At 65.1% G+C, this 49,599-nt stretch carries 38 protein-coding genes, 5 tRNA genes and 1 rRNA gene; 30 read left to right on the forward strand and 14 right to left on the reverse strand.

Going from position 1 to position 49,599, the window contains the following annotated elements; all coding sequences use genetic code 11:
* The 15 genes from rrf to pflA all read left to right on the forward strand — a co-directional run bounded on the left by rrf (position 1) and on the right by pflA (position 19,211).
* Positions 1 to 116: ribosomal RNA gene (rrf, locus tag AQZ59_RS08265) — 5S ribosomal RNA — on the forward strand.
* A 196-nt stretch (positions 117 to 312) separates the two neighbouring features.
* Positions 313 to 1,113: a class I SAM-dependent methyltransferase gene (locus AQZ59_RS08270; RefSeq protein WP_062614190.1), complete on the forward strand. Its 801-nt coding sequence runs from the start codon at positions 313 to 315 to the stop codon at positions 1,111 to 1,113.
* 62 nt (positions 1,114 to 1,175) lie between these two features.
* Entirely contained in the window at positions 1,176 to 2,960 is a 1,785-nt protein-coding gene (gene ilvD / locus AQZ59_RS08275) for a dihydroxy-acid dehydratase (protein ID WP_062614191.1), read from the forward strand.
* Positions 2,961 to 3,089: 129 nt separating this feature from the next.
* On the forward strand, positions 3,090 to 4,394 hold the full coding sequence (locus AQZ59_RS08280) for a threonine/serine exporter family protein (RefSeq protein ID WP_062614192.1): 1,305 nt from the start codon (positions 3,090 to 3,092) through the stop codon (positions 4,392 to 4,394).
* Between the two features lie 100 nt (positions 4,395 to 4,494).
* The gene (locus AQZ59_RS08285) at positions 4,495 to 6,099 is read left to right on the forward strand and encodes an aspartate:alanine exchanger family transporter (protein WP_062614193.1); all 1,605 of its coding nucleotides are present in this window, start codon (positions 4,495 to 4,497) and stop codon (positions 6,097 to 6,099) included.
* A gap of 408 nt (positions 6,100 to 6,507) precedes the next feature.
* Positions 6,508 to 8,307 carry an acetolactate synthase large subunit gene (locus tag AQZ59_RS08290; RefSeq protein WP_062614194.1) on the forward strand — a complete coding sequence of 600 codons (1,800 nt, stop codon included), beginning with the start codon at positions 6,508 to 6,510 and terminating at the stop codon, positions 8,305 to 8,307.
* On the forward strand, positions 8,307 to 8,840 hold the full coding sequence (gene ilvN / locus AQZ59_RS08295) for an acetolactate synthase small subunit (RefSeq protein ID WP_201783182.1): 534 nt from the start codon (positions 8,307 to 8,309) through the stop codon (positions 8,838 to 8,840). Before AQZ59_RS08290 ends, ilvN begins: the two co-directional genes overlap by 1 nt.
* A 15-nt stretch (positions 8,841 to 8,855) precedes the next feature.
* Complete coding sequence (ilvC, locus tag AQZ59_RS08300; protein WP_062614196.1) at positions 8,856 to 9,881, forward strand: ketol-acid reductoisomerase; 1,026 nt, start codon at positions 8,856 to 8,858, stop codon at positions 9,879 to 9,881.
* Between the two features lie 142 nt (positions 9,882 to 10,023).
* Positions 10,024 to 11,442, forward strand: coding sequence for an aspartate ammonia-lyase (aspA, locus tag AQZ59_RS08305; RefSeq protein ID WP_062614197.1), 1,419 nt, complete (start codon positions 10,024 to 10,026; stop codon positions 11,440 to 11,442).
* Between the two features lie 432 nt (positions 11,443 to 11,874).
* Positions 11,875 to 12,924: a 3-isopropylmalate dehydrogenase gene (locus AQZ59_RS08310; protein WP_062614198.1), complete on the forward strand. Its 1,050-nt coding sequence runs from the start codon at positions 11,875 to 11,877 to the stop codon at positions 12,922 to 12,924.
* A gap of 24 nt (positions 12,925 to 12,948) precedes the next feature.
* Positions 12,949 to 14,091: a branched-chain amino acid aminotransferase gene (locus AQZ59_RS08315; RefSeq protein ID WP_062614199.1), complete on the forward strand. Its 1,143-nt coding sequence runs from the start codon at positions 12,949 to 12,951 to the stop codon at positions 14,089 to 14,091.
* Between the two features lie 3 nt (positions 14,092 to 14,094).
* Positions 14,095 to 15,687 carry a citramalate synthase gene (gene cimA / locus AQZ59_RS08320; protein WP_062614200.1) on the forward strand — a complete coding sequence of 531 codons (1,593 nt, stop codon included), beginning with the start codon at positions 14,095 to 14,097 and terminating at the stop codon, positions 15,685 to 15,687.
* A 177-nt stretch (positions 15,688 to 15,864) separates the two neighbouring features.
* Positions 15,865 to 17,946 (forward strand): formate C-acetyltransferase, encoded by a 2,082-nt coding sequence (gene pflB, locus AQZ59_RS08325; RefSeq protein WP_062614201.1) that lies wholly within the window; start codon positions 15,865 to 15,867, stop codon positions 17,944 to 17,946.
* A 26-nt stretch (positions 17,947 to 17,972) separates the two neighbouring features.
* Positions 17,973 to 18,221, forward strand: coding sequence for an autonomous glycyl radical cofactor GrcA2 (gene grcA2, locus AQZ59_RS09815; protein WP_082661248.1), 249 nt, complete (start codon positions 17,973 to 17,975; stop codon positions 18,219 to 18,221).
* 84 nt (positions 18,222 to 18,305) lie between these two features.
* A complete protein-coding gene (gene pflA, locus AQZ59_RS08335; RefSeq protein WP_062614203.1) occupies positions 18,306 to 19,211 on the forward strand; it encodes a pyruvate formate-lyase-activating protein in 906 nt (301 codons plus the stop codon).
* A gap of 184 nt (positions 19,212 to 19,395) precedes the next feature.
* Here the strand turns inward: pflA and AQZ59_RS08340 are convergent, their stop codons facing one another.
* The 3 genes from AQZ59_RS08340 to AQZ59_RS08350 form a co-directional block, all read right to left on the reverse strand.
* Positions 19,396 to 20,106, reverse strand: a complete 711-nt coding sequence (locus AQZ59_RS08340) for a YggS family pyridoxal phosphate-dependent enzyme (protein ID WP_062614204.1) — start codon at positions 20,104 to 20,106, stop codon at positions 19,396 to 19,398.
* A gap of 7 nt (positions 20,107 to 20,113) precedes the next feature.
* Positions 20,114 to 22,786 carry a DEAD/DEAH box helicase gene (locus AQZ59_RS08345; RefSeq protein WP_062614227.1) on the reverse strand — a complete coding sequence of 891 codons (2,673 nt, stop codon included), beginning with the start codon at positions 22,784 to 22,786 and terminating at the stop codon, positions 20,114 to 20,116.
* A 317-nt stretch (positions 22,787 to 23,103) separates the two neighbouring features.
* Positions 23,104 to 23,179: transfer RNA gene (locus AQZ59_RS08350), tRNA-Lys, on the reverse strand.
* A 252-nt stretch (positions 23,180 to 23,431) separates the two neighbouring features.
* Between AQZ59_RS08350 and AQZ59_RS08355 the strand changes: the two genes are divergently transcribed.
* Both AQZ59_RS08355 and AQZ59_RS08360 read left to right on the forward strand, forming a co-directional pair.
* Positions 23,432 to 24,361 (forward strand): ATP-grasp domain-containing protein, encoded by a 930-nt coding sequence (locus AQZ59_RS08355; RefSeq protein WP_062614205.1) that lies wholly within the window; start codon positions 23,432 to 23,434, stop codon positions 24,359 to 24,361.
* 86 nt (positions 24,362 to 24,447) lie between these two features.
* Positions 24,448 to 24,522: transfer RNA gene (locus AQZ59_RS08360), tRNA-His, on the forward strand.
* Between the two features lie 312 nt (positions 24,523 to 24,834).
* On the opposite strand, the gene orn is transcribed toward AQZ59_RS08360, so the two are convergent.
* Both orn and AQZ59_RS08370 read right to left on the reverse strand, forming a co-directional pair.
* Positions 24,835 to 25,464: an oligoribonuclease gene (gene orn, locus AQZ59_RS08365; protein WP_062614206.1), complete on the reverse strand. Its 630-nt coding sequence runs from the start codon at positions 25,462 to 25,464 to the stop codon at positions 24,835 to 24,837.
* A 23-nt stretch (positions 25,465 to 25,487) separates the two neighbouring features.
* Positions 25,488 to 25,560: transfer RNA gene (locus AQZ59_RS08370), tRNA-Arg, on the reverse strand.
* 91 nt (positions 25,561 to 25,651) lie between these two features.
* Between AQZ59_RS08370 and AQZ59_RS08375 the strand changes: the two genes are divergently transcribed.
* From AQZ59_RS08375 to ettA, 4 genes are all read left to right on the forward strand, one after another.
* Positions 25,652 to 27,196: a dynamin family protein gene (locus tag AQZ59_RS08375; RefSeq protein WP_152994742.1), complete on the forward strand. Its 1,545-nt coding sequence runs from the start codon at positions 25,652 to 25,654 to the stop codon at positions 27,194 to 27,196.
* Between the two features lie 7 nt (positions 27,197 to 27,203).
* Entirely contained in the window at positions 27,204 to 28,658 is a 1,455-nt protein-coding gene (locus AQZ59_RS08380) for a GTPase (RefSeq protein WP_062614208.1), read from the forward strand.
* A gap of 141 nt (positions 28,659 to 28,799) precedes the next feature.
* Positions 28,800 to 29,387 (forward strand): single-stranded DNA-binding protein, encoded by a 588-nt coding sequence (locus AQZ59_RS08385; RefSeq protein ID WP_062614209.1) that lies wholly within the window; start codon positions 28,800 to 28,802, stop codon positions 29,385 to 29,387.
* 107 nt (positions 29,388 to 29,494) lie between these two features.
* Entirely contained in the window at positions 29,495 to 31,177 is a 1,683-nt protein-coding gene (gene ettA / locus AQZ59_RS08390) for an energy-dependent translational throttle protein EttA (RefSeq protein WP_062614210.1), read from the forward strand.
* 149 nt (positions 31,178 to 31,326) lie between these two features.
* On the opposite strand, the gene AQZ59_RS08395 is transcribed toward ettA, so the two are convergent.
* On the reverse strand, positions 31,327 to 32,208 hold the full coding sequence (locus AQZ59_RS08395) for an acyl-CoA thioesterase (RefSeq protein WP_236698702.1): 882 nt from the start codon (positions 32,206 to 32,208) through the stop codon (positions 31,327 to 31,329).
* 151 nt (positions 32,209 to 32,359) lie between these two features.
* Here AQZ59_RS08395 and malQ point away from each other — a divergent pair, with 151 nt between their 5' ends.
* Together malQ and AQZ59_RS08405 are read left to right on the forward strand one after the other, a co-directional pair.
* A complete protein-coding gene (gene malQ, locus AQZ59_RS08400; RefSeq protein ID WP_062614212.1) occupies positions 32,360 to 34,495 on the forward strand; it encodes a 4-alpha-glucanotransferase in 2,136 nt (711 codons plus the stop codon).
* Positions 34,495 to 34,740, forward strand: coding sequence for a glucose PTS transporter subunit EIIB (locus tag AQZ59_RS08405; RefSeq protein ID WP_062614213.1), 246 nt, complete (start codon positions 34,495 to 34,497; stop codon positions 34,738 to 34,740). Before malQ ends, AQZ59_RS08405 begins: the two co-directional genes overlap by 1 nt.
* 14 nt (positions 34,741 to 34,754) lie before the next feature.
* Here AQZ59_RS08405 and AQZ59_RS08410 read toward each other — a convergent pair whose 3' ends face one another.
* Together AQZ59_RS08410 and pepN are read right to left on the reverse strand one after the other, a co-directional pair.
* The gene (locus AQZ59_RS08410) at positions 34,755 to 35,276 is read right to left on the reverse strand and encodes a DNA-3-methyladenine glycosylase I (protein WP_062614214.1); all 522 of its coding nucleotides are present in this window, start codon (positions 35,274 to 35,276) and stop codon (positions 34,755 to 34,757) included.
* A gap of 203 nt (positions 35,277 to 35,479) precedes the next feature.
* Complete coding sequence (pepN, locus tag AQZ59_RS08415; protein WP_062614215.1) at positions 35,480 to 38,029, reverse strand: aminopeptidase N; 2,550 nt, start codon at positions 38,027 to 38,029, stop codon at positions 35,480 to 35,482.
* Positions 38,030 to 38,158: 129 nt separating this feature from the next.
* Between pepN and AQZ59_RS08420 the strand changes: the two genes are divergently transcribed.
* A complete protein-coding gene (locus AQZ59_RS08420) occupies positions 38,159 to 38,758 on the forward strand; it encodes a mycothiol-dependent nitroreductase Rv2466c family protein (protein WP_062614216.1) in 600 nt (199 codons plus the stop codon).
* A gap of 121 nt (positions 38,759 to 38,879) precedes the next feature.
* On the opposite strand, the gene AQZ59_RS08425 is transcribed toward AQZ59_RS08420, so the two are convergent.
* On the reverse strand, positions 38,880 to 40,877 hold the full coding sequence (locus tag AQZ59_RS08425; protein ID WP_062614217.1) for a M13 family metallopeptidase: 1,998 nt from the start codon (positions 40,875 to 40,877) through the stop codon (positions 38,880 to 38,882).
* 90 nt (positions 40,878 to 40,967) lie between these two features.
* Between AQZ59_RS08425 and AQZ59_RS08430 the strand changes: the two genes are divergently transcribed.
* Positions 40,968 to 41,420 (forward strand): ribose-5-phosphate isomerase, encoded by a 453-nt coding sequence (locus AQZ59_RS08430; RefSeq protein WP_062614218.1) that lies wholly within the window; start codon positions 40,968 to 40,970, stop codon positions 41,418 to 41,420.
* Between the two features lie 148 nt (positions 41,421 to 41,568).
* Here the strand turns inward: AQZ59_RS08430 and epsC are convergent, their stop codons facing one another.
* The 3 genes from epsC to AQZ59_RS08445 form a co-directional block, all read right to left on the reverse strand.
* The gene (gene epsC / locus AQZ59_RS08435; RefSeq protein WP_062614219.1) at positions 41,569 to 42,141 is read right to left on the reverse strand and encodes a serine O-acetyltransferase EpsC; all 573 of its coding nucleotides are present in this window, start codon (positions 42,139 to 42,141) and stop codon (positions 41,569 to 41,571) included.
* Between the two features lie 27 nt (positions 42,142 to 42,168).
* Complete coding sequence (cysK, locus tag AQZ59_RS08440) at positions 42,169 to 43,098, reverse strand: cysteine synthase A (RefSeq protein WP_062614220.1); 930 nt, start codon at positions 43,096 to 43,098, stop codon at positions 42,169 to 42,171.
* A gap of 266 nt (positions 43,099 to 43,364) precedes the next feature.
* Positions 43,365 to 44,006 (reverse strand): IMPACT family protein, encoded by a 642-nt coding sequence (locus tag AQZ59_RS08445; RefSeq protein WP_062614221.1) that lies wholly within the window; start codon positions 44,004 to 44,006, stop codon positions 43,365 to 43,367.
* A gap of 157 nt (positions 44,007 to 44,163) precedes the next feature.
* Between AQZ59_RS08445 and rpmF the strand changes: the two genes are divergently transcribed.
* The 4 genes from rpmF (at position 44,164) to AQZ59_RS08465 (ending at position 48,050) form a co-directional block, all read left to right on the forward strand.
* Positions 44,164 to 44,325: a 50S ribosomal protein L32 gene (gene rpmF / locus AQZ59_RS08450; protein WP_062614222.1), complete on the forward strand. Its 162-nt coding sequence runs from the start codon at positions 44,164 to 44,166 to the stop codon at positions 44,323 to 44,325.
* A gap of 303 nt (positions 44,326 to 44,628) precedes the next feature.
* The gene (locus AQZ59_RS08455; protein ID WP_152994744.1) at positions 44,629 to 46,749 is read left to right on the forward strand and encodes a MaoC/PaaZ C-terminal domain-containing protein; all 2,121 of its coding nucleotides are present in this window, start codon (positions 44,629 to 44,631) and stop codon (positions 46,747 to 46,749) included.
* Between the two features lie 8 nt (positions 46,750 to 46,757).
* A complete protein-coding gene (locus tag AQZ59_RS09615; protein ID WP_062614224.1) occupies positions 46,758 to 47,387 on the forward strand; it encodes a hypothetical protein in 630 nt (209 codons plus the stop codon).
* A gap of 60 nt (positions 47,388 to 47,447) precedes the next feature.
* Positions 47,448 to 48,050: a hypothetical protein gene (locus AQZ59_RS08465; RefSeq protein ID WP_062614225.1), complete on the forward strand. Its 603-nt coding sequence runs from the start codon at positions 47,448 to 47,450 to the stop codon at positions 48,048 to 48,050.
* A 281-nt stretch (positions 48,051 to 48,331) separates the two neighbouring features.
* Here the strand turns inward: AQZ59_RS08465 and AQZ59_RS08470 are convergent.
* Positions 48,332 to 48,405, reverse strand: a tRNA-Pro gene (locus AQZ59_RS08470).
* Between the two features lie 138 nt (positions 48,406 to 48,543).
* On the opposite strand from AQZ59_RS08470, the gene AQZ59_RS08475 reads away from it, so the two are divergent.
* A tRNA-Gly gene (locus tag AQZ59_RS08475) sits at positions 48,544 to 48,617 on the forward strand.
* A gap of 304 nt (positions 48,618 to 48,921) precedes the next feature.
* Here AQZ59_RS08475 and AQZ59_RS08480 read toward each other — a convergent pair.
* The gene (locus AQZ59_RS08480; RefSeq protein WP_068539229.1) at positions 48,922 to 49,281 is read right to left on the reverse strand and encodes a hypothetical protein; all 360 of its coding nucleotides are present in this window, start codon (positions 49,279 to 49,281) and stop codon (positions 48,922 to 48,924) included.
* Between the last annotated feature and the right edge of the window lie 318 nt (positions 49,282 to 49,599).

Genomic DNA, 49,599 nt, shown 5'->3' on the forward strand with positions numbered 1-49,599 from the left:
ACGGTGGCAATAGCGGTAGGGTAACGCCCGGTCCCATTCCGAACCCGGAAGCTAAGCCTACCAGCGCCGATGGTACTGCACTTGAGAGGGTGTGGGAGAGTAGGACACCGCCGTCACCAAACTTGATCGTGAGCCCCGGCCCTGTGTGGTCGGGGCTCACTACTATACCCAGTCACGGCTTATGGCGGTGTGTGATCATGGCCGTAGCTTCGGGTGGTCAGGCTTTATCCCTGCGCAGCACCACGACCACACACCGCACAACCAACGCACAAGTACGTACGTAACGGACGAGTTAGGAAGAGGAGAATTGGCATGCCGCAAGCGCCCGATTCGTATAACCCGTTCGCGCGTGCAGGTAGCTCCGTCTCCACGTACGTGGACGTTCGGCCCGGCTACCCCACCTCCGCGCTGGAAGGGCTGGTGTTCGACTCCGACGTCGTCGTTGATGTGGGAGCCGGGACGGGGAAGCTGACCGCGACGCTCGCGAGCCTGGCGGGGGAGGTGTGGGCGGTTGAGCCGTCGGGGGATATGCGTGTCGGTTTCACGCGGGCCCTGCCTAACTTCCCGACCGAGCGGCTACTCGACGCAACGGCCGAACACCTCCCGTTCGCAGATGCCTCCGTGGACGTGCTTGCTTTCGGGCAATGCTGGCACTGGCTTGACGAGCGGGCGGCGGCACGTGAGTCCGCGCGCGTGGTCAAGCCCGGCGGGCGCGTGCTCATCCTCTACAACCAGTTTGACGTGCGTCAGGCTTGGGTGCACAGACTGGCGCGGATCATGCGCTCGGGGGACGTGCACCGGATCGATCGCGTCCCGGACCTGCGCATCCCCGGCCATCACGGCCACATGGAGCGTCCGTTCACGGAGCCAGAGTTGCACGCCAACACCTGGCTCGACCCGCTGCTCCCGGAGCAGATTGCGCGGCTGGGGACGACGCGGTCGTCGTGGTTACAGGCTTCGCCTGAGGGTCGGGCACGGATGCGCGCCAACCTCGAGTGGTACATGTTCAAGCACTTGAGCTGGCGTGACGACGCCGTGGTGGGGGTGCCGTACCAGTTGCAGGTATGGACCGCCACACGTTTTGTCGGAGCGGGCCGCTACGATAGCGCTTAGTAGAGAGAAAAGAGGAGATCGTGCCACAGCTTCGTTCAGCGACGTCAACCACGGGACGCAACATGGCGGGTGCTCGCGCGCTTTGGCGGGCAACCGGTATGGGGGCAGAGGATTTCGGTAAGCCGATCATCGCGGTGGCCAACTCATTCACTCAGTTCGTTCCGGGCCACGTGCACCTCAAAGACATGGGCCAGCTGGTTATCAAGGCTATTGAGGCTGCAGGCGGCGTGGGCAAGGAGTTTAACACGATCGCGGTGGATGACGGTATCGCGATGGGGCACGATGGGATGCTCTACTCTCTGCCGAGCCGGGAGATTATCGCGGACTCGGTGGAGTACATGGTCAACGCCCACTGCGCGGACGCGCTGGTGTGCATCTCGAACTGTGACAAGATCACGCCGGGCATGCTGATGGCCGCGATGCGGCTTAACATCCCGGTGGTGTTCGTCTCGGGAGGGCCGATGGAGTCGGGCAAGCCGGTGCAGGGCGTGGCGGATCACAACATTGACCTCATTGACGCGATGGCGCAGTCGGTGAATGATGCGGTGAGTGACGCCCAGCTGCTCGCGATTGAAGAGAACGCGTGCCCCACGTGTGGATCGTGCTCGGGGATGTTCACGGCGAATTCGATGAACTGCCTCACGGAGGCGCTTGGCCTGTCGCTGCCGGGTAATGGGTCCACGCTGGCCACGGCTGCGCGGCGCCGGGACCTGTTTGAGCGGGCGGGTGAGCTGATCGTAGAGCTGTGCCACCGCTATTACGACGACGGCGACGAGTCGGTCCTCCCGCGCTCGATCGCCACCCCGGGCGCGTTCCGCAACGCGATGACGATGGACATCGCGATGGGCGGGTCCACGAACACGGTGCTGCACATCCTGGCCGCGGCCCATGAGGGCGAGGTGGACTTCTCGATCGCGGACATCGACGCGCTCTCTCGCCGCACGCCCTGCCTGGCGAAGGTGGCCCCGAATTCCACGCGCTACCACATGGAGGATTTCCACCGGGCGGGCGGCATCCCCGCGATCCTCGGCGAACTCGACCGGGGCGGCCTGCTCGACCGCAGCGTTCACGCCATCCACGCCCCCTCGCTCGAGGACTGGCTGGGGGAGTGGGACGTCCGCGGCGGCAGCGCCTCGGCGGCTGCGAAGGACCTGTTCACGGTGGCCCCGGGCGGGATCCGCACCACGCAGGCGTTCTCGCAGGATCGGCGCTATGAGTCGATTGACGACGACGCGGCGGTCGGCTGCATCCGCGACCTTGGCCACGCCTACACTGCCGACGGCGGCCTGTGCGTCCTGTTCGGCAACCTGGCGAAGGACGGGGCAGTCATCAAGACGGCTGGCATTGACGAATCGCTTTTCCACTTCGAGGGGCCGGCCCGCGTGGTCGAATCGCAGGAGGCAGCGATCGAGCTGATTTTGTCGAAGCAGGTGGTGCCGGGCGACGTCGTCGTGATCCGGTACGAGGGCCCCAAGGGCGGGCCGGGAATGCAGGAGATGCTGTACCCCACGTCGTTCCTTAAGGGCCTGGGCCTGGGGAAGACGTGTGCGCTGATTACGGACGGGCGGTTCTCGGGTGGAACGTCGGGCCTGTCGATCGGGCACATTTCGCCGGAGGCGGCCTCGGGCGGCACGATCGGGCTCATCGAGGAGGGGGACCGGATCGTGATTGACGTCCCTACGCGTCTGCTCAAGCTGGACGTGTCGGACGAAGAGCTGGCGCGGCGTCGGGCGGAGAAGGGCGAGGCGCCCTGGGCGCCGAACCGCGACCGCACGGTCTCCAAGGCCCTGCGCGCGTATGCGACGATGGCGACGTCGGCGTCCTCGGGCGCGGTCCGCCAAATCTAGGCCTGGACGTGTTGGTGGGCAGTGGTCCGCCAGGTGTGAAAGCGAGACGTAGGACTTGCGTCGATCATTGCTCGCGCTTGCGATGGGTATAGTATCGGCGGGTTTGTTAACGATCTGAATGGATTGGTTATGGGAGACGAGAAATACCCTGACACTCTTGAGGAAAAGGCGCGGGCGATTCTCGCATACGGCAGACTACTGCTGGCTTCTGGCGCGGGTGCGTATCGTGTGAAGTACTCGATGGCGCGCGCTGCCCATCAGCTCGGAATTAGCAGGCTTGAAGCGTCCGTCACAATGACGGATATCACCGTAACCGCGTGGGAGAACGGGCGCTCACAGACGGACTTTACTGAGCAGCGTCACGTGGGAGTGAACTCTCGACGCCTTGATGTCTTGTCCGAGATCGGCACCCAGGACCTTAAGGTACGTAGCGTGTCCCACCTGCGCTCGCTCTTGGAGCAGACGGTCAAGCAGGATCGGCACTGGGGGATGTGGACCACCGTGTTCGCGGCGGCGTTCGCGTGTGCAGCATTCTGCTTCCTCAATGGTGGGCGCGTCGTCGAATGTACCACGGTGTTTTTCGCGGCCGGCATTGGCCAGCTTGTCCGTAAGCTGATGCTTAAGCGCAATTATGCCCACTTCTTCATTTGGGTCGTGTGTGGCATGGTCTCCCCGCTGGTGTACATGGGGATCTTGTCCATGTTGGCCTCCTTTGGCCACGTCCTGCAGCTGAGCCACCAGGCGGGTCTGATCTCGGCGATCTTGTTCCTCATTCCGGGATTCCCGTTAACCACCGCGATGCTTGACTTCGTGCGTTCCGATTTTCAGTCCGCGTTGGCACGGTTCTCCTATTGTGTGATGGTACTTGGATCGGCGGGGTTGCCTTTATGGGCCGTGACCCACGCCACGAATTGGGACGTGGTGGGTGCCGCTCCCATGGCGTTGCCGTTCGCGCTGAACCTGTCCTTGCAGATCCTGTGTTCCTTCGTTGCGGCGGGTGGCTTTGCCATCCTTTTTAATGCCGCGTGGAAGGTGGCGCTTCTGGCAGCTGGCGTGGCCGCGCTGACCAACCCGACCCGCCTGATCCTCCAGAACTATTCGGGCATTCCGTGGCAGATCGCGGTGGGATTGGCGGCCTTCGTTGCTGGTTTGTGTGCGACGTTCGTGGCATGGCGGACCACCCATTCCCGTGTTTCTCTCTCCGTACCGTCTGTGGTGATCATGATTCCGGGCGTGCCGTTCTACCGCGCGTTGGTGGCGATCAACGAGGGCAACTTGTCGATTGCGTTGACGACGATCGCGGAGGTTTTCTTCGTGATCATGGCGATCGGATTCGGCTTGGCGTTCTCCCGTGCGGTCACGGATCGAGGCTGGTTGCACGATCGTGACACGACCAAGCTGGCCGATAGCTATCTGGAGGATCGTGCAAACTAGCGCCCGGGTCTGAACGTATTCTGTCTTGCTGCTTTCGGTGGGAATAACGCGGCTTTCCGGGGATAATGGATGAAGGTCTCGTTCTTAGGAAAGGTAGAGGATGACGGGGTTTCTGGAGTTCTTCGCTGAAGAACCAGTGTTGCTTGCGTTCTTGCTTATCGGCATAGGCATGATTTTTGGCCACATCAAGGTGAAGGGAGTGTCCCTTGGTGCGGCGGCGGTGCTGTTTGCGGCGATTGCGTTTTCTGCTTTTGCGAAGTCTCACGGAATCGACATTGCGATTAGCGCGAAGATTGGCCATCTCGGGTTGGCCCTGTTCACCTTTGCGATCGGCAATAACTCTGGCCCGTCGTTCTTTGAAAACGTCCGGAGGGCGCTCGGGCCGATGGCCGCGCTCGTTGTCATTTACTTCCTGACGGGCGGGGTTGGATACGTTGTTGGGCGCTTTGTGCTCGGGATGGACACCGCGCTGGTTGCAGGAACGTTCGCGGGTGCGTTGACGAACACTCCGGCGTTGGCGGCTGCCGCGGAGGCGTCGGGATTTGAGGCGCAGGCGACTGTCGGTTACTCGATTTCTTACCTGTTCGGCGTGATCGGAATGATGATTGCTGCTGCGATCGCGTTGCGTAATTCCGCAGCGGATACCGATAAACCGACGCCGATCACGCACATGAATCTGCGCGTGGACCGTGACGACAACCCCCGTGTGGGGGCGATCCTTGGCCTGTTTAAGAACCCGCCGGAAATCTCGCGTATGCGGCGCGGTGAGGAGGGGCCGATCTGGATCCCCACGAAGCATGACGTCCTGGAGAAGGGTGACCTGCTGACGGTCGTTGGGCCCGTGCATGAGCTGGAAGAGCTGAAGACGATGGTGGGTCACCAGTCGTCGCATTCGTTGCGTGCGGACCGGCGTTATCTCGATTTCCGGCGCATCACGGTGTCTGAGCCGAAGATCGCGGGCAAGACGATCGCGGAGCTTGACGAGATCCTGTTTAACAAGTTCGGCGCCACGGTTTCGCGTGTTCGCCGCGGGGATTCTGACATGCTTGCCGTTCCCGAATTCATGATTGAAATGGGTGATCGCGTGCGCGTGATTGGCCCGACGTCGAACATGAAGCTTATCTCCAAGTTCTTTGGCGATTCGGCGCGCGGTTTTTCGGATCTGAACCCGGTGGCTCTGGGGCTTGGGATGGCGCTCGGCATAGCGTTCGGTGTCATCCGTTTCCCGTTGCCGGGTGGCAGCACGTTCGCCATCGGTGCGGCGGCGGGTACGCTGCTGGTCGGCTTGGTCTTTGGCCGCGTCGGCCGTATCGGTAAGCAGATTACGGCGCTGCCGAATACGACGTGTGCTGTCCTGTCTGAGTTGGGCCTGCTGATCTTCCTCGCGCAGGCGGGAACCACTGCGGGTGGCCAGATCGCTCTGGCCTTCGAATCCGGTACGTGGATCCAGATCCTTCTGCTCGGTGTTCTCTTCACCTCGACCTTGGCCATCAGCTTGTACCTTACGATGCGCTACGTGTTCAAGATGGGCGGCACGCAGCTGTCCGGCCTGCTCGGCGGAGCGCAGACACAGCCGGCGGTCCTCGCTTTCGCCAATGGGCGAACGAACTCCGATCCGCGCGTCGCGCTCGGATATGCCTTGGTTTACCCGATCGCGATGATCGGCAAGATCCTGGTGGCGACCATCCTCGGCTCGATGCCGTAGCGATCCCGCCCGGCGGCTCGGTTTGGCGTTCGGGCAGCATTGGCACGACGCCGGAGCGGCGCGGCTTGACTGCACGACGCCGTCGCGCCATCTGATACCGGCCGATGAGGGGCCCGGAACCGCGCGGTTCCGGGCCCCTCGGCTTCCCGGCGTCCAGCCTGCGGTCTCACGGAACGAGCCCCCGTCATCCCGCCAGCAGGCCGGCAGCGAAGACCATGATCCAGCATGTGAGATCTTTCGGGAAAGATTTGGCCGGCTCTTTGGCGGCAGTCTACGATCGGCATATGTCGATTATTCTCGTAGTAGTTCAGCGCACCTGCAGGTAACGCTGTCCTGCGGTGCGCCCCTCGAAACTCGGGGGGTTTTTTCATGCGTGAATGACCGGCACTGAAATTTCAAGGAGGAACCATGGCACTAGGGCCAACGCCACCGAAGGCTAAGGAAGAGCCGACGACTATCCGTGAGAAAACCACGGGTGCGCGAGCGGTTATTCGCTCGCTTGAGGAGCTGGGCGTCAAGACCATTTTTGGTCTGCCAGGTGGTGCCGCGTTGCCTCTGTATGACGCGATCTTTGAGTCGTCCATTCGCCACATCTTGGTCCGCCACGAGCAGGGCGCGGGGCACGCGGCGGAGGGCCTGGCGGTGTCCACGGGCGAGGTCGGGGTGTGCATGGCCACCTCGGGCCCAGGCGCCTCGAACCTGGTGACGGCGCTGCTGGATGCGAACCTTGACTCGGTGCCGCTGGTGGCAATCACGGGCCAGGTGGGCGCTAGCCTGATCGGCACGGACGCCTTCCAGGAGGCGGACATCATCGGGGCCACCTACCCGCTGGCCAAGCACTCTTTCCTTATCACGGATGCGAACGAGATCCCGGCCCGCATCGCGGAGGCCTACCACCTGGCCCGCTCGGGCCGCCCGGGCCCGGTGCTGGTGGACGTCACGAAGTCGGCGCAGAACGAGGAGTGCGAGTTCGTGTGGCCGCCGAAGATGGAGCTGCCCGGCTACAGCCCGCAGACCAGGCCGAGCCTGCGCCAGGTGCGTGAGGCGGCGCGCATGATCGCCGCCGCCTCCAAGCCGGTATTCTATGTGGGCGGCGGCGCGATCCGCTCCCGCGCTCATGAGGAGCTGGCCCAGCTAGTGGAGATGACAGGCATCCCGGTGGTCACCACCCTCAACGCTCGCGGCGCCTTCCCCGATTCGGATCGCCGCCACCTGGGCATGCCGGGCATGCACGGGACGGTCCCGGCCGTCGTCGCCCTGCAAAAGTCGGACCTGCTCATCACGCTCGGCGCCCGCTTCGATGACCGGGTCACGGGCAAGCTGGACGAGTTCGCGCCGGAGGCGAAGGTCATCCACGCGGACATCGACCCGGCGGAGTTCGGCAAGAACCGGGCGGTCGACGTCGCGCTGCAGGGCGACCTGCGTCTCACGATCGAGGCACTGATCGACGAGATCCCGGACGCCTTCGAGCAGTACGGCACCCCGGACCTGGCGGCATGGTGGGCGTTCCTCGACCGCATGAGCGAGACCTACCCGGTGGGCTACGAGGAGCCGGAGGACGGGCTGATGAGCCCGCAGTATGTCCTGTCGCGCCTGGGTGCGCTCGCGGGAGACTCGATCTTCTCCACGGGAGTGGGCCAGCATCAGATGTGGGCCCAGCAGTTCATCCCGCTCCAGTTCCCGGGCCAGCTCGTCACCTCGTGTGGCGCGGGCACGATGGGCTACGGCGTGCCGGCCGCGATGGGCGCGAAGGTGGGCAACCCGGACAAGACGGTGTGGTGTATCGACGGCGATGGCTCGTTCCAGATGACCAACCAGGAGCTCGCCACCTGCCGCCTCAACGACATCCCGATTAAGGTCGCCCTCATCAATAACTCGTCGCTGGGCATGGTGCGCCAGTGGCAGAACCTGTTCTACGACGGGCGTTTCTCCCACACGGACCTCAACACGGGCCACGGCACGCGTCGCATCCCGGACTTCGTCAAGATGGCCGACGCCTACGATTGCCACGGGATCCGTGTGGAGCGCCCGGAGGACGTAGACGCAGCGATCACCGAGGCGATGAGCATTAATGACCGTCCGGTCGTCGTGGAGTTCGTGGTCTCCCCGGATTCGATGGTGTGGCCGATGGTGCCCTCGGGCGTCTCCAACGATGACATCCTGTACGCGCGCGATATGCGACCCAAGCATGAGGAGGAACAAGCATGATCAGCCACCGCCGCACCCTGTCCGTTCTGGTGGAGAACAAGCCGGGCGTGCTTGCTCGCGTCTCTGGCCTCTTTGCCCGCCGCGCGTTCAACATTCACTCACTCGCGGTGGGGCCCACGGAGGACCCGGAGCTGTCGCGTATCACCCTGGTGGTCGACACCTCCGAGGTGTCTTTCGACCAGATCACGAAGCAGCTGAACAAGCTCATCAACGTCATCAAGATCTCCGAGCTGGAGCGCGACCTGTCGGTTCAGCGCAAGCTGGTCCTCATCAAGGTCCGCGCCGACGATTCGTCGCGCACGAACGTCATCCAGGTGGTTGAGCTGTTCCGGGCGAAGATTGTCGACGTTGTCCCGGACGCGGTCACGATCGAGGCCACCGGCTCAGATGACAAGATTAACGCCCTCCTGTCCGCCCTGGAGCCGTATGGCGTGAAGGAGATCGTCCAGTCGGGATCCGTCGCGATTTCACGCGGGTCACGTTCCATGACCGAAGTTGTCAAGGCCGAGCGCAAGCAGTTGCGCGGAGCATAAATCGAAGGAGTAGACATGGCAGAGATTTTTTACGACGACGATGCGGATCTGTCCCTCATCCAGTCTAAGAAGGTGGCCGTCATTGGTTACGGTTCGCAGGGTCATGCTCACGCGCTGAACTTGCGCGACTCGGGGGTCGACGTCGTCGTTGGCCTTCGTCCGGGTTCGACCTCGATCGCGAAGGCCGAGGACCAGGGGCTGAAGGTAGCCACGATTGAGGAGGCGGTGGCGCAGGCCGACGTCGTCATGATCCTCACCCCGGACCAGCACCAGCGCAAGGTGTATGCCGAGCAGATCGCCCCGCATCTGTTGGACGACGCGGCACTGTTCTTCGCCCACGGCTTCAACATCCGCTTCGGCTACATTAAGCCCGACGCCGGCCACGACATTTGCATGGTGGCCCCGAAGGGCCCGGGTCACACGGTTCGTCGCCAGTTCGAGGACGGGCGTGGCGTGCCGGATATCGTGGCAGTGGAGCAGGACGCGTCGGGCCAGGCGTGGGATCTGGCGCTGTCGTACGCGAAGGCGATCGGCGGCACGCGCGCTGGCGTCATCAAGACCACGTTCACTGAGGAAACCGAGACGGACCTGTTCGGCGAGCAGGCGGTGCTGTGTGGCGGCGTGTCCCAGCTCATCCAGTACGGTTTTGAGGTGCTGACGGAGGCGGGCTACCAGCCGGAGATCGCCTACTTTGAGGTGCTGCACGAGATGAAGCTCATCGTTGACCTCATTAATGAGGGAGGCCTGACCAAGCAGCGCTGGTCGATTTCGGACACGGCCGAGTACGGCGACTACGTCTCTGGCCCGCGCGTCATCACCCCGCAGGTCAAGGAGAACATGAAGGAGGTCCTGGCCGACATTCAGGACGGCACCTTCGCGGAGCGCTTCATCGCGGATCAGGACAACGGCGCGGCCGAGTTCAAGGAGCTACGCGCCAAGGGCGAGGGCCACCCGATTGAGAAGGTGGGCGTGGAGCTGCGCAAGATGTTTGCCTGGGGCACAATCGACGCCGACTACACGGACGGCTCGGCGGCCCGCTAAGGGAAACCGGGGGTGGGGGCGGCCGCGGGTCGCCCCCACTTTTGCACCTGTTTTTGGATATTTCGCCTTTTGCCGGGTAAGTGTCGGAGCCAGCGGCTACGATGAATGTGAAGTTCAGTGCCGAACACTCGAGGAGCATTACGTGTCCGCTTTCCGCATCGAAGAAGACCTGCTTGGGCCGCGTCAGATCCCGAACGATGTCTACTACGGCGTGCATACCCTGCGCGCGAAGGAGAATTTCCCGATCTCGGGCCGCACGATCAACGACACCCCGGAATTCATCCGGGCGATGGTGATGGTGAAGAAGGCGGAGGCGCTCGCGAATCGGGACAAGCGGGTGTTGCCGGAGGATCTGGCGAAAGCGATTGTGGCAGCCTGTGACCTCATCTTGAACGAGGGCCGGTGCATGGACCAGTTCCCGGTGGACGCGTTCCAGGGCGGGGCAGGCACGTCGGTGAACATGAATACGAACGAGGTGGTGGCCAACCTCGCTCTTGAGCTGCTGGGTAAGGAAAAGGGCGATTACGACGTCGTTCATCCCAATGATCACGTAAACAAGTCCCAGTCCACGAATGACGCCTACCCGACGGGGTTCCGCGTGGCACTGTACAAGATGTGCGAGGCTTTTATTGGGGAGCTGGATGCGCTGCGCACGTCGTTTAATCGGATCGCGCAGGCGAACATGCACGTGTTGAAGATGGGCCGCACGCAGCTGCAGGATGCCGTGCCGATGACGGTGGGGCAGGAGTTCGCGGCCTACTCGGTGCTGATGGAGGAGGAGGCGCGGAATGTGCGCCGGCAGATGGAGCTGCTGCTCGAGGTGAACTTGGGCGCCACCGCGATTGGTACGAAGCTCAACACCCCGGATGGGTTCCAGGAGGCCGTGGTGGCGCGCCTGGCGGAGGTGACGGGGCTGGCGGTGCAGTCGGCGCCGAACCTCATTGAGGCCACCTCGGACACGGGCGCTTACGTGGCGATGTCTAGCGCGTTTAAGCGAATTGCTACGAAGGTGTCGATGATTTGTAATGACCTGCGCCTGCTGTCGTCGGGCCCGCGCGCGGGTTTGAATGAGATCAATTTGCCGCAGATGCAGGCCGGTTCGTCGATCATGCCGGCGAAGGTGAACCCGGTGATCCCGGAGGTGGTGAACCAGGTGTGCTTCAAGGTGATCGGCAACGATTTGACGGTGACGATGGCCTCCGAGGCGGGCCAGTTGCAGCTGAATGTGATGGAGCCGGTGATCGGGCAGTGCCTGTTCGAGGACATCGAGCTTTTGACGAACGCGCTCGCCACGTTGCGCGTGCGGTGCATTGACGGGATCACGGTCAATGAGGAAATCTGCAAGGCCTATGTGATGAATTCCATCGGCATTATTACGTATCTGAACGAGCTTATTGGCCACAAACACGGCGATGCCATCGGCCGTGAGGCCGCCCAGACCGGGCGGGGGATTCGGGAGCTCGTGCTGGAGGCGGGGCTGCTGTCGGAGGAGGAGCTCGACCGCGCGTTATCGGTGGAAAACCTTATTAATCCGGTCTATATGGGTGAAGTCTACGATTAACGACGCTGTCGCCCTGTTCGCGGCCGCCCGCGAATCTTCAACCGTTCCTCAACAGGCGCGGCACCAGTTTTCAGCGAATTGGTGCCGCGCCTGTTTCCGTGATGGGATAACTTCTTTGTGTGATGGGATTCCTTCTCGCGTACCGGGTCTGCCGGCGTGCTGGGCCTGCTTCCGGGTGTGCGCATCCTGCACAATTATCTCGTTTGCCACACCTGTCACGGTCGGCGGCAGGTTGCACCCGGCAGTTCCGTCAGAAGTCGTGAATCTGGGGTCCGCCAGGTCGATATAGCATCGGTAGCCGGTATTTTCACGAGTTCTGTCGGCTAGGCCCCGAGTCGCAGGATAATCGGCCGCCCCACCGGCCAGCCCCAGCCCAACGTCCGGATCGTGGTCCGCCAATCCCGAGGCGCGGACATTGCCTAGACTTGCCCCATGGCTATTGAACTTGCAGTTATCCCTGGTGATGGCATTGGCCCCGAAGTTGTGGCCGAGGGCCTGAAGGTGCTTTCCGCCGTGGCTGGTGATGTTGATTTTGCCCTCACCCACTATGACCTCGGCGCGGGCCGCTACCACCGCACGGGCGAGGTCCTCACGGACGCCGAGCTCGAGGAGATCAAGGGCAAGGACGCGATCCTGTTGGGCGCGGTGGGCGATCCGTCGATGCCGTCGGGCGTGCTCGAGCGCGGCCTGCTGCTCAAGTTGCGCTTTGACCTGGACCAGTACGTCAACCTGCGCCCTTCCAAGTACTACCCGGGCGTGCCCACGCCCCTAGCCAACCCCGGCGACATCGACTTCGTCGTGGTCCGCGAGGGCACCGAGGGGCTGTATGCCGGCAATGGTGGCAACCTGCGCGAGGGCACGGACCAGGAGATCGCCACGGAGGTCTCGATCAACACCCGCTTCGGAGCGGAGCGCGTGGTGCGCTTCGCATTCGAGCAGGCGCGTGCGCGCCGCAAGAAGCTTACGCTCGTCCACAAGCACAACGTCCTCGTTCACGCCGGCCACCTGTGGCGCCGCACGGTGGAGGAGGTCGGCGCCGAGTACCCGGACGTCACCACCGACTACCTGCACGTGGACGCCGCCACGATCTTCCTGGTCACGGACCCGGGCCGCTTCGACGTGATCGTCACCGACAACCTTTTCGGTGACATCCTCACGGACGAAGCTGGCGCGGTCACGGGCGGAATCGGGCTGGCGGCGTCGGGAAACATCAACCCGGACCGCACGTTCCCCTCGATGTTCGAACCCGTCCACGGTTCGGCCCCGGACATCGCGGGCAAGGGCATCGCGGACCCGATTGCCACGATCTCCTCGGTGGCGCTCATGCTGGACTTCCTGGGCTATCCGGAGCTGGGGGAGAGGGTGCGCGCTGCCGTCGACGCTGACATGGCAACTCGCGCCGAGGCGGCGGCCTCAGGCCGGCCCCTGGTCCGCACCACCGCCCAGATTGGCGATGCGATCGTGGCCCTGCTCGAGCGGTAGAATTGGGGAGAAGGAAGGACTCTCATGCGTCAGCACACGGAACTCGAGAAACTGTCGGCCCAGCCGGTTCAAAGCGCCGATAGCTTTGCCGGCACGTTCGCGCTCCAGCCGAACAAGGTCCTGAAGTCGGAGGCCGAGTACGGCCGGATCATGGCCAACTTGGGCTTCGGCACCGACTTTTCTGACTACATGGCCCACGCCACCTGGACCGCGGAGAACGGCTGGCACAACAAGGAAATCGCTCCCTACGGCCCGCTCAGCCTGGACCCGGCCGGCGCGATCCTCCACTATGGCCAGGAGGCCTTCGAAGGAATGAAGGCCTACCGTCACGATGACGGCTCGATCTGGACCTTCCGCCCCACCTACAACGCGGCGCGCATCAACATGTCGTGCAGGCGGCTCGCGATCCCGGAGATCCCGTTGGCTGATTTTATGGGCTCGATCGTGGACCTCGTGCGTGCGGACGCGCGCTGGGTGCCCTCCGCGCCGGGTAGCTCGCTATACCTGCGCCCCTTCGTCTTCGCTTCCGAGGCCTTCCTGGGTGTGCGAGCCGCCACGCGGTACGAGTACTTGGTGATTGCCTCGCCGTCGGGCGCCTACTTCCCGAATGGGCTCAAGCCGATTAATGTCTTCGTGGACCGCGACTACCACCGCGCCGGCCCCGGCGGGATGGGCGACGTCAAGACCGGCGGGAACTACGCCGCCTCGCTCCTTCCCAAGGTCACGGCGCACGACGCCGGCTTCGACGAGGTGCTCTTCATGGACGCGGCCACCAACACCAACATCGACGAGCTGGGCGGCATGAACGTGTTCGTGGTCATGGCTGACGGCTCGGTCAAGACCCCGAAGCTGACGGGCAACATCCTGCCCGGCGGCACACGCTCCTCGATCCTGCAGTTCCTCGAGTCCGAGGGCGCGGCCGTGAGCGAGGAGACCATCTCGCTGGCGTCGGTGGTGGACGGCATTCAGTCGGGCGATGTGGCGGAGATGTTCGCGTGCGGCACGGCCGCCGTTGTCACCCCGATCGGGCGCTTGGCCTCCGGGGACTTCGACGTGGAGGTGCCGGTGGGGGAGAAGACCGCCGCGATCTACGACGAACTGACCGCCATCCAGCTCGGCCACCGCGAGGACCGCTTCGGCTGGCTGTACAAGATCGCTGACGCCTAGCCAATGAAGGTCTTCATCTACGACACAACCTTGCGTGACGGCGCCCAGATGGAGGGCATCAGCCTGTCCGTGGCGGACAAAATCGCGATGCTCCCGCACATCGAGGCGATGGGCGCGGACTACATCGAGGGTGGCTGGCCGGGCGCGATCCCGCGTGACACGGAGTTCTTCGAGGCGCTCAAGGCGCGTAACCCGCTGAGGTCCGCCACGCTCACCGCATTTGGCGCCACCGCCAAGGCCGAGGTGGCCGCCGCGGAGGACCCGCAAGTGGCGGCGCTCGTGGACTCGGGTGCGCCGGTCATCTGCCTGGTCGCCAAGTCCGACATCCGCCACGTGCTCGGCGCGCTACGCACCACCGCCGAGGAAAACCTGCGCATGGTCCGCGACACGGTCACCTACCTGCGCTCGTGCGGGCGCGAGGTCATGGTGGACATGGAACACTTCTTCGACGGCTTTTCCGCCGACTCCGACTACGCCACCGCCGTCGTCGCCGAGGCGCTCGCGGCAGGGGCCAGCTGGGCCATCCTGTGCGACACCAACGGTGGCTCGCTGCCCAGCCGGGTCTCCGCGACGGTCCGTGAGCTCACGGCACGGCTCGAGGCGGACGGAGTCGTGCCCAGGCTGGGCATTCACACGCACGACGACGCCGGATGCGCCGTGGCGAACTCGATCGCGGCGGTGGAAGCCGGATGCCGGCAGGTGCAGGGCACCATCAACGGATATGGCGAACGCACGGGGAACGCGAACCTTTTGACGGTGGCGGCGAACCTGGCGCTGAAGACTGATCTGGAGGCGGTGACGGAGGCCCAGCTGGCCGACTTCACCTCCGTCTCCCACGCGATCGCGGAGTTGACGAACATGGCCCCGCAGCTGCGCCAGCCCTACGTGGGGCGCTCCTCCTTCGCGCACAAGGCCGGCCTGCACGCCTCGGCGATCCGGGTGGATCCCAACCTCTACCAGCACACTGACCCGGCGGCGGTGGGTAATGACATGCGGATGTTGGTCTCGGACATGGCTGGCCGGTCGTCCGTGGAGCTCAAATGCCGCGAGTTCGGGGTGGACCTGGCGGGCCGCAAGGAGGAGTTGCGCCTCATCACGGAGCGGGTCAAGGCCGCCGAGGCGATGGGCTACACCTACGACGCGGCGGACGCCTCCTTTGAGTTGCTCGTGCGCGAGGTGCTCGGGGAGCTGGTGAGCTACTTCGAGGTGGAGCAGTGGGCAGCGGACGTGCGCTCGGCGGCGTCGCCGTCGGAAACCGTGAGCGAGGCGCGCGTCAAGCTGCACGCTGGCGGCCAGCGGATCATGCGTATGGGGGAGGGCGTGGGCCCGGTGCACGCGCTCGACCAGGCGTTGCGCGCGGCGCTGACGCCCGTGTATGCCGAGCTGAGGGGCATGCGGCTGACGGACTTCAAGGTGCGCATCCTTGACTCGGCCGACGGCACGAGCGCCGTGACGCGCGTGCTGCTGACGATGAACGACGCGGCGGGCACGTGGACCACGGTGGGTGTGGGCGCGGACGTGATCGAGGCGGCGTGGGAGGCGCTGACGGGCGGGTATCATTACGGGCTCATCCGCTCGGGGCACCAGGCCGTTTAGCCTGATAGCGGACGCGGGTCGGTCCTTTAGTCCCATGCTGGAATAACTCCATTCAGGGTGCGCGGGGCGGTGCCCGATTTGTCGGATTTAGCCCCTGTGAGTTAGCTCCCCATAAGAGCACGAGGGGAGGAGTATCCTTAGAATTGGAGTCGAACTTAGAACGACCTAAGGAGTAACGTGACCGACGAGGTAACGACAATCCAGCAGTGGCAAGGATTCACGGAAGGCGCGTGGCAGTCTACTATCGACGTGCGCGACTTCATCCAGAAGAACTACACCCCCTACGAAGGCGACAAGAGCTTCCTCGAGGGTCCGACCGAGAAGACGTTGGAGCTGTGGAAGGAGCTTGACGAAAAGTACCTGTCGGTCGAGCGTGAGAAGCGCGTCTACGACGTCGACATCGATGTCCCGGCTGACATCGATGCCTTCGGCCCGGGCTACATCTCCGACAACGACGACGTGATCGTCGGCCTGCAGACCGACGTGCCGCTCAAGCGCGCCATGATGCCGTTCGGCGGCTGGCGCATGGTTGAAACCGCGATCCACGAGGCGGGCCTGGAGGCGAACCCGGAGGTCAAGGAGATCTTCACTCGCTACCGCAAGACCCACAACCAGGGCGTGTTCGACGTCTACACCCCGCGCATCCGCGCGGCCCGCTCCTCGCACATCATCACCGGCCTGCCCGACGCTTACGGCCGCGGCCGCATCATCGGCGACTACCGCCGCGTGGCGCTCTACGGCGTCGACCGCCTGATCGAGGAGAAGCAGGCCGACAAGCTCGCGCGCGCCGACCTGCCGTTCTCCCAGGATTGGGCCCGCGACATGGAGGAGATCTCCGAGCAGATCGCGGCCCTGAAGAAGCTGAAGAAGATGGCTGAGGGCTACGGCTTCGACATCTCCCGCCCGGCTGAGACGGCCAAGGAGGCCGTGCAGTGGACGTACTTTGGCTACCTCGGCGCGATCAAGTCCCAGGACGGCGCCGCGATGTCGTTCGGTCGCGTGTCGGCGTTCTTTGACATCTACTTCGAGCGCGACTTCGCCCGCGGCATCCTCACCGAGTCCGAGGCCCAGGAGATCATTGACTCGCTGGTGATCAAGCTGCGCATCGTGCGCTTCCTGCGCACCGAGGCCTACGACCAGATCTTCTCGGGCGATCCGTACTGGGCCACCTGGTCTGACGCGGGCTTCGGTCTGGACGGGCGCACGCTCGTCACCAAGACCTCCTTCCGTCTGCTCCAGACCCTCATGAACCTGGGCCCGGCCCCGGAGCCGAACATCACGATCTTCTGGTCCGAGCGCCTGCCCGACGGCTACAAGCGCTTCTGCGCCGAGGTCTCGATCGAAACGTCGTCCATCCAGTACGAGGCCGACCGCCAGATCTGCGGCCACTGGGGCGACGACGCGGCGATCGCCTGCTGTGTGTCCCCGATGCAGGTGGGCAAGCAGATGCAGTTCTTCGGTGCCCGCGTAAACGCGGCCAAGTCGCTGCTCTACGCGATCAACGGAGGCCGTGACGAGATGACCGGCAAGCAGGTCGTGGAAGGTCACGCGCCCATCGAGGGCGACGGCCCGCTCGACTTCGACGAGGTGTGGGAGAAGTACGAGGACATGCTCACGTGGGTTGTCGAAACCTACGTGGAGGCCCTCAACATCATCCACTGGAGCCACGACAAGTACGCCTACGAGGCGCTCGAGATGGCGCTCCACGACACGGATATCCTGCGCACGATGGGCTGCGGCATCGCCGGTCTGTCGATCGTGGCCGACTCGCTCGCCGCGATCAAGTACGCCAAGGTCTACCCGATCCGCGACGAAACCGGTCTCATTGTTGACTACCGCACCGAGGGTAACTTCCCGCGTTACGGTAACGACGACGATCGCGCGGATGAGATCGCAGCCACCATCGTTCACACGGTGATGAGCAAGATCAAAGCAATCCCGATGTACCGCAACGCGGTGCCCACCCAGTCGGTGCTGACGATCACCTCCAACGTGGTCTACGGCAAGAACACCGGCAACTTCCCCTCCGGCCACCGCGCCGGCACGCCGTTCGCCCCGGGTGCCAACCCGGAAAACGGTGCTGACACGCACGGCATGCTTGCCTCCATGCTTTCGGTGGGCAAGCTTGACTACACGGATGCCCTCGACGGCATCTCGCTGACCAACACCATTGTTCCCAGCTCGCTCGGCCGTGACCGCGACGAGCAGGTCACCAACCTTGTTGGCATCATGGATGCCGGCATGGTGCACAAGGGCTAATAGAGATACACACAAGGAGATTTATCATGGCTATGACATACGATGAGCGCCTGGCTTCGATGAAGGCCCAGCGTGAGACGAACGGTGGCGTCCAGGGTCTGTACCATGCCAACGTCAACGTCCTCAACCGTGAGACTCTCGAGGACGCGATGGAGCACCCGGAGAAGTACCCGCAGCTGACCGTGCGCGTGTCCGGCTACGCGGTGAACTTCGTGCGCCTGACCCGCGAGCAGCAGCTCGACGTCCTGTCGCGCACGTTCCACGACCAGATGTAAGGTGAGTCGTTGAGGCGGGCGCGCGGGAGCCTTCCCGCGCGCCCGCCCTCATTTCGTGGCGACCACACTTTTTAGGGAGACTGATTGGCGAATCACCAGCTTGATGCACGCAAGTACTTTGAGGTGGGAGAGGGATCCACCGGCGAGTACGCCCCCGCCCCGCTCGAGGAGGAGATCCCGCGCGCCGCGGGCAAGGGCCTGGATGGCATCGCTCGCGCCCCGGAGATGGATCGGCATGAGCACATCATGGCGATCCGTAACGGAGACTTGGGTTCGTTGCATTCGTGGGAGCTCGTGACCGCGATGGACGGCCCGGGCACGCGCATGACCGTCTTCTTCGCCGGCTGCCCGCTGCGCTGCCTGTACTGCCACAATCCCGACACGCTCCACGCCCGCGAGGGCACCGTCGCCACCCCGGAGGCGATCCTGGATCGCATGGGCCGATACAAGGCCGTGTTCAAGGTGACCAACGGCGGCGTGACATTCTCCGGCGGTGAGCCGCTCATGCAGCCGGCCTTCCTTGCCAAGCTGTTGCGTGGGGCGAAGGAGATGGGGATCCATACCGCGATCGATACCTCCGGCTTTCTAGGGCGCAACCTCAGCGACGAGATGATGGCCGACACCGATCTGGTGCTCCTCGACATCAAGTCCGGCCTGCCCGACTACTACGAGCGCACCACCGGCCGCGCGCTCCAGCCCACCATCGACTTCGGCCACCGCCTCTCGGACGCCGGCAAGGAGATTTGGGCCCGCTTCGTGCTGGTGCCGGGCCTGACCGACGACGTCGACAACATCGAGGCCGCCGCCGAAATCATGAAGGAGTTCAGCACGCTCACCCGCGTGGAGGTGTTGCCCTTCCATCAGATGGCGCGCGACAAGTGGGAGTCGCTCGGCATGGAATACCAGCTCAGGGACGTCCAACCGCCCGCGAAGGAGCACACGGACCTGGTCCGCGAGATCTTCCGCTCCCATGGGCTGACCACATTCTGACGCGCATAAGGATGCGCCGGGCTACCTCGCCCGGCGCATTTTTGTCCCCGCTCGCGCCAGGCCCGGCTGGGTGCCCGACAGAACTCGTGAATATACCGGCTGACGATTGCTATAGGCGCCTGGTCGGCCCGAGGTTCACGACTTGTGACGGGGTGACCCGCAAGAGCCGGTCTCAGGGCCTGGCTCAGGCCGGGCGCGGGCCGAAGATGGCCGTGCCCACCCGCACCAGCGTGGAGCCCTCGGCTACCGCGATCTGAAGATCGTGGGTCATACCCATCGACAGCTCGGCCGCGCCCTCCAGCCCCGGCAGCTTGCGCATCTGCTCAGACAGTTCGCGCGTGAGGGCGAACGAGGCGTGGATCTCGGCTGCGTTGGTGGTGTGGGCGCCGATGGTCATGAGCCCGTCGATGCGGATGAGGCCAAGCTCGGCGATGCGCCCCGCGATGTCGATGAGCTCTTCGGGCGCGCATCCCGACTGCGTGTCCGCGCCCGCGGAGTTGACCTGGATGAGGACGGGGTAGGGGCCCTCGGCGAGGCCCTCATCGATGCGCGCCTCCTGGCGGCGGGCGATCCGCACGGCCTGCTTGACCGAGTCCACGGTGTCGATGCGGTCCGCATGATCCATCGCCGTGCGCAGCTTATTCGACTGCACCGGCCCGATCACCGTGTGCGTGGCGAGCACGCCCGCGCCCGCGAGCTTGGCCGTGGACTCCACGAGCTGGGGGACCAGGTTGTGGCCGAACGTGGTGATCCCGCACGCGGCCGCCTCCAGCAGGTTTTCCAGTGGCTGATGCTTGGCCGCCACCTGCAAAGTCACCGAGCCGGGTGCTCGGCCGGCGGCCTGCTCGGCGCGGGCAATGGCCTCGCGCACGGAATCGATGTTCGCGCTGATCATGGTCCTCCTAGCGCTCATCTAACCGAATCATGTGAAGAACCAGCGCCCCGGTGTCGTCGGAGGCGTCCAAGTCCACGAGCGCCCACATCGCCCACGTCATCTCCGCTTCGCCGGTCTCCGGCTCTGCCGAGCCCTCATCGTCGAGGATCTGCATGACCAGCCACAGGCGGCCCGGCTTGTGGCCCTCGAGCCAATCTGAGGCCTCGTCTTCGCCCATGCCGGCCTGGAGCAGGTCCGCATACGAGGGGTCCTCGAGGATGGAGAAGAAGCGCTCCGAGCGTGAATCGGCGGTGGTGCCGAGCCGGGCGTAGACGTCCCAGTACGGGTCGATCGCGTCGGCCCAGCGGTCGGCGTCCCACGCGGGGTCGAGCCGAGCCAGGTAGCCGAAGTCGTCGCGGTCGAGCGCCTCGACCCGGGCGAACATGGCGTTGCGGACGGCCGTGCGCAGGGCGTGCTTGTTGCGCGTGAAGGTGATGTTGCCGTCCGTATCCGCGCCGAAAGCGGCCTCCTCGCCAGTCGTGCCATCGCCCGCCAGACCCGTGATCTCGTCCAGGGTCAGCCGCCCGTCGGCGATCGCCTCCCACTCGTCCAGCAACGAGGAATCAATCGAGCGCACCAGCCGCCCCAGCCAGCCGATGATCTCCTCTACCTCGTCGTTGCGGTACTCGTGCGGCACGCTCTGGCGCAATGCCCGGTAAGTGTCCGTGAGGTAGCGCAGCACCACGCCCTCCGAGCGCGCCAGGTCATAGCGCGAGATGAGCTCGGTGAAGGTCATGCCCTCTTCGATCATCTGCCGTACCACCGACTTCGGCTCCAGCTCGTGGCCAGCTACCCACGGGTTCGTCTTCGCATACATCTGCAAGGTGGGCTCAAGCAGCTCCGCCAGCGGGCGCGGCCACGTGACCTCATCAGCCAGCGCCATCCGCTCGTTGTAATCCACGCCCTCGGCCTTGAGCTTGCCGATCAGCTCCCCGCGCGCGGTTTTGCGCTGGGCAACAAGCACCGGGGTGGGGTTTTCCTGCACGGCCTCCATCACCGAGACGACGTCGAGCGCGAAGTCCGCATCCTCCGGGTCGAGCAGGTCGAGCGCTGCCAGCGCAAATGGTGCCAGCGGGGAGTTGAGGGCGAAGTCGTCCGGCACGTCCTTCGAAAAGTGAATCGCCGGGCGGCCGGGGTGCTCGGCACGCCAGGCGCGGTCCTCGTGCGTAATCACCTCGGCCGTGCGAAGCGAGGCGTAGATATCCAGCGCCTGACGCACGAACTTATTGCGCGGCGTAGCCGGCTCATGATTATCGGTGAGGATCTTCGCGATCGCCGGCACCGGGTCCGGGCGCTGGAGCAAGTTGAGGATCATCGCGTGATCGACCCGGAAATGCGACGTCAGCTTCTCCGGCTGGGCCTCCCGCAGCCGCTCGAACGTCTTCTGCGACCACGACACCTCCCCGTCCGGCGGCTTGACCTTCTGCACCCGCTTGATCCGCGCCGGGTCATCCCCGGCCTTGCGCAGGCGCCGCGCGTTTTCGACGTCGTGCTCCGGCGCTTGCACGACGACGTAGCCCACCGTGTCGTATCCCGCCCGGCCCGCGCGCCCGGCGATCTGGTGGAACTCGCGCGCGCCGAGATTGCGCATCTTCGCGCCGTCGAACTTCACCAGCGACGTGATGAGCACCGTGCGGATCGGCACGTTAATGCCCACGCCCAGCGTGTCCGTGCCGCAAATGACCACTAGCAGGCCCGCCTGGGTGAGCTTTTCCACCAGACGGCGGTAGCGGGGGAGCAGACCGGCATGGTGGACGCCCACGCCGTTGCGCAGCATCTTCGACAGGGTCTGGCCAAAGCCCGGGCTGAACTTGAAATTGCCGAGCGCCGCGCGGATGCGTTCACGCTGATCGCTCGAGATGAGCGAGGTGGACATCAGCGCCTGGGCCTGCGCCACCGCCTCCCGTTGCGAGAAATGCACCACGTACACCGGGGCCATGTGCGTGGCCACCAGCTCCTCGATCACCTCGCTCACCGGCTCCGTGGAGTAGGTGAAGTGCAGGGGGACCGGGCGGACGGCATCGTCGACGATCGAAACTGGGCGGCCCGTGCGTCGCTCAAGGTCCTCGACAAAGAACGACGTGTCGCCCAAGGTGGCCGAAAGCAGAATCTGCTGCGCCTGCGGCAACTCCAGCAGCGGCACCTGCCAGGCCCAGCCACGCTGCGGGTCGCCGTAGAAGTGGAATTCGTCCATGACGACGACGCCGACATCCGCCTCCTCGCCCTCGCGCAACGCGATGTTGGCCAGGATCTCCGCCGTGGCGCAGATGATCGGGGCGCCGGGGTTGATCGAGGAATCGCCCGTGATCATGCCGACGTTATGAGCGCCGAACTGGCCGATGAGGTCAAAGAACTTCTCCGACACGAGCGCCTTGAGTGGGGCCGTGTAGTAGGCCGTGCGGCCGGTGGCCAGGCCCGCGAAAAGCGCCTGCGCGGCAATCAGCGACTTGCCCGAGCCGGTGGGTGTGGCGACGATGACGTGGTCGCCGGCAACGATGTGCAGGAGGGCCTCCTCCTGATGCGGGTACATCCGCTTGCCCGAGGACTCGAAGGCGTCCGTGAAGGCCTCCAGGATCGAGTCGGGGGAGGGGTCAAGGCCGTGGTCATCTTCCAGACGGTCAAGGGCGTGGTTAAGGATCATGGGAGAGTCTCGGGGTCGATGGTTGGCGAGTCGGCGGGGGGGGGCGGCGCCAGTGGCGTCGTTCGTGCGGCGGGCTCGGGCGACGGCGCGCCAGGACTCGGCGGCAAGCAGGGCCAGTGCGAGCACAATGAGGATCGCGCGCTCGGTGGAGTTGGCCCGGAAGGCGAAGAACGCCAACAAAATCGCGCCGAACACGATGAGCGGGTTAAACGTGGAGCGCCAAAACAAGCGTTGCAAGGTTCCCACGGCTATCCTCCCAGTTGGCTACCGGGTTATCATATACGAAAGGCGACCAGCCTGAGCTGATCGCCTTTCCTTGGTACACCGCCTGGGACTCGAACCCAGAACCCTCTGATTAAGAGTCAGATGCTCTGCCAGTTGAGCTAGCGGTGCGCAACGATGTTTTACTGTAGTCCCGCACAGGCACTTCGCGCAAATTGATCGGGCACATTTCCGCTGTGAACTGGGGCACCACTGGTGGGTGTGGGTTGCGGTGCGGGCTGGGGCGCCGGTGTGGGAGGGCCGCGAGGCGCCGGGGTGGACGCGAGGCGAGGGGTGGCGTCGCGAATCGTGTGACGGCGTCATGTGACGCGGACTTACCCCGTTGTCGCGCGCCGGAGCGGCAAATCCATTAGAATCGCAGGCGTGGCTCAACCAAAAGTTTTTCTAGCGACCTCCGAGAATCTGCCCAACCTGTCCGAGGACGAGCAGGGCCTTCCCGATGCCTTGCGCGATCGCGGGATTGAACCCGTGGTGGCCGTCTGGTCCGACCCGTCGGTCAACTGGGGGCAATCCGACCTCACCGTGGTACGCTCCGTGCGCGACTACGCCAAGGCGCCCAAGCAGTTCATGAAGTGGGCCTACTCGGTGCCGCGCATCGCTAACTCGGCGAAGACCATGGAATGGAACATGGACAAGCACTACATGCAGGCACTGGAGAAGCTGGGGTTGCCCGTCATCCCCACCGTCTGGCTCGAGCCCGAGCAGCGCCTGTCCAAGCAGCAGATCCACTCCCGCTTCCCCTCCTACGGTGACTTCGTCATCAAGCCCGCGGTGTCATCGGGCGGGCGAGGCACCGGGCGCTACACCGCCACTGACGCCACCTCCCGCGGCGAAGCCATCCTCCACGCCCAGTACGAGCTCAACGCCGGACGCTCCGTCATGGTCCAGCGCTACCTGGAGGACATCGACGTGGCCGGAGAGACCTCGCTTGTGTACCTCAACGGGCTGGCCTCCTACCAGGTGGAAAAGGATCCGATGCTCCACCCGCGCTACCGCAACACCAGTGAGGCCGGGGTGGTGGAGGAAGTCGTGCGCGCCACTGAGGCCTCCGAGGAGACTTGGCGCTGGGGCGAACGAATCCGCCGCGCCCTGCACGCCCACATCAAGAACATGTCCGGCCGCGACGAACTCCTCCTGTTCAACCGGGTGGACCTGGTGCGCGGTGCGCCGGACTCCGAGGAAGAGTTCTACGTCATGGAAGTCTCGCTCATCGACGGCCAGCTCTACCTGTCCCAGGACGAGGACCACCTCACCCGCTTCGCCGACGCCATCCAAATGCGCGCCTTCTGGTGATGTGCTTCACCGCTGCCGTTTAGGCGGGGTGGGGCCTGGCTTGATATAGTTTCAATTCGTTGCCGCGGCGAAAGCCAACGCGCATGGTGGCTGTAGCTCAGTGGTAGAGCACCTGGTTGTGGTCCAGGGGGTCGCGGGTTCAATCCCCGTCAGCCACCCCATACAAAACCCGGGAATCTCAACGAAAAGTGAGAAACCGGGGTTCTTTCTTTCCCCGCCGTGCAACCAACGTGCAACCATGAAACCAAAACCGTGAGTGTTGTCGTCCTCGTCGTCCCGCTCACCCTCGTGGTCGCCCTTGACGCCGCCGGTAGAGCCTAGGCGCCCTACATTCCAAGCCGGGGCGGCATCGACGAACTCACCGACGACGACAGCGGCGGATTAAAGAAAACTGGACGTTTTCGGGGCGATCTCCTCATATAAGAAGATCGGCCCGAAAACGTCCAAAATATTCTAATCCGGGGCCGGAGTGGCTACTTATCGGCGGCCCGGTCCCGAGTCAGGTCCGCCAGGATTTCCTTGGTGGCGGCCCGGGACTCCTCGGTGCTCGGCCCTTCGCCGGCGGGCATGAGGATGGCCCGGTAGTAGCGCAGTTCGTCGATGGAGTCGTAGATGTCGCCGAGCGCGGTGTGGTTGCCGGTCTTCTCGGGGGAGGCGAAGTACACGCGCGGGAACCAGCGCTTGGCGAGCTCCTTGATGGAGGACACGTCGATCACCCGGTAGTGCAGGTGGTCGACCAGCAGGGGCATGTCGCGGGCGAGGAAGGTGCGGTCGGTGCCAACCGAGTTCCCGCCGAGCGGGGCCTTGCGCCCTTCGGGTACGAAGCGCTTGACGTAGGCCAACACCTGCTCTTCGGCGTCGGCCATATTGAGCCCGCCGTCCCACTCGTCGATGAGGCCGGTGACAGTGTGCATGTTGCGGACGAAGGGATCCATTTGGGCTACGGCCTGCTCGGAGGGTTTCATCACCAGGCGAAGGCCGGCGTCGAGCGGGTTGAGCTGGGCGTCCGTGACAACCACGGCGATTTCTACCAGCGAGTCGACCTCGAGATCGAGGCCCGTCATTTCACAGTCAATCCAGACAATTGGCGTGTCGTTATTCATGCTCACGCACCCATTCTAGCAAGCGCCCCCAGCAGGACTCGAACCTGCGACACATGGCTTAGAAGGCCACTGCTCTATCCGCTGAGCTATGGAGGCAATCAGTTTATGATACCGCCGGCGCCGGCGAGCGGGTCAAATGGCGGGGAGCCCAATCGATATTTAGGTCCTTTTGGGACACAATAGAGGTGTGAGTACTCCAGCATTTTCCCGTGCCAGTTTGGCTGGCCTCGTCACGCGCACGATCGACGAGCTTCGCAAGGTCGAGCTGCCGTTGGAGATGCCGGGGGCGCGGGAGTTGATGGAGTCGCGTCGGCAGTTGCTGACCCAGCTGGAGAGCCGGATCTTGCCGCATCTGCATTCGGATGAGCTCCCGGCGGTGATCGTGTTTGGCGGTTCGTCGGGGGCGGGTAAGTCCACGCTGGTCAATTCGTTGATCGGCCGGGAGGTGTCGCCAGCGTCGGTGCTGCGCCCCACGACGCGCACGCCCGTCATGATTATGCACCCCAGCGATTTTCCGAAGATGGAGAGCCACGCGCTTGCCAAGATGGGCAAGTATGAGCCGGTGGACTCGGGCATTGAGGGCATCGTGATTGTGGACGCGCCGGACCTCGATTCGGTGGACGACGCCAACCGCGCCCTATCTTCGCGCCTCATCGACGCGGCAGACCTGTGGGTATTCGTCACCACAGCCTCCCGTTACGGCGACGCCGTGGCATGGGACACGCTCCAGGTAGCTAATGCGCGCGGGGTGACGTGTGCGGTGGTGCTGGACCGGGTGCCGGCGTCGGCGCTGTCGGTGGTGCGGCGCGACCTGGCCGAGCGCATGGGCCGGATGGGCTTGGCAGAGAGCCCGCTGTTTATTGTTCCCGACGCCGGGGCGCACGAAGGCCTGCTGCCCGAGGAGTACGTGGCGGATTTGCGTCAGTGGCTGGAGGTGGTGGCTCGTACGAAGGCAGCCGATTCGTTGGTGGCTCGAACCACGGCCGCGACCCTGCCGCAGTTGCGCCGCGATCTGCTCGTGTTGGCCGACGCGGTGGAGGCCCAGGAGCACGCGCTGACTGACCTCAAAGATAAGGCGGTTGAGGGCGCCCACGCCCCGCTGGAGAAGCTGGCCACGAACATCGAGCATGGCCGGTTTGGGCAGGGAGCGCCGACCACGTCATGGCTGTCGCTGGCGTCGACGGGCGGGCCGCTGGCGGGCATGGTGGCGGGCCGCAAGCCGAATGTGTTCGGCCGTCGTAGTGGAACGCGCGACCGGGCGATGACCACGGTTTTTGACGCGGTGGCCACCTCGGTGGGCGTGGCGCTCACGCAAGGTTTGACGGCCGCGCGGGCGAACGTGGATCAGGCGTGGGCGTTCGACGTCGTCAACACCTCCGACCTGCGTCAGCGCGCGAACGAGCGGCTGGACCTGGATGCGATCGCGCAGCGCGCGGTGGACGCATGGAAGGCTGACCTGCTGGCCAAGTACGTGCCGGATAACCCGTGGCTGGGCAAGTCGGGGCAGGCGGCGCTGCTGGGTGCGGCGGCCGCCGGCATTTCGGGTGCGCGCAAAGCGGCGGAGAATCTTGGGGCGAAGGCTGAGGTGCGGGAGGCGCGTGAGGACCTGTCGGCCCGGGTGCGGGGCGCGATGGATGAGCTGGTAGCCGCCTATACCGGCGTCGTGAACGAGATAGATGTGGGGGACGCGGCCTCGCTGCGGTTGCGCGCCACCGAGTTTTTACACCGATAGGGGATGTATGGATCGCCAGGCAGATGAAGAGGTCATTGGGCGGCTGAAGGCATTGCAACGCGCGGTGGGTGCGGGCGGGCCCTACTTCGACCAGTTTGTGGCCAACCGCGCCCAGGACGATCTGCGCCGCGCCCAGGAGCGGATGCGGCTCGGGCTGGACACCACGGTGGCGGTGCTGGTGGGTGGCACGGGTTCGGGCAAGTCGACCATGTTTAACGCGATCACGGAGCTGGATTTCGCGGACTCGGGTGATATTCGTCCGACGACGGAGCGGGCGGCCGCCTGCACGTTCGACGTGGACGCGAGCGAGTTGCTCGACTACCTTCAGGTGGATCCGGACCGCCGGATTGAGCATTCGTCGATCTTGACGGTGGGCAATGACCGGCTGGACGGGCTGGTGCTGCTCGATTTGCCGGACCATGATTCGGTGGCGCTCGCGCACTCGGCGCAGGTGGATCGCCTGCTGCCGATGGCGGACCTGCTGATCTGGATTGTGGATCCGCAAAAGTACGCGGACGAGGTGCTGCACAAGGGCTTCTTCGAGACGTTGGGTGGACGGCAGGAGGCGATGGTCGTGGTGATGAACCAGATCGACCGCGTGCCGGCTGACCAGCGCGCTACCCTGCTCGGCGACCTGCGTTCCCTGCTCGACCGTGACGGCCTGACCGAGGTGCCGATCCTTGGGGCGTCGGCGCTGACGGGGGAGGGCGTGGACGCGGTGCGTGACCTGCTGGCCCGGGCCGTGGCTGGCCAGTCCTTCAACGCGCGCACGGCCGCCGCTGAGCTCGACGCAATCGCGGGCCGCCTGCGGGCCAACGTGGGCCGGGAGGAGCCGGACGTGGACGGGCAGGCCGTGGCCGATATCAATGACAGGATCGTGCGTTCTTCGGGCATCCCGTCGGTGGTGGAGTCGATCCGGGTGTCGGGCCAGTCTTACCAGGCGTCCGCGCTGGTGGTGCCTGAGCAGCCGGCGAATACGATGGTGCACGCAATACGCGACGCGTGGGTGGCGCACGTGCGTACCGGCCTGCCACCCGTGTGGCAGGAGGCCGTGACGAGCGCGGTGTCGCCCGCTGATCGCTTCCGCCGCGCGCTGGGTGCGGCTATTCGCACGACGCCGTTGCCGGACATCTCCCGCACCCCGGCTTTCGCTGGGCTCGTTGGGGGAGTGGCTCTCGCGGTGGGGGCCGTGGTGTTTGCGGTGCTTGGCGCGATGGGCACTGGGGTGACGATCGGCGTCGTGGCGGGCGGTGTGGTGCTGGGCTTGCTGGTGGCGTGGCTGGGCAAGAGCGCGGTGGTGCGGAGCGCGGCGCGCGCGGCCGCGGCCTACGAGCGCAACGTGCGTGAGGCCGTGGGCGAGGCAACCGAGGAGCATTTGGTTGCCGGCCCGCGCGAGATCCTCTCCCAGCACCGGCAAACGCGCGAGGCACTTGATTCCGAGGTGTTCGCGGGCACGGCGTAAAAGCGCGGGATTACGCGAAAAAAGTTCTCCACAGGTCGCGTTCGTGGCTGCGTGACCCCATTTTCGGGGTAGTCCGAAAACGCGGCGTCGCGGAAATTGGCAAAGTCGGAAGTGCCACTTTCCAGCAATGAAGGAGAACTGATGAACGACACCATTGTCACCATCCGCGGATGGGTGGGAGGCGTGCCACGCCACTATGACCCAGAAGGAAACGAGGCTATGCCCGTGACCTTCCTCAACGTGGGCGTGACCCCACGCTACTATTCTCGCGTCCACAGCGAATACAAGGAGGGTGTGACCACCTGGTACTCCGTGCGGTGCTATGGGCGCCTGGCGAAGAACGCCGCCGGCTGCCTGAGCAAGGGAACGCCGGTGCTCGTGCGCGGCAGGCTGAGCCAGCGCGAATGGGTTGACGCCAGCGGGGTGGTCCACTCATCGTTCGACGTGAATGCCGACTCGATCGGGGTGGAGATCTCCACCGGTGTTGCTAACTACGTCAAGGTGCTGAAGAACCCGCCGGGCGACATGCGAGACGATCGATGGCGGACCGAGCCGAAGGGCGAGGGTGCCGAGGGCGAGGCGGGCGCCGATGGCGAAATGGGCGGCAGTGAGCCGGGCGCTGACGTCGTCGACATCGCCGGGCTCGACCAAGACGCGTTCGAGGCGGACGATGTCGACGCAGACGACGCCGCCCTCGAGGCCGAGCTGGAGGAGGACGAGCTGGTGTAGACGCGGCGGGCTCGCGCCGGGTGATCAAAAGCCCAGGCGCGGGCTTTTGCCGCCCGGGGAGGATAAATTAGGCTTGAGCTAGTATCCAAGACGACTATGGGAGTACTGTGGCTGAGTTTATTTATCAGATGATCAAGGCCCGCAAGACGGTGGGCGACAAGGTCATCCTGGACGACGTGACGATGGCGTTCTACCCCGGTGCGAAGATCGGCATGGTGGGCCCCAACGGTGCAGGTAAGTCCACGATTTTGAAGATCATGGCCGGACTCGACCAGCCTTCCAACGGTGAGGCCCGGCTCTCGCCCGGCTACACGGTGGGAATCCTCCTGCAGGAGCCGCCGCTGACCGAGGATAAGACGGTGCTCGAGAACGTCCAGGAGGGCGTGGCTGACATCCTGGCCAAGGTCGAACGCTTCAACGCGATCGGCATGGAGATGGCCGAGCCGGACGCGGACTTTGACGCGCTCATGGATGAGATGGGCAAGCTCCAGCAGGAGATCGACGCGGCGAACGGCTGGGATATTGACGCCCAGTTGCAGCAGTCGATGGACGCGCTACGCTGCCCGCCGCCGGACACGCCGGTCAACGTGCTCTCGGGTGGCGAGCGCCGCCGCGTGGCGCTGTGCAAGCTCCTGCTCGAGGCGCCGGACCTGCTGCTGCTCGACGAGCCGACCAACCACCTGGACGCCGAGTCGGTGCTCTGGCTCGAACAGCACCTGGTGAAGTACCCCGGTGCGGTCATCGCCATTACACACGACCGCTACTTCCTGGACAACATGGCCGAGTGGATCGCGGAGGTGGACCGCGGCAAGCTCTACCCGTACGAGGGCAACTACTCTACCTACCTGGAAACGAAGGCCCAGCGCATCAAAGTCCAGGGCCAGAAGGATGCCAAGCTTCAAAAGCGCCTGAAGGAGGAACTGGAGTGGGTGCGCTCCTCGGCGAAGGGCCGCCAGGCGAAGTCGAAGGCGCGTCTGCAGCGCTACGAGGAGATGGCTGCCGAGGCCGAGCGCACGCGCAAACTCGACTTCGAGGAGATCCAGATCCCGCCGGGGCCGCGCCTGGGCAACCTAGTGATCGACGCGAAGAAGCTGAAGAAGGGCTTCGGGGAGCGCGTGCTCATCCAGGACCTGTCCTTCAACCTGCCGCGTAACGGGATCGTGGGCATCATTGGCCCGAACGGCGTGGGTAAGACCACCCTGTTCAAGACCATCGTGGGCCTCGAGCCACTGGACGAGGGAGAGCTGCGCATCGGCGAAACGGTCAAGCTGTCGTACGTCGATCAGACGCGCGCCGGCATTGACCCGGACAAGACGCTGTGGGAGGTCGTCTCTGACGGGCTGGACTACATCCAGGTGGGCAACGTGGAGATGCCCTCGCGCGCCTACGTCTCGGCGTTCGGTTTCAAGGGTGCCGACCAGCAGAAGAAGGCCGGCATCCTCTCCGGTGGCGAGCGCAACCGCCTCAACCTGGCCCTCACCCTCAAGCAGGGCGGCAACGTGATCCTGCTCGACGAGCCGACCAACGACCTCGACGTCGAAACTCTTGGCTCGCTCGAAAACGCGCTACTCGACTTCCCGGGCTGTGCCGTGGTCATCACCCACGACCGCTGGTTCCTCGACCGCGTGGCCACCCACATCCTGGCCTGGGAGGGCACGGAGGAGGAGCCCTACAACTGGTACTGGTTCGAGGGCAACTTCGAATCCTATGAGAAGAACAAGGTCGAGCGCCTGGGGATCGACGCCTCGCGCCCCGCGTCCTCGACCTACCGCAAGTTCAAGCGCGACTAGCCTTTGCTCCTGCGGTTTTCCGCAGGGTGCGCCTACGACGCCGTCAGCACCGGTTTCGACGTGAGCCGGGCTGACGGCGTCGTTGGCTATGCGCCACGAACGCGGCGGGAGCACATAGCGTCAGAAGCGCGCACGCTAGGAGCGCGGCCCTACGCGGCTGCGCTGCGGGAGCGGACCATACCCTCCTGGGACATCGTGGCCACGTGCTTGCCGTCTTGGAAGAAGCGCGCGAGGCTCAGGCCGCGCCCGCCCTGGGCGGAGGGCGAGGTGAGTTCGGCGAGGATCCAGTTCGACATGTTGACGTCGCGGTGCCACCAGATCGAGTGGTCGAGCGTGGCGAGCGACAGGTTGGGGCTCATCCAGAACAGGCCATGGCGGCGCAGGACGGGTTCGAGCATGAACTGGTCGGTGGAGTAGGCCAGCAGGGCCCGGTGCATGAACTGGGATGCCTCGGGCATCGGGTTGCGCAGGCGGAACCAGATGAGGGTGCGGTCGGTGCGCGCGCTCGCGGGCTTGACCCAGATCGGGCCGTCGACATGGCGGAGGTCGGTGGCGTTGGTGGAGTTCATGATCCGGCCCACGGGGTTGTCCATGTTGGCGAAGTAGTCGGCGGAGGAGGGTAGGGATTCGGGGGCGGGCGCGTCGGGCATGGGCGTTTCGTGTTCCATGCCGTCCTGGACCTCTTGGAACGACGCGCGGGCCGTGAGGATCGTCTTGCCGTTTTGGGAGGCGTGGACGCGGCGCGTGGAAAATGAGCGGCCGTCGAGGACCTCTTCCACGTCGAGCTGGGTGGGAACATCGAGCTTTCCGGGGCGGAGGAAGGCCGCGGTGATGGAATGGATTTGGCGGCCGAGGTACTCGTCGGCCACGGTGGCATGCGCGGCCACAACTGCCTGGGCGAAGACCTGCCCGCCGTACACGCGCCCGGAGACCTGGTTGAGGTTCGTCCCCTCGTAGGAGCCGGGTTCGCGTTCTTTCATCTTCAGCGTGCGAAGCACGGAGGACAGCGGCTCGTCGTTGGTCTCAGGCACGGGCAGATATGGCATTTTTCCTCGCTTTCGCAGTGGCGGACGCGGTCATGTACCCATCCTACTCTTCGGTAACTTTGCAAACTACTTTTACGCTTTCGTCAAAGAATTGTGATCTGGCTAAACTTGGGCCTAGCACAAAGAAGGAGATGCAATGTCGCATGAGGTAAACCGAGACCTGCTGAAGGCCCTGGCTGAGGGCTACGGGGTGGCGCTCGATTTTTGGGATTTCGATGGTAACTTCCGGGAAGTGTCTACCTCGACCTTGATCTCTGTCCTCGCCGCGATGGGCGTGGATGCCTCGAGCGACGAGTCGATCCGCGCTGAGCTCAAGGCACGCGACGAGCGGCCGTGGCGGCGGGTTCTGCCGCACTGCACGATCGCGCGCGATGACCGGGAAACCACCTTCCAGGTCCACGTGCCCCACGGGTGCTCGGTGCAGGTGGAGATCATTGTGGAGGGCGGCGGCACGATCGGTGCCCGCCAGATCGATGACTGGGAGCTGCCTCGCGACATCGACGGTGTCCTGACCGGCCAGGCCTCCTTCGTGGTGCCCGTGGGTACGCCGCTGGGTTATCACAAGCTACGCGCGCGGGTGATGGACGGTGGGGAAGAGCGCGTGGAGGAGGCGAGCCTCATCGTTACCCCCACCCGTCTCGACGTCGAATCACGGCTTCGCGGGCGCGCCTGGGGCATGATGGCCCAGCTGTACTCCACGCGTTCGCGCCAGTCGTGGGGCATTGGGGACGCGGCGGACTTGGCCGAGATGGGCTCGCTGTTTGGCGAGCTCGGCGCCGACTTCCTGCTGGTCAACCCCCTGCACGCGGCCGAGCCGATCGAGCCGATGTCACCCTCGCCCTACCTGCCGGTGACCAGGCGCTTCTTCAACCCCGTCTACATCCGGCCCGAGGACATCCGCGAGGTCGCCTACCTGTCTGGCCCCGAGCGGTCGCTGGTGACGTGGGCGAGTGAGAACGTGAAGAAGATGTCGCTGGAGAACGAGCTCATCGAGCGCGACGCCGCCTGGAAGGCCAAGCGTGAGGCGCTCGACGTGATCTTCGCAGCCGGGCGCTCCCAGGCCCGCCAGCGCGACTTCGACCGCTTCCGCGAGATGGAGGGCCAAGGCCTGGAGGACTTTGCGCTGTGGTGTGCACTGGTGGAGAAGTACGGGGATGAGTTCCCCGACCAGCTGCGCGACATCAACTCCCCGCACGTGGCGCGCGAGCGCCGCGAGCTTGCGGACCGCGTGGACTTTTGGGCGTGGCTGCAGTGGGTGATGGACGAGCAGCTGAGCCGAGCGCAAAACGAATCGCGAGCGGCCGGCATGCGGATCGGCGTCTCGCATGACTTGGCCGTGGGCGTTCACCCCAAGGGCGCCGACGTGTGGATGCTCCCGGACGCCTTCGCCAGGGGGATCGGGGTTGGTGCCCCGCCGGACATGTACAACCAGCAGGGCCAGAACTGGTCCCAGCCACCGTGGCGCCCCGACTCGCTCGAGGAGATGAGCTACGCCCCGCTGCGCGACATGGCCCGCACGGTCATGCGCCACGCCGGGCTGCTGCGCGTGGATCACATCATGGGCCTGTTCCGGTTGTGGTGGATCCCCGAGGGCTCGGCGCCCACCGAGGGCACGTACGTGCGCTTCAATCATGAGGCGATGGTGGGCGTGCTGCTGCTCGAGGCGCACCGTGCCGGTGTGGTCGTGGTGGGCGAGGACCTTGGCACCGTGGAGCCGTGGGTGCGCGAGTACCTGCGCGAGCGCGGGATCTTCGGCACGTCCGTGTTTTGGTTTGAAAAGGACGAGGGCGGCTGGCCGATCCACCCGCAGGACTTCCGCTCGGACGCGATGGTGTCGGTGGACACGCACGACCTGCCACCGGCCGCCAGCTACCTGGCCGGCGAGCACGTGGACCTGCGCGAGAGCCTCGGCCTGCTCGTCAAGCCTGTGGAGGAGATGCGCGCCGAGGCGCGCGAGGAGCGAGATCGGGTCATGGCCCGCCTGCGCGAACACGGCCTGATCGGGGAGGACCCCTCGGAGCGCGAGGTGGTGGAGGCCCTGCACGCGTACATCGTGCGCACGCCCGCCCCGATCCTGCAGGTGTCGCTGGTCAATGCCGTGGGCGAGCGCCGGGCCCAGAACCAGCCGGGCACCGACCAGGAGTATCCCAACTGGCGCCTGCCGCTTGCGGACGGAACCGAGCAGGTGGTGCTCGTGGAGGAGCTGGCCACGAACCCGCGCCTGCAGTCGCTCGTCGCCAGGCTCAACCAGGAACTGGAGAGCACTCGCTAGTGGACCTAGATGAGCTCCTCGCCGCGGTGGGCGGGGCTGAGAACGTACGCAAGGTGGATATGGCCCTGGCCCGCATCCGCGTGGGCGTAGTGGACAAGGACCTGGTGGACAAGCCACGCCTGGAGCGGATGGGCGCGATCGGCGTGGTGGTCCAACGGCGAGCCGTGCAGCTCATCTTCGGCCCGGAGGCCGAGCAGATCGGCATGGACCTGGCCCGGCGCCTCTTCGGCGAGCCCGAGGAGTAGCGGCCCGGCCGGGGTCAGAGGCGGTGGTCGTACATGCCGATCGCCTGCATGAGGGCGAACATGGTCACGGGGCCGACGAACGTGAAGCCCAGCCGCTTGAGTTCCTTGGCGAGCTCGGCTGACTTCGGCGATCGGCCCGCATCCGGCCCCTCCCCATACGGGTCGTCTGGCGCGAAAGACCACACGAGCTCGGCGAGCGACTGGCCTGCCTCCTCCAACGCCACGGTGGCCTTCGCGTTCGTGATCGCTGCCCGGATCTTGCGCTCGTTGCGGATGATGGCCGGGTCGGCGAGGAGGCGCTCGACGTCGTCCTCGGTGAAAGCGGCCACGACGCCGGGGTCGAAGCCGGCAAAGGCCTGTCGGAAGGCCGGGCGCTTGCGCAACACGGTCTCCCACGAGAGTCCCGACTGGAAGCCCTCGAGCACGATGCGCTCGAATATCTCGGCAGAGTCGGTGACGGGAAAGCCCCACTCCTGGTCGTAGTAGTCGCGCAGGAGGTCGGATGTGTTAGCCCATGAGGGTCGTATCTGGTTCATGGTGACATCCTACGAAAACCCGCAAGCCTAACCCGCCGATAATGCGTGGATTGTGGATGCGGGCCCCGCATCCACAATCCACGGACAACTTCCTGGCGTGAGGGTAGCAAAAACGCGCGGGTGTGAATCGCCGCACCCGCGCGCTTCGGTACCGTGCCACCAGCTTCGGTGCTCAAGTCGTGCGCCGGCCGGGCCCGTGTCAGCTAGGCCGAACGCGCGGCGTCGCAGGCCTGGGCCGCCGCGGCCCGCTGGGCGTTGCTCAGCCGCTCTAAGACCATGCGGCGCAGCGCCGGGGCCGCCTCCGCGTTCTCGTCCAGCCACTGCTGGGTGCGCGCCACGAGGTCCACCCCGAGGTCCAGCCCGTTGAGCGGGGCGGGGTAGACGAGGCTGACGAAGTTCTGCGAGAACTCAAGCGTCCGGTTCTCCCACTGGTTGAGGATCTCACCGAAGAAGCGCTCCACGTACGGCACGAGCAGCTCCGGATTGCCCTCGGTGAAGCCCCATCCCAGCGCGCGCTGCACGGAGTTCGAGGTCTTGCCGCCCACGATGTCCTCCCATGCGCGCTCCTTGGCGCCCGCGTCCGAGATCGACGCCCGGGCACGGGCCGCCCCCGCCGCTCCCGACGCCGTGTTGTCACGCTCGGCCAGCTCGGCGGCGATGGTTGCCTCATCCACGCGCCCAGCCGCGGCCAGGCGGCGCAAAATGACCCAGCGGAAGTTGGCATCCACGGCCAGCCCGGCCGGGACGTTGTCGTCAGACAGCCACCCGGCCACGAGGTCGAGCTGGCTGTCCCCGCTCATAGTGACGGCGGCCATCGCGATCTGAAGCTGGCGATCGGAGGCAGGCTCGGTGGTGGCGAGGATCTCGAATAGGCGCGCGGCCACCTTTTCCTTGAGCTCCGGTCGGTTCGCCGGCGCGGAGTATAGCTCAGTGGCGGTCTGCAGCTGGGAGAGCAGGTAGCGCAGCACCGTGCCGTGGTCCTCGGTCTCGAGAGCACGCAGGGCGAGCTCCACGTAGTCGGTGGCGGGCAGCTCGGCGTCGCGGCACATGTCCCACATGGAAGCGAGCACGAGCGTGCGCGGGAGGCGATCGGTGAAGGCGTTGATGTGATCGCGCGCCGTGGCGGCCGACCGTTCGTCGAGGCGCACCTTGGCGTAGGCGAGGTCGCCGTCGTTGATAAGGAAGAGGTCGGGGCGGCGGGTGCCCGCCAGCTCGGCCACCTCGGTCAGCTCCCCGTCGATGTCGAGCTCAACGTTCACCACGCGCTCGAGCTTACCGCCCTCCAGGGCATACCCGCCGACCCCGATGCGGTGCGGGCGCAGCGAGGCGTGCTCGTCGCATGTCTGGCGGATAGCGAACCGCGTGATCGTCTCCCCGTCGGCCTCGATCACCGGGGTGAGCGTGTTGATACCGGCCTCCTCGAGCCACAGCTTCGACCAGGCCTTGAGGTCGCGCCCGGAGGCGGCCTCGAGTTCCACCAACAGATCCTCCAACGTGGCGTTGCCCCACGCCTTCTTCTTCAGGTAGCGTGAGACGCCGGTCATGAACTCGTTGTAGCCCACGTAGGCCACGAGCTGCTGGAACACGGAGGCGCCCTTGCCGTACGTGATGCCGTCAAAGTTGACCATTACGTCCTCCAGGTCGCGGATCTCGGCCGAGATCGGATGCGTGGAGGGCAGCTGGTCCTGGGCCTGCGCCCACACCTTCTCCGAGGCGTTAAACGTTACCCATGCGTCCGTCCAGCGCGTGTTCTTTGCGGTGGCCACGTGGCTCATGAACTCGGCGAACGATTCGTTCAGCCACAGGTCATTCCACCACTTCATCGTCACCAGGTCGCCGAACCACATGTGGGCCAGCTCGTGGATAATCGTGATCGCCCGACGCTCCACCAGGGCGGCGGTGGGGCGGGAGCGGAAGACGTAGTCATCGAGGATGGTCACGCAGCCCGGGTGCTCCATGGCGCCCGCGTTGAACTCGGGCACGAAAATCTGGTCGTACTTGCGGAACGGGTAGGGCACGTCGAACTCGTTTTCGAACACCTCCATGCCCTGGATCGTGATGTCAATGCACTCCTGGGCGTCCAAGTACTCGCCGAGCGAGGCACGGGCGTAGACGCCCATGGGGATGACGCGCCCGTCGGTGGACGTGTAACTGCCCGTGCCACCTACGTACGGGCCGGCCACGATCGCGGTGAGGTAGGTGGAGATGCGCTCGGTGGGGGTGAACTCCCAGCGCGCCACGCCGCCTCCGAGCGGGGTGGGCTCCGGTGTCGGAGATACCGAGAAGACTTTCCAGCTTTCCGGCGCGTCCACCACGAACGTGAACTGGGCCTTGAGGTCGGGCTGCTCGAAGTTGGCATACATGCGCCGCGCGTCGGGCACCTCAAACTGCGAGTACAGGTAGACCTGGCCGTCGGCCGGGTCGACGGCGCGGTGCAGGCCCTCGCCCGTGTGCGAGAAGGGGCAAATCGCTTCCACGTACAGCTCGTTGTCCGCCGCCAGGTTCGGCAACGGGATGCGCGAATCGGCGTACGAATCGACGGGCAGTTCCTCGCCGTTGAGGCGGATCGCCAGGACCTCGTCCGCGATGAGGTCGATGAACGACGACGCGCCCGGGGTTGCCGCGAAACGCACGGTGGTGGCCGAGCGGAACGTCTCCTCTCCGGTGAGGTCGAGTTCGACCCGGTAGGTCTCGGTCTGGATGAGGTCCGCGCGCTCGCTCGCTTCGGCGCGGGTCAAGTTGGTGCCGGGCATGGTGTCCTTTCTCTTGCCGGTGCTGGCCTGATATCCAAGGATACTCAGGCGGGCCGCCGCGGCCCAACGCGTCAATTCGCCGCTGGCGTAGCTGTGGAAAGCGTGGGCGCAGAGGGGAAGAATGGGGACATGAGCGACAACGTAGATTTCTGGTTTGACCCGTCCTGCCCGTGGACTTGGATCACCTCCCGGTGGCTCGTGGAGGTTTCCGAGCTTCGCGACCTCAACATCACCTGGCACTCCTTCTCCCTGTGGGAGCTCAACCGCGGCCGCGAGCTCGACCCCGGCTACCGCGCACACATCGACGAGCTGCGCGGCTTCGGCCGCGTCACGATGGGCGTGGAGATCGAGGCGCCCGAGCGGCTCGCGCAGTTTTACACCGTGCTGGGCGCGGCCATCCACAATGAGGGTGCCGACAAGAACGACGCCGCCCTTGCCGCCGCGCTCGCCGCCTCCGGCCTCGATGCCTCCATTCTCGAGCGGGCCAACGCCGGGGAATACGACGAGGCACTCGCCGCCTCCACCCGCGCGGCCCTGGAGAAGGTGGGCGACGACGTCGGCGTACCCATCATCGCGGTTGGCGACACGGCCTTCTTCGGGCCAGTCATGTCGCCCGCCCCACACGGGGAGGAAGCCGCCCGCGCCTGGGACGGCACCCTGGCGCTCGCTAAAACCCCGGGCTTCTTCGAGCTCAAGCGCTCGCGGGATGTGGGGCCGATCTTCGACTAGCCCCGCGCCCGAAGGCGTGTTGGACGCAAGTGAATATGAAGGAGGGGGGGGTTGGCCCGCGGGCCAACCCCCCTCCGCTATCGGCGGCGTACGAATCTGCCTTTCGCCCGCCGGCCAAGCGCTACCAGATCCGCACCCGCTCCTCGGGAGCCAGGTACAGCTCATCACCCTCGACCACGCCGAACTCCTCGGCGAACGCGTCCACGTTCTTCACCACGCCGTTGCAACGGAACTCGGAAGGGGAGTGCGGGTCAATCGCCAGGTAGTTGATGGCGATCTCGTCCCGGCGCTTGTTCTTCCAGATCCGCGCCCAGTTGAGGAACACGCGCTGGCGGCCCGTGAAGCCCTCGATCACCGGGGCGTGCGCGGAGGAGGCGTGACCCTCGCGCTTCATCGCGATGTCGTAGGCCTTGAGCGCAATCGACAGGCCACCAAGGTCGCCAATGTTCTCACCCAGCGTGAGTGCGCCGCTCACATGGTGCGGGGTGCCGACCAGCTGGGCGGGCACGTACACGTCGTACTGGCCCACGAGCGACGCCGTCCGTTTCTCGAACTCCGCCCGGTCCTCGTCCGTCCACCAGTTCTGCAGGCGGCCCTCGCCATCGTACTTCGAACCCTGGTCGTCGAACGCGTGCCCGATCTCGTGGCCAATCACGGCGCCGATTCCGCCGTAGTTGTAGGCCGCGTCCGCCTCGGCGTCGAAGAATGGGGGCTGGAGGATGGCCGCGGGGAACACGATCTCGTTCGCCACCGGGTTGTAGTAGGCGTTGACGGTCTGCGGGTTCATGAACCACTCGTCGCGGTCCACCGGCGTGCCGAGCTTGCCCAGCTGCCAGTCCGAATCGAACTTCTCCGCCGCGCGCACGTTCCCCACCAGGGAATCCGTGATCTCGAGCGCGGAGTAGTCGCGCCACTTGTCCGGGTAGCCGATCTTGGTGACGGTGGTGGCGAGCTTGGCCAGCGCCCGCTCGCGCGTCTCCTCCGTCATCCAGTCGAGCGTGGAGATCGAATAGTGGTAGGCGGCCAGCAGATCATCGACCAGCTGCTCCATGAGTGCCTTGTGGTGGGGCGGGAAGTGGCGCTCCACGTACAGCTTGCCCACGGCCTCGCCCAGCGTGCCGTCAATGAGCGCGACTGCGCGCTTCCAGCGGTCCCGCATCTCCTCAGCACCGTGGAGCACCTTGCCGAAGAAGTTGAAGTTCGCCTGCGCGATATCCTGGCTCAGGTACGGGGCGCGCGCCCGGACGACGTTCCACCGCAGGTACGTCTTCAGCTGCTCCATGTCGGCCGCCGCCCACTCGCGCGCAAAGCCAGCCAGGGCGTCGGGCATCATCACCAGAAGGGTCGGAGCCGCCTCGCGGGTCAGGCCAAGCCCAGAAAACGCCGTCGTCCACCCAAATCCCGGCGCCGCCTCAAGCAACTCATCCCAGGTCAGCACGTTGTTCGTCTTATCCGTGTCACGCGAATCCACCGCGCTCATATGATGGGACGCAAGCCGGGCTTCGACGCCGTAAATCACCTCGGCCGCAGCCTTCGCCTCGGCGTCGTTCGCACCCGTGCCAAGCGCGTAAAGAGTGGGGATGAAGGCCCTAAACTGCTCGCGGAACTGCTCGTACTGCTCCTCGCGGTAGAACGCCTCGTCCGGCAGGCTCAGCCCCGACTGGTAGAGCCAGCAGATGTACTCCGACGGATTGTTGCGGTCCGCCGAGACCTCCAGGCCGAACGGCATCGGCACGCCCACCTGGTACAGGCGCCCAGCCGCGAGCTCCAGCTCCTCCTTGGTGGCAGCCGAGTCGATGAGCGCGAAATCGTCCGCCAGCGGGGACGCGCCCAGGCCGTTGATGCGGCCCTCGTCCATAAACGAGTCGTACAAGACCGCGACCTTGCGCTCCTCATCCCCGGCCTCGCCGGCCTCCGCGTGAGCGACCGCGTCCTGGATGATCTCCCGCACGTTCGCCTCCGCCTCCAGGCGCAGGTCCATGAACCCGCCCGTCTGCGACTGATCCGCCGGGATCTCCGCGCTCGCCAACCACGTACCATTCACAAAACGGAACAGGTCATCCTGCGGGCGAACGGCATGATCCAGGCCGTCGATGATGTTTTTCGTCGTGTTATCCATCCCACCAGTGTATGCGGCGGGCCGGGCCGAAAGCACACCTGCGCAAACTAAAGCCGCCTCACGGCGAAACCGTGCCGGTATACTTGGGACATGCGTATACACATTGCCGCTGATCATGCGGGTTTTGAACTAAGAGAACATCTCATCGAGCACCTGAGTGCCGCGGGGCACGACGTCGTCGACCACGGCTACAAGGAATACGACAAACTGGACGCCTACCCGCCCGTCTGCTTCGCGGCCGGCGAGGCCGTGGTAGCCGAGCCCGGCTCGCTCGGCATCGTCATCGGAGGCTCCGGTAACGGCGAACAGATGGCAGCCAACAAGGTGAGCGGTGTGCGCGCGGCGCTCGTATGGAACGAATCCACCGCCGAACTCGCCCGCGAACATAACAACGCCAACGTCATCTCCCTCGGAGCCCGCCAGCACACGTTGGAAGAGGCCACCCGCTTCGTGGACATCTTCGTTTCCACCGGCTACGACCCGGCCTCGCGCCACCAGTCCCGCATTGAGATGATGAGCGCCTACGAGGCCGGCGAGCGCTAGCGCGCTTCACGACGCCGCCCGGCCGGCTTTCCGCCGGCGCTTCGCGACGCCGCCCGTCTATGCTGAAGGCCCCCGATGTCCGGGGGCCTTCAGCTTGCTCGGGCCACACTCACATGGGATCACAGCCATTTGACCGCGCCCGAGCACGTTAGATGTAGATGGCCGGGTCGATCAGGTGCTCGACGTTGGACTTCTTGCGGGTCTTGGCGGGGATCCCCACCGCGACGTTGCCCGCCGGCACGTCCCGCACCACCACGGCGTTAGCCCCGACAGCGGCGTCGTCGCCAATCTCAATTGGGCCGAGCACCTTCGCGCCCGAACCGATCGTCACCCGGTTGCCCACCGTGGGGTGGCGCTTGCCCGGGCGCATCGACGTGCCGCCGAGCGTGGTGCCGTGGAAAATCACCACGTCCTCGCCCACCTTAGCCGTCTCACCGATGACAACCCCCATGCCGTGGTCGATAAACAGCCGCCGGCCCAGCTTCGCGCCCGGGTGAATCTCAATGCCCGTGATCGCACGCGCCGCCTGCGCGAGCAGGCGGGCCGGGAGCTTGAGGCGGTCGTCCTTGTTCCACATGGCGTGCGCGATGCGGTATGCCCACACTGCATGCACGCCCGGGTAGGTCAGGAAAACCTCGAGCTCGGAGCGGGCCGCCGGGTCGTTATCCACCGCGGCGCGCAGGTCCTCGCGCATCTTCTTCCACAGGCTGGGGTTCGTCATCGTCGTCTCGTCTCAGGTGGCGGGCTGCTAGTCGACCAGGCCCTCGAACAGTGGGGTGGACAGGTAGCGCTCGCCGAAGTCCGGCACAATCGCCACGATCGTCTTACCCGCATTCTCCGGGCGGGCCGCCAGCTCCGCCGCAGCCTTGAGCGCCGCGCCCGAAGAAATACCAACCAGCAGGCCCTCCTCGTGGGCAACCCGGCGCGCCATCGCTACCGCATCCGCGGACGCAACCGGCAGCACCTCGTCGTAAATCTCCGTGTCGAGCACGTCGGGCACGAAATTCGCGCCGATGCCCTGGATGCCGTGCGGGCCGGCCTTGCCCTCGGACAGGAGCGGGGACTCGGCCGGCTCCACCGCCACGATCTTGATGTCCGGGTTTTGCTCGCGCAGGTAGGCGCCCGTGCCCGTCAGTGTGCCGCCCGTGCCGATGCCCGCCACAAAGATGTCAACCTTGCCCTCGGTGGCCTCCCAGATCTCCGGGCCCGTGGTCGCCTTGTGCTTAGCCGGGTTGGCCGGGTTGGCGAACTGCGAGGCCAGGATCGAACCCGGGCGCTGCGCTGCGATCTCCTTCGCGCGATCCACCGCGCCCTGCATGCCCTTCGCCGGCTCGGTCAGCTCCAGCTCCGCACCAAAGCCGCGCAGCAGGGCCCGGCGCTCCTTCGACATCGACGCCGGCATCGTCAGCACCACCTTGTAGCCACGCGCCGCGCCCACCCAGGCCAGCGCAATACCCGTGTTGCCCGACGTCGCCTCCACAATCGTGCCGCCCGGCTTAAGCTGGCCCGACGCCTCCGCCGCGTCAACAATCGCCACGCCAATGCGGTCCTTGACCGAGTTCGCCGGGTTGTAGAACTCGAGCTTGGCCAGGACGCGAGCTTGATCGTCGGAGACGATACGGTTCATACGGACGAGGGGAGTGTTGCCGACCAGTTCAGTTGCGTTGTTGTAAATCATTGTTCTTCCTTCACGAGCGCGCGGCGCTCACACATGTTTTGGTGTTCTGTTAGAAGCTCTTGAGGGGAGCTACCCGAGGTGGCACACATGCCCGAAAAAGAAGGGCACCAAACTACGGCATGCCACCTTACAGACAGTCGCAGCAACACATCGGTGCGGTCATCATCATCAGGACCGTCCTTTCCGAGGTTGCCATGCACACGTCATGTAAGTGAAAGTTCAACGGTTTCAGTTTACTTTTTTCGGGCCGACAGTCAACGTGGGGTTCACCATGTGGGCAACGTCCCAGCCGGCACATCCCTCACGACGACGCCGACCACCTCCACCTGCGCCGCCCCCGCGCTCAGTTCCGCCACGTCCTCGGCGAAACCCTGGCCGGCCGCCACGTCAATGTGCGCGCGGGTGGGGCCGTACTCCGTGCCCACCACGTCGAAGCCGCGCCCGCGCAGGTCCGCCTCCAACTTGCCCGCCGTAGCGTGCATGGCAGTCACCCGCATGAGCGGGCGCGTGATCCGGCGGGTGACCGGCTCGCCCGACAGCACCTCTCGCACCGCATCCGAATACGCCCGCACCAGCCCACCCGTGCCCAGCAGCGTGCCGCCGAAGTAACGCACCACAACCACTGCAACGTCCATCAACTCATTACCCGTGAGAACGTCAAGCATCGGCCGGCCCGCGGTGCCGGACGGTTCGCCGTCGTCGGAAGAATGAAGGATCGGCTGGGCGCTCGGCACCGACACCACGTAAGCCGAGCAATGGTGGCGGGCGTCGGGGAACTCGGCGCGGGCGTCCGCAAGCAGGGCGCGAGCCTCCTCGGCCGAGGCGGCTGGGCGGGAGAGCGCGATGAACCGGGAGCGCTTGATCTCAATTTCAGCGCGGCCGGGGCGGGTCAGGCGAAGTTCGGTCATGACGCTATTATTGCAGTGTTTCGTAGCACAGTTGCCCCACCCTATGTAGCTTTCGGCGCCCGGGGTGGGTAATATCGAACGTTGTCTGCTCGGAGGCGCGCCTCCGAATGAAGGGGTGGCCACGCGGCCACATGAGTATTGAAAGGAGCGGAAGGACATGGCAGTTCCCAAGCGAAAGATGTCCCGTAGCAACACCCGCTCTCGCCGCTCCCAGTGGAAGGCTGAGCTGACCGAGCTCCAGCCCGTTCGCGTTGGTGGCGTTGAGAAGCGCATCCCCCGTCGTCTGGCGAAGGCCGCGCAGAAGGGTCTTGTGGACTAAGGCTTAACAAAATGGGGCCCTCCGGGGCCCCATTTTTTGTGCCCGCCGGGGGGGGGCGGTCACATTACTCCCAATGTTCTCAATTGTTACACTCGTCCCAGCTCCGACTGGCAGCTGGGTGAGGTCTCACCTTGTAGCCCGCTCTTGCCGGGACGATTTGGGCCGCGAAGTGTCGGTTGTCATGGATGTCAGCCGACTCGGCGGCAGGGGTGGCGGCCGCTGGCGTGGTAGCAGGCGGAGTTTGTTACGGTCCGGTAGGCTGCTGGTGCCGGTGCGACCGGCACCAGCAGCCAGGGAGGCGAGATGTCCACAGCCCACGTCCCATTCAGCCGAGAGGCGACCATGACGCCCGCGACCGCCCGCGCCTACGGGCAATTCGTAGGAGCCGAGCTCACCCACTTGCCGCCCATGGCCTTCCACAACCTGTGCTTTCCCACCACGGTCCGCACCCTACGTGCGCGGTCTGTGCCGGCGCCGCTACTTGGAATGGTCCATGAGTCGCTGGCGTGGGAGGTCCTCCGCCCGTTGCAGGTGGGGGAGCGGGCGCGAGTCTCGTCGCAGGTAACGGGCATGGAGCTGGTGGAGGCGGGTCTCGCGGTGGAGGTGACGTCCATGGTGGCGATCGGCCCGACTGTTCATTATGTCGAGCGTGCGCGCTACCTTTCGCGCAACCCCAAGAAGAGCGCGGCAGAATCCGTGGGCGGCCAGCTCGCCGATTGGGAAGCCCCCGCCGTGCCCGACCTGCGCGCCGAGCACGGCACCCGCGCCGGCGTGCTGCCGGTGGACGGCCCGACGCTGGCCACCTTCACGCTCCCCGCCCCGACGGGCCGGCGCTGGGCCCGCATCTCCGGCGATGCTAACCCCATCCACCTCTCGCGGGTCACAGCCGCCCCTTTTGGCTTCTCGGCCGCGATCGCTCACGGCGCCGCCCTGGAGGCACTCGCTCATGCGGCCCTCGGGCTTGACGACACGGCGCCCGCTTCTGGCGCGAGCCGCTTCCGCGCGCCCACCACCCTCCCCAATAAGATTGAGCTCGTGGCGGTGGGGGAGTCGTGGGCGCTGGTTGAGCAGCGCACCGGCCGCGACCTCGTCCACCTCGCCGCCCGCCCGGCCGCTCCACCCGAGATCCCACCCAGCCGCGTCTTCCTACCACGCCTTGACTCCAAGGTGAGCACCACCGCGCTCGGCCGGCGTGCCTTCGCCGCCGCGGCGGCCGCTGACCCCGAGGCCGTCGCCGCCATCGACTCGGTCAAGAACTGGCGCAAGGGCTACGCGGCGGCGGTCGTCCGGGTAACTGCCCTCGACAACCCCGCCCTCGGCCCCGACGCCGCCCGCCGTGCCCTCGTCTACCTCGGCTGCGCGGTCAGTACCGTGGGCGGAACCGCGCTCGCGGACCTTGAGCCGACCACCGCCCCGACCACCGAACCCGGTCCAGCCGCTGAACCCGGCCAGTCCACCGCGGCCGACAACCCCGCCCTCACCATCCCACTCCGCGGCGCCCGCCTCACGGGCCCGGCCCTCCGCGCCCAGATCGAGTCCTGGCGTTTGGCCGGCGTGCTGACCGACACCGCGGCGGCTCGCATCCTTGCCGTCGCCGATAACCCCGATTGGCTCGACCTGTCCGACCTCACCTTCTCCGTCCTCGGCGCCGGCGCCGAGCTCGCCCCCACACGCTTCCTCCTCAAGCACGGCGCGAACGTGGCCGGGGTCGTGCGCCCGGGCCCGCGCCGCACCAAGCTCGAAGCCGACGCCCGCGCCCTGCCCGGCGCCCTCACGCTGTCGCCGCCCGAGGCGTCCGACATCGTCGCCGACCCGGCCGCGGTCGCAGGCTGGATGCTGGGCGAGCGCCCGGACGTCGTCGTCGAAACACTGTACGCGCCTGGGGCGGACTTCCTGCTGCTGGCGCTCGCGGCGGACGCGGTGGAGCGCATGATCGCCGAACGTAGCCCGGCGCTGATGGCGTGGTATGGCTCGCCGTCGGACGCGTACGTGCTCGGGGGAGAGGTCTTCAACGGGATCATCGACCTGCAGGGGCCGAACTACATCCTGGCCAAGCGCATCGGCCGCTGGCGCGCCACGGACCTTGCCGCGCGCGGGCATCGCGTGTCCTACAACGTGGCCCCAATGGCCGAAACCGCCTCGGTGCTGAGCTCGGCCACGTTGCGCGCCGCCTACCGCGGAATGGCGCGTATGGGACTTTCGTCGCTACCAGCGAACACGACGTCGGCGATCATGGGCGCCCTCCTCGTCTGGGATGCCCGAAACACCCCCGTGACCTCGGAAAACTTCCTCACGGAGGCGGCGGCGCCGTCGGGAATCTGGAGCCAGAAACGCCCACCAAACGAGCTGATGAAGCGTGCGGTGCTACGCGGCGCCGGTGCATTTGTGTCCAAAGCGGTAAAATCGGAAGTGCCTCAAGAGTAAGGAGTGACATGTCCAAGACCATTGCTACTGCCGCAGCGCTCATGCTTGCGCTCGTGGGCTGCTCGCAGTCCGACGACACCCCGTATGCAAACACTTCCGAGTCGAGCGCCGAGGCCACGGCCACCGACAACACCACGACCGACGACGCCGAGGCCACCGACGACACCACGACAGACGACGCGACCAATGCCGACGCCAACACGCCAGTCACCACCGAAGCTGAAGGTGACATGATCCGCCACACGCTGGCCAACGGCCGCATCTCCATTGCGGTCCCTGCGGCCTGGGGCGAGCCGGAGGAATCGACCGAGGAAGCGCCCGTGTCGATCTTCAACGAGGACACCACCGCCTTCGCGGCCGTGACGGAGATCGGCCCAGCGGCCCTCGTGCCGGACGAAGAGGCCTACATCGAGGCGCTTGAGAACAACCTCGGCTTGGAAAAGGGTGAGGTGGAGGACAAGGGTGAGGTCCAGCTCAATGGGGGCTCGGCTCACCGCTACGATATGACGGTGTCCGGTTTGGGCGCCCAGATTTACGCGGTCCAGGTGGACGGCGTTGCGTATGAGATCACGCTCATGGGCACCGACGCCGAGGCGGGGAGCCTGAAGGCGATTCTCGACTCGGTCCTCATCAAGTAATCGAATAATCTGGTAGACAGCCCGCGCCCTTGCGGGCGCTGTCTCACGAAAGGTCCGCCCATGCGCAAGCTTGCCACCACCGCCCTCGTCTTCCTCCTGGCCGGGTGCGGGGCGGGGCAAGCGAGTGAGGCGGCGTCGTCGGCGGGGCCCTCGTCGTCTGTGGATGCAAGCCCGACGACGCCGGGGCCCGCGCCCGAACCCACCGAGACAACGGCCGAGCCCTCGGACCTGAGTACGCAGCGGGAGGGGGAGAACATCATCTACCGCTTCGCGGAGGGAAAGTTCTCGCTCGTGGCGCCGACCAATTGGACGCCGGTGGTGGAAAGCTCGCGGGCGTTCCCCGTGGCGCTGGCCAGTGAGGATGGTAGCGAGCGGGTGGTCGTGGGCGAGATCGGGCCCGCGGACCTGGCGCCTGGCATGGAGGCCTACGCGGGCCTACTGGCAGAGCGGCTCGGGCTGGACGCCGAACAGGTGGTCTACCTAGGGCAGGACTACCTGGGAGTGGCGCTGGTCCCCGCGTTCCAGGTGGTAGGCGAGGGGTACGTTGCCCGCGTGTACCTGGCCACGCTCAACGGCACCCTGTACGAGGTGAGCATTCGCGGCGCCGACGACGCGGCGCTACAGCAGGCGCTGGGTATCGCGGCGTCGGTAGAGATCTCGTAGGCCACTAAAGATTTGCGGGACGTTTTCGGCCTCATCTGCACATATACGCAGATGAGGCCGAAAACGTCCCGGATATTTGTGCTGGCGCGGGGCGAATGGGTGGAGGAGTGGGTGGAAATTGGGCGCAGTCGTTTGCTCGCGTTTTTGGCGGGGAGACTCTATATTGCGCGACAAATGAATGGCCAATGAATGACCAATGAGGGACAACCGAATGGGCAGCGCCTGGATCGTTCACAACGCCGACGCTCACTTTTCGTTGATGTGCCACGGTTTTCTGGTAGTCGGGCTAGCGGGATTTGAACCCACGACCTTCCGCTCCCAAAGCGGACGCGCTACCAACCTGCGCTATAGCCCGTAGCCGAATGGCCTTCGTCAATCTTAAAGGAGCTGGCCGTGTTAGACGAATCAGCCCCGATGAGCATCATCTCACGGGGTGAAGCTTTTGAGAAACTTGGCGGGCTTGCTAAGATCGACGGGTCACTTATGGTGATACGCGAGTGTAGCTTAATGGTAAAGCCTCTGCCTTCCAAGCAGATGACGCGGGTTCGATTCCCGTCACTCGCTCCACTTAGACGTCGGATTTGATAAGTACCCTTTTACGTTAGCGAGTATCGCTTAGGGGGTGTGAAAAATCGCTTGCGCTAGCGGGTTTGGGTTTTGCGTTACCTAGTATCGTGTTTTCCCTGTTCGAGTAGGGTTTCGAGGTTTAACTCGCTAACGGATGGCAGGTGACGTTCGCTGAAGTGCCCCAGGTTTTCCCACCTACTCAAACGGAAGAAAATCTGGGGCACTTCACCTTGGTGGTGACTCCGCCATCGCTCTTGTTGGGCATTGCTATAGGCGGCTGACATGTGGTCGGCGTGGTGGCTAGTCAGTGATCAGACTCGTTATCTTCGCCTGGGACGTGTACGAAGAATTGCGAGGAGATTGCAAGTAGTTCGCGCATAAGTTCGTATTGGCCACCGTGCATGTTCCAGATTTCATCTTCGCCTGCGGCTTCTGGTCGTTCGTAGATCGACGAGGTGGTGTTGACGTCGGCTAGCCATCCGTTGTCGTAGTAGTCCATGAGCGGTTTCATGGTTTCGTTGAACGCTTTGATGGATTGGAGCCCTTCGCATGCTTTCTCATAGGAGGCGCGGGATTTCATCAGATTGTCTTGGGCTACGTTGAGCCGTGCAAGGCTCGCCTGCTGCTCTGGCGTGTAGTTCGATTCTGCTGTGTTGTCGTTCATATATTCAGTGTGACACAAGCTGTAGGTGTCTGGTGCTAAATGTATGGTGCTGTTTCGTGTCGTTCGCTTTAAACGGGGTGTGGTGAAGTGTCCCAGGTTTTCTTCTGTTTGAGTGGATGGGAGAATCTGGATTATGTCGAAGGGATTTGATTAGGAAGCGAAAGAGCAGATTGTTCGTCTGGTGGAGGATCTGGAGTGGCCTAAGAATTAGGCCCACTCGGTTTAAGTGTTGACCGTGTTTTCTTGTTTCCATTGTTCCGCGTATTTCCGTGGGCTGAGGTAGCCGAGTGAGGAATGCGGATGGAAGTTATTGTAACG

Source organism: Trueperella bernardiae (assembly GCF_001469025.1).
GTDB classification, from domain to species: Bacteria; Actinomycetota; Actinomycetes; order Actinomycetales; family Actinomycetaceae; genus Trueperella; species Trueperella bernardiae.

Bases quoted from the DNA above. Each gene is read 5' to 3' on its own strand.
- AQZ59_RS08270 (WP_062614190.1), top strand. From the start codon at position 313: ATGCCGCAAGCGCCCGATTCGTATAACCCGTTCGCGCGTGCAGGTAGC.
- ilvD (WP_062614191.1), top strand. From the start codon at position 1,176: ATGGCGGGTGCTCGCGCGCTTTGGCGGGCAACCGGTATGGGGGCAGAG.
- AQZ59_RS08280 (WP_062614192.1), top strand. From the start codon at position 3,090: ATGGGAGACGAGAAATACCCTGACACTCTTGAGGAAAAGGCGCGGGCG.
- AQZ59_RS08285 (WP_062614193.1), top strand. From the start codon at position 4,495: ATGACGGGGTTTCTGGAGTTCTTCGCTGAAGAACCAGTGTTGCTTGCG.
- AQZ59_RS08290 (WP_062614194.1), top strand. From the start codon at position 6,508: ATGGCACTAGGGCCAACGCCACCGAAGGCTAAGGAAGAGCCGACGACT.
- ilvC (WP_062614196.1), top strand. From the start codon at position 8,856: ATGGCAGAGATTTTTTACGACGACGATGCGGATCTGTCCCTCATCCAG.
- AQZ59_RS08310 (WP_062614198.1), top strand. From the start codon at position 11,875: ATGGCTATTGAACTTGCAGTTATCCCTGGTGATGGCATTGGCCCCGAA.
- AQZ59_RS08315 (WP_062614199.1), top strand. From the start codon at position 12,949: ATGCGTCAGCACACGGAACTCGAGAAACTGTCGGCCCAGCCGGTTCAA.
- cimA (WP_062614200.1), top strand. From the start codon at position 14,095: ATGAAGGTCTTCATCTACGACACAACCTTGCGTGACGGCGCCCAGATG.
- grcA2 (WP_082661248.1), top strand. From the start codon at position 17,973: ATGGCTATGACATACGATGAGCGCCTGGCTTCGATGAAGGCCCAGCGT.
- AQZ59_RS08340 (WP_062614204.1), bottom strand. From the start codon at position 20,106: ATGATCAGCGCGAACATCGATTCCGTGCGCGAGGCCATTGCCCGCGCC.
- AQZ59_RS08345 (WP_062614227.1), bottom strand. From the start codon at position 22,786: ATGATCCTTAACCACGCCCTTGACCGTCTGGAAGATGACCACGGCCTT.
- orn (WP_062614206.1), bottom strand. From the start codon at position 25,464: ATGAATAACGACACGCCAATTGTCTGGATTGACTGTGAAATGACGGGC.
- AQZ59_RS08380 (WP_062614208.1), top strand. From the start codon at position 27,204: ATGGATCGCCAGGCAGATGAAGAGGTCATTGGGCGGCTGAAGGCATTG.
- AQZ59_RS08385 (WP_062614209.1), top strand. From the start codon at position 28,800: ATGAACGACACCATTGTCACCATCCGCGGATGGGTGGGAGGCGTGCCA.
- malQ (WP_062614212.1), top strand. From the start codon at position 32,360: ATGTCGCATGAGGTAAACCGAGACCTGCTGAAGGCCCTGGCTGAGGGC.
- AQZ59_RS08410 (WP_062614214.1), bottom strand. From the start codon at position 35,276: ATGAACCAGATACGACCCTCATGGGCTAACACATCCGACCTCCTGCGC.
- pepN (WP_062614215.1), bottom strand. From the start codon at position 38,029: ATGCCCGGCACCAACTTGACCCGCGCCGAAGCGAGCGAGCGCGCGGAC.
- AQZ59_RS08420 (WP_062614216.1), top strand. From the start codon at position 38,159: ATGAGCGACAACGTAGATTTCTGGTTTGACCCGTCCTGCCCGTGGACT.
- AQZ59_RS08425 (WP_062614217.1), bottom strand. From the start codon at position 40,877: ATGGATAACACGACGAAAAACATCATCGACGGCCTGGATCATGCCGTT.
- AQZ59_RS08430 (WP_062614218.1), top strand. From the start codon at position 40,968: ATGCGTATACACATTGCCGCTGATCATGCGGGTTTTGAACTAAGAGAA.
- epsC (WP_062614219.1), bottom strand. From the start codon at position 42,141: ATGACGAACCCCAGCCTGTGGAAGAAGATGCGCGAGGACCTGCGCGCC.
- cysK (WP_062614220.1), bottom strand. From the start codon at position 43,098: ATGATTTACAACAACGCAACTGAACTGGTCGGCAACACTCCCCTCGTC.
- AQZ59_RS08445 (WP_062614221.1), bottom strand. From the start codon at position 44,006: ATGACCGAACTTCGCCTGACCCGCCCCGGCCGCGCTGAAATTGAGATC.
- rpmF (WP_062614222.1), top strand. From the start codon at position 44,164: ATGGCAGTTCCCAAGCGAAAGATGTCCCGTAGCAACACCCGCTCTCGC.
- AQZ59_RS08455 (WP_152994744.1), top strand. From the start codon at position 44,629: ATGTCCACAGCCCACGTCCCATTCAGCCGAGAGGCGACCATGACGCCC.
- AQZ59_RS09615 (WP_062614224.1), top strand. From the start codon at position 46,758: ATGTCCAAGACCATTGCTACTGCCGCAGCGCTCATGCTTGCGCTCGTG.
- AQZ59_RS08465 (WP_062614225.1), top strand. From the start codon at position 47,448: ATGCGCAAGCTTGCCACCACCGCCCTCGTCTTCCTCCTGGCCGGGTGC.
- AQZ59_RS08480 (WP_068539229.1), bottom strand. From the start codon at position 49,281: ATGAACGACAACACAGCAGAATCGAACTACACGCCAGAGCAGCAGGCG.